The 57,671-nt window shown below is 71.1% G+C and carries 44 protein-coding genes, 1 other RNA gene and 3 pseudogenes (1 of these 48 running past the window's edge); 26 read left to right on the forward strand and 22 right to left on the reverse strand.

Features of this window, described 5'->3' with window-relative positions; genetic code table 11:
- Positions 1 to 121: 121 nt before the first annotated feature.
- The 5 genes from ACZ562_RS23245 to ACZ562_RS23265 are packed head-to-tail and all read right to left on the reverse strand — an operon-like array spanning position 122 to position 5,792.
- Entirely contained in the window at positions 122 to 1,432 is a 1,311-nt protein-coding gene (locus tag ACZ562_RS23245) for a DUF58 domain-containing protein (RefSeq protein ID WP_471182273.1), read from the reverse strand.
- The gene (locus tag ACZ562_RS23250; RefSeq protein WP_471182855.1) at positions 1,432 to 2,421 is read right to left on the reverse strand and encodes an AAA family ATPase; all 990 of its coding nucleotides are present in this window, start codon (positions 2,419 to 2,421) and stop codon (positions 1,432 to 1,434) included. The genes ACZ562_RS23245 and ACZ562_RS23250 overlap by 1 nt, the downstream gene beginning before the upstream one ends.
- Positions 2,421 to 3,617 (reverse strand): DUF4350 domain-containing protein, encoded by a 1,197-nt coding sequence (locus ACZ562_RS23255; RefSeq protein ID WP_471182275.1) that lies wholly within the window; start codon positions 3,615 to 3,617, stop codon positions 2,421 to 2,423. The genes ACZ562_RS23250 and ACZ562_RS23255 overlap by 1 nt, the downstream gene beginning before the upstream one ends.
- On the reverse strand, positions 3,614 to 4,408 hold the full coding sequence (locus ACZ562_RS23260) for a DUF4129 domain-containing protein (protein ID WP_471182277.1): 795 nt from the start codon (positions 4,406 to 4,408) through the stop codon (positions 3,614 to 3,616). The genes ACZ562_RS23255 and ACZ562_RS23260 overlap by 4 nt, the downstream gene beginning before the upstream one ends.
- A 4-nt stretch (positions 4,409 to 4,412) precedes the next feature.
- A complete protein-coding gene (locus ACZ562_RS23265) occupies positions 4,413 to 5,792 on the reverse strand; it encodes a DUF7847 domain-containing protein (RefSeq protein ID WP_471182279.1) in 1,380 nt (459 codons plus the stop codon).
- Positions 5,793 to 5,932: 140 nt separating this feature from the next.
- Between ACZ562_RS23265 and mtnA the strand changes: the two genes are divergently transcribed.
- From mtnA to ACZ562_RS23300, 7 genes are all read left to right on the forward strand, one after another.
- On the forward strand, positions 5,933 to 7,081 hold the full coding sequence (gene mtnA / locus ACZ562_RS23270; protein WP_471182282.1) for an S-methyl-5-thioribose-1-phosphate isomerase: 1,149 nt from the start codon (positions 5,933 to 5,935) through the stop codon (positions 7,079 to 7,081).
- Between the two features lie 4 nt (positions 7,082 to 7,085).
- A complete protein-coding gene (gene mtrA, locus ACZ562_RS23275) occupies positions 7,086 to 7,775 on the forward strand; it encodes a two-component system response regulator MtrA (protein ID WP_187283109.1) in 690 nt (229 codons plus the stop codon).
- A gap of 1 nt (position 7,776) precedes the next feature.
- Positions 7,777 to 9,855 (forward strand): MtrAB system histidine kinase MtrB, encoded by a 2,079-nt coding sequence (gene mtrB, locus ACZ562_RS23280; RefSeq protein WP_471182284.1) that lies wholly within the window; start codon positions 7,777 to 7,779, stop codon positions 9,853 to 9,855.
- Complete coding sequence (locus ACZ562_RS23285; RefSeq protein ID WP_471182287.1) at positions 9,845 to 11,677, forward strand: LpqB family beta-propeller domain-containing protein; 1,833 nt, start codon at positions 9,845 to 9,847, stop codon at positions 11,675 to 11,677. The genes mtrB and ACZ562_RS23285 overlap by 11 nt, the downstream gene beginning before the upstream one ends.
- Before the next feature lie 90 nt (positions 11,678 to 11,767).
- The gene (locus ACZ562_RS23290) at positions 11,768 to 12,754 is read left to right on the forward strand and encodes a ComF family protein (RefSeq protein ID WP_471182289.1); all 987 of its coding nucleotides are present in this window, start codon (positions 11,768 to 11,770) and stop codon (positions 12,752 to 12,754) included.
- A gap of 312 nt (positions 12,755 to 13,066) precedes the next feature.
- A complete protein-coding gene (hpf, locus tag ACZ562_RS23295) occupies positions 13,067 to 13,759 on the forward strand; it encodes a ribosome hibernation-promoting factor, HPF/YfiA family (RefSeq protein WP_471182292.1) in 693 nt (230 codons plus the stop codon).
- Between the two features lie 204 nt (positions 13,760 to 13,963).
- The gene (locus tag ACZ562_RS23300; RefSeq protein WP_471182294.1) at positions 13,964 to 14,707 is read left to right on the forward strand and encodes a response regulator; all 744 of its coding nucleotides are present in this window, start codon (positions 13,964 to 13,966) and stop codon (positions 14,705 to 14,707) included.
- A 3-nt stretch (positions 14,708 to 14,710) separates the two neighbouring features.
- Here the strand turns inward: ACZ562_RS23300 and ACZ562_RS23305 are convergent, their stop codons facing one another.
- Positions 14,711 to 15,910 (reverse strand): winged helix-turn-helix domain-containing protein, encoded by a 1,200-nt coding sequence (locus ACZ562_RS23305; RefSeq protein ID WP_471182296.1) that lies wholly within the window; start codon positions 15,908 to 15,910, stop codon positions 14,711 to 14,713.
- A gap of 46 nt (positions 15,911 to 15,956) precedes the next feature.
- Positions 15,957 to 16,550, reverse strand: a complete 594-nt coding sequence (locus tag ACZ562_RS23310; RefSeq protein ID WP_471182299.1) for a GNAT family N-acetyltransferase — start codon at positions 16,548 to 16,550, stop codon at positions 15,957 to 15,959.
- Between the two features lie 271 nt (positions 16,551 to 16,821).
- Here ACZ562_RS23310 and secA point away from each other — a divergent pair, with 271 nt between their 5' ends.
- Positions 16,822 to 19,632, forward strand: a complete 2,811-nt coding sequence (secA, locus tag ACZ562_RS23315; RefSeq protein WP_471182301.1) for a preprotein translocase subunit SecA — start codon at positions 16,822 to 16,824, stop codon at positions 19,630 to 19,632.
- Positions 19,633 to 19,756: 124 nt separating this feature from the next.
- Here the strand turns inward: secA and ACZ562_RS23320 are convergent, their stop codons facing one another.
- A complete protein-coding gene (locus tag ACZ562_RS23320) occupies positions 19,757 to 20,413 on the reverse strand; it encodes an Rv3235 family protein (RefSeq protein ID WP_471182304.1) in 657 nt (218 codons plus the stop codon).
- Positions 20,414 to 20,719: 306 nt separating this feature from the next.
- Here ACZ562_RS23320 and ACZ562_RS23325 point away from each other — a divergent pair, with 306 nt between their 5' ends.
- Entirely contained in the window at positions 20,720 to 21,235 is a 516-nt protein-coding gene (locus ACZ562_RS23325) for a DUF6912 family protein (RefSeq protein WP_471182307.1), read from the forward strand.
- A 76-nt stretch (positions 21,236 to 21,311) separates the two neighbouring features.
- The gene (locus tag ACZ562_RS23330; RefSeq protein WP_471182309.1) at positions 21,312 to 21,986 is read left to right on the forward strand and encodes an HAD family hydrolase; all 675 of its coding nucleotides are present in this window, start codon (positions 21,312 to 21,314) and stop codon (positions 21,984 to 21,986) included.
- 43 nt (positions 21,987 to 22,029) lie between these two features.
- On the opposite strand, the gene ACZ562_RS23335 is transcribed toward ACZ562_RS23330, so the two are convergent.
- On the reverse strand, positions 22,030 to 22,596 hold the full coding sequence (locus ACZ562_RS23335; protein ID WP_471182312.1) for a DJ-1/PfpI family protein: 567 nt from the start codon (positions 22,594 to 22,596) through the stop codon (positions 22,030 to 22,032).
- 557 nt (positions 22,597 to 23,153) lie between these two features.
- Between ACZ562_RS23335 and ACZ562_RS23340 the strand changes: the two genes are divergently transcribed.
- Positions 23,154 to 28,097: an NAD-glutamate dehydrogenase gene (locus ACZ562_RS23340; protein ID WP_471182315.1), complete on the forward strand. Its 4,944-nt coding sequence runs from the start codon at positions 23,154 to 23,156 to the stop codon at positions 28,095 to 28,097.
- Between the two features lie 73 nt (positions 28,098 to 28,170).
- Here ACZ562_RS23340 and ACZ562_RS23345 read toward each other — a convergent pair whose 3' ends face one another.
- Together ACZ562_RS23345 and ACZ562_RS23350 are read right to left on the reverse strand one after the other, a co-directional pair.
- Positions 28,171 to 29,016: an ABC transporter ATP-binding protein gene (locus tag ACZ562_RS23345; protein ID WP_471182318.1), complete on the reverse strand. Its 846-nt coding sequence runs from the start codon at positions 29,014 to 29,016 to the stop codon at positions 28,171 to 28,173.
- A complete protein-coding gene (locus ACZ562_RS23350; protein WP_471182321.1) occupies positions 29,009 to 29,923 on the reverse strand; it encodes an ABC transporter permease in 915 nt (304 codons plus the stop codon). The genes ACZ562_RS23345 and ACZ562_RS23350 overlap by 8 nt, the downstream gene beginning before the upstream one ends.
- A gap of 195 nt (positions 29,924 to 30,118) precedes the next feature.
- Between ACZ562_RS23350 and ACZ562_RS23355 the strand changes: the two genes are divergently transcribed.
- Positions 30,119 to 30,745 carry a TetR/AcrR family transcriptional regulator gene (locus tag ACZ562_RS23355; RefSeq protein WP_471182324.1) on the forward strand — a complete coding sequence of 209 codons (627 nt, stop codon included), beginning with the start codon at positions 30,119 to 30,121 and terminating at the stop codon, positions 30,743 to 30,745.
- A gap of 45 nt (positions 30,746 to 30,790) precedes the next feature.
- On the opposite strand, the pseudogene ACZ562_RS23360 reads toward ACZ562_RS23355, so the two are convergent.
- From ACZ562_RS23360 to ACZ562_RS23370, 3 genes and pseudogenes are all read right to left on the reverse strand, one after another.
- A pseudogene (locus ACZ562_RS23360) lies at positions 30,791 to 30,928 on the reverse strand (ADP-ribosylglycohydrolase family protein); the annotation flags it as partial.
- Positions 30,929 to 31,227: 299 nt separating this feature from the next.
- Positions 31,228 to 32,208: a UDP-glucose 4-epimerase GalE gene (gene galE / locus ACZ562_RS23365; RefSeq protein WP_471182327.1), complete on the reverse strand. Its 981-nt coding sequence runs from the start codon at positions 32,206 to 32,208 to the stop codon at positions 31,228 to 31,230.
- 140 nt (positions 32,209 to 32,348) lie between these two features.
- Positions 32,349 to 32,834: a MarR family winged helix-turn-helix transcriptional regulator gene (locus tag ACZ562_RS23370; RefSeq protein WP_471182330.1), complete on the reverse strand. Its 486-nt coding sequence runs from the start codon at positions 32,832 to 32,834 to the stop codon at positions 32,349 to 32,351.
- Positions 32,835 to 32,963: 129 nt separating this feature from the next.
- Here ACZ562_RS23370 and ACZ562_RS23375 point away from each other — a divergent pair, with 129 nt between their 5' ends.
- Positions 32,964 to 33,377: an organic hydroperoxide resistance protein gene (locus ACZ562_RS23375; protein WP_471182332.1), complete on the forward strand. Its 414-nt coding sequence runs from the start codon at positions 32,964 to 32,966 to the stop codon at positions 33,375 to 33,377.
- Between the two features lie 28 nt (positions 33,378 to 33,405).
- On the opposite strand, the gene ACZ562_RS23380 is transcribed toward ACZ562_RS23375, so the two are convergent.
- From ACZ562_RS23380 to ACZ562_RS23405, 6 genes are all read right to left on the reverse strand, one after another.
- The gene (locus ACZ562_RS23380; RefSeq protein WP_471182335.1) at positions 33,406 to 34,965 is read right to left on the reverse strand and encodes a hypothetical protein; all 1,560 of its coding nucleotides are present in this window, start codon (positions 34,963 to 34,965) and stop codon (positions 33,406 to 33,408) included.
- 293 nt (positions 34,966 to 35,258) lie between these two features.
- The gene (locus ACZ562_RS23385; RefSeq protein ID WP_471182338.1) at positions 35,259 to 35,804 is read right to left on the reverse strand and encodes a hypothetical protein; all 546 of its coding nucleotides are present in this window, start codon (positions 35,802 to 35,804) and stop codon (positions 35,259 to 35,261) included.
- 154 nt (positions 35,805 to 35,958) lie between these two features.
- Entirely contained in the window at positions 35,959 to 36,840 is an 882-nt protein-coding gene (locus ACZ562_RS23390; RefSeq protein ID WP_471182341.1) for a carbohydrate ABC transporter permease, read from the reverse strand.
- Positions 36,837 to 38,180 carry a carbohydrate ABC transporter permease gene (locus ACZ562_RS23395; RefSeq protein WP_471182344.1) on the reverse strand — a complete coding sequence of 448 codons (1,344 nt, stop codon included), beginning with the start codon at positions 38,178 to 38,180 and terminating at the stop codon, positions 36,837 to 36,839. Before ACZ562_RS23395 ends, ACZ562_RS23390 begins: the two co-directional genes overlap by 4 nt.
- Positions 38,181 to 38,198: 18 nt before the next feature.
- Positions 38,199 to 39,617, reverse strand: coding sequence for an ABC transporter substrate-binding protein (locus ACZ562_RS23400; RefSeq protein ID WP_471182347.1), 1,419 nt, complete (start codon positions 39,615 to 39,617; stop codon positions 38,199 to 38,201).
- A gap of 286 nt (positions 39,618 to 39,903) precedes the next feature.
- Positions 39,904 to 43,584 carry an FHA domain-containing protein gene (locus ACZ562_RS23405; protein ID WP_471182350.1) on the reverse strand — a complete coding sequence of 1,227 codons (3,681 nt, stop codon included), beginning with the start codon at positions 43,582 to 43,584 and terminating at the stop codon, positions 39,904 to 39,906.
- A 486-nt stretch (positions 43,585 to 44,070) separates the two neighbouring features.
- On the opposite strand from ACZ562_RS23405, the gene ACZ562_RS23410 reads away from it, so the two are divergent.
- From ACZ562_RS23410 to ACZ562_RS23425, 4 genes are all read left to right on the forward strand, one after another.
- Positions 44,071 to 45,774 (forward strand): serine/threonine-protein kinase, encoded by a 1,704-nt coding sequence (locus tag ACZ562_RS23410; RefSeq protein WP_471182353.1) that lies wholly within the window; start codon positions 44,071 to 44,073, stop codon positions 45,772 to 45,774.
- A 132-nt stretch (positions 45,775 to 45,906) separates the two neighbouring features.
- Complete coding sequence (locus ACZ562_RS23415) at positions 45,907 to 47,154, forward strand: serine/threonine-protein kinase (protein ID WP_471182356.1); 1,248 nt, start codon at positions 45,907 to 45,909, stop codon at positions 47,152 to 47,154.
- 56 nt (positions 47,155 to 47,210) lie between these two features.
- Positions 47,211 to 48,317, forward strand: a complete 1,107-nt coding sequence (gene prfB, locus ACZ562_RS23420; protein WP_471182358.1) for a peptide chain release factor 2 — start codon at positions 47,211 to 47,213, stop codon at positions 48,315 to 48,317.
- A gap of 302 nt (positions 48,318 to 48,619) precedes the next feature.
- Positions 48,620 to 49,270, forward strand: coding sequence for a hypothetical protein (locus ACZ562_RS23425; RefSeq protein ID WP_471182361.1), 651 nt, complete (start codon positions 48,620 to 48,622; stop codon positions 49,268 to 49,270).
- Positions 49,271 to 49,364: 94 nt separating this feature from the next.
- Here the strand turns inward: ACZ562_RS23425 and ACZ562_RS23430 are convergent, their stop codons facing one another.
- Positions 49,365 to 49,556 carry a hypothetical protein gene (locus ACZ562_RS23430; RefSeq protein WP_471182364.1) on the reverse strand — a complete coding sequence of 64 codons (192 nt, stop codon included), beginning with the start codon at positions 49,554 to 49,556 and terminating at the stop codon, positions 49,365 to 49,367.
- A 318-nt stretch (positions 49,557 to 49,874) separates the two neighbouring features.
- Between ACZ562_RS23430 and ftsE the strand changes: the two genes are divergently transcribed.
- The 6 genes from ftsE to ACZ562_RS23460 all read left to right on the forward strand — a co-directional run bounded on the left by ftsE (position 49,875) and on the right by ACZ562_RS23460 (position 55,167).
- Positions 49,875 to 50,564: a cell division ATP-binding protein FtsE gene (gene ftsE, locus ACZ562_RS23435; RefSeq protein ID WP_067235911.1), complete on the forward strand. Its 690-nt coding sequence runs from the start codon at positions 49,875 to 49,877 to the stop codon at positions 50,562 to 50,564.
- Between the two features lie 29 nt (positions 50,565 to 50,593).
- Entirely contained in the window at positions 50,594 to 51,514 is a 921-nt protein-coding gene (gene ftsX, locus ACZ562_RS23440; RefSeq protein WP_471182368.1) for a permease-like cell division protein FtsX, read from the forward strand.
- A 67-nt stretch (positions 51,515 to 51,581) separates the two neighbouring features.
- Positions 51,582 to 52,751, forward strand: a complete 1,170-nt coding sequence (locus ACZ562_RS23445) for a S41 family peptidase (protein ID WP_471182370.1) — start codon at positions 51,582 to 51,584, stop codon at positions 52,749 to 52,751.
- A gap of 80 nt (positions 52,752 to 52,831) precedes the next feature.
- The gene (gene smpB, locus ACZ562_RS23450) at positions 52,832 to 53,365 is read left to right on the forward strand and encodes an SsrA-binding protein SmpB (RefSeq protein WP_471182373.1); all 534 of its coding nucleotides are present in this window, start codon (positions 52,832 to 52,834) and stop codon (positions 53,363 to 53,365) included.
- Between the two features lie 154 nt (positions 53,366 to 53,519).
- Positions 53,520 to 53,914: a transfer-messenger RNA gene (gene ssrA, locus ACZ562_RS23455) on the forward strand.
- Positions 53,915 to 54,180: 266 nt separating this feature from the next.
- The gene (locus ACZ562_RS23460) at positions 54,181 to 55,167 is read left to right on the forward strand and encodes an extracellular catalytic domain type 1 short-chain-length polyhydroxyalkanoate depolymerase (protein ID WP_471182375.1); all 987 of its coding nucleotides are present in this window, start codon (positions 54,181 to 54,183) and stop codon (positions 55,165 to 55,167) included.
- A gap of 140 nt (positions 55,168 to 55,307) precedes the next feature.
- On the opposite strand, the pseudogene ACZ562_RS23465 reads toward ACZ562_RS23460, so the two are convergent.
- Positions 55,308 to 55,427, reverse strand: a pseudogene (locus ACZ562_RS23465) (MFS transporter); the annotation flags it as partial.
- Positions 55,428 to 55,503: 76 nt separating this feature from the next.
- Between ACZ562_RS23465 and ACZ562_RS23470 the strand changes: the two are divergent.
- The 3 genes and pseudogenes from ACZ562_RS23470 to ACZ562_RS23480 all read left to right on the forward strand — a co-directional run.
- Positions 55,504 to 55,878 (forward strand): annotated as a pseudogene (locus ACZ562_RS23470) (LysR family transcriptional regulator); the annotation flags it as partial.
- A gap of 432 nt (positions 55,879 to 56,310) precedes the next feature.
- Positions 56,311 to 56,940 carry a hypothetical protein gene (locus ACZ562_RS23475; protein ID WP_471182378.1) on the forward strand — a complete coding sequence of 210 codons (630 nt, stop codon included), beginning with the start codon at positions 56,311 to 56,313 and terminating at the stop codon, positions 56,938 to 56,940.
- Positions 56,940 to 57,671, forward strand: partial view of a glycosyltransferase gene (locus ACZ562_RS23480; RefSeq protein ID WP_471182380.1) — the 5' end (the start) only. Its footprint extends 1,461 nt past the window's final position; the window shows 732 of its 2,193 coding nt (coding positions 1–732); the start codon lies at positions 56,940 to 56,942; the stop codon falls past the right edge of the window. Before ACZ562_RS23475 ends, ACZ562_RS23480 begins: the two co-directional genes overlap by 1 nt.

Raw genomic sequence — 57,671 nt, forward strand, 5'->3', positions numbered from 1 at the left:
GTACTGCAGGGGGGACCCTGTGGGAGAGTAGGACACCGCCGAACAATTATTACGGGAAACCCCCGCACCGAAAAGGTGCGGGGGTTTTCTGCGTTTCGGGGTCCTCCGTGCCCCATTTCCATCACAAACGCCCAGCCGTCTTCAGTGCCAGATACGCGTCAGCCAGTGCGGGCGCCAGCTCATCCGGCGTTGCGTCGACGACTGTGACTCCGTGGCGGCGGAGTTGCTCCGCTGTGCGATGGCGTTCGCTCTGGGCCTGCGCGGCGGCAGCGGCTTCGTACACCGCCTCCGTGTTTCCGCGGGACGTCGCCATGCGGGAGATGTAGGGGTCTGCCACAGAGGCGAGCAGCAGCGTGTGCCGCTGGGTGAGCTGGGGGAGGACGGGCAGCAGGCCTTCCTCCACAGGAGCCGCGTCGAGGCTGGTGAGCAGGACGATCAGGGAGCGTCGGGGGGCCGTTCGTAGTGCCGTTGCCGTGAGGCCTCGAGCGTCGGTTTCGACGAGCTCGGGTTCGAGCGTGGCCATCGCGCTCACCAGGGACGGGAGGACATCGCGTGCTGTACGTCCCTGGACGAGCGCGCGGACTCGGCGGTCGTAGGCGAGCAGGTCCACGCGGTCGCCGGCGCGGGATGCCAGCGCGGCCAGGAGCAGCGCGGCGTCCAGGGAGGCGTCGAGGCGCGGGGCGTCGCCCACTCGGCCCGCAGAGGTGCGGCCGGTGTCGAGGACTACGAGGATGTGGCGGTCGCGTTCGGGACGCCAGGTGCGTACGGCAACCACCGACTGGCGGGCTGTGGCGCGCCAGTCGATGGAGCGGGTGTCGTCGCCGGGGACGTATTCGCGAAGGCTGTCGAATTCCGTGCCCTCGCCGCGGGTGAGGACGGTGGTGCGGCCGTCGAGTTCGCGCAGGCGGGCGAGTCTCGACGGGAGATGCTTGCGGCTGGTGAAAGGGGGCAGGACACGTACCGTCCAGGGGACCTGGTGGGCGCCCTGGCGGGTGAAGAGGCCGAGGGGGCCGTACGAGCGGATCGTCACACGGTCGGCCTGGCGGTCGCCGCGGCGGGTGGGGCGCAGGCGGGTCGTGACGCGTCGGCGTTCGCCGGCGGGAACCGTGAGGCGGTGGCGCGAGGCCGACACTTCGGCGCCCGGCTGCCAGCTGCTCGGCGGCCAGGCATCGCGCAACTGCGCCTTGAGCGGGCGGCGGGACGGATTGGTGACCGTCAGGGTGACGTCGGCGGTGTCGCCGAGGCGTACGGAGGTGTCGCCCGAGCGGCTCAGGCCCAGACGTCGTACGGGTGCTGCCAGGGCGAAGTCGCAGGCGCAGGCCACGGCGAGGGGTGCGTTGACGGCAAGGATGCCCGTCCAGCTCGGGTCCCAGATACCGACAGGGAGGGAGCCTAGGGCCGCGAGGAGCGCGGCGCGTCCGGTGAGTGCCATCAGCGGGGGACAGGGACGTGGGCGAGGATCGCGTTGATGACGGAGTCGGCCGTCACGCCTTCCATCTCAGCCTCCGGGCGGAGTTGTACGCGGTGGCGGAGGGTGGGGAGGGCCAGGGCCTTGACGTCGTCGGGGATGACGTAGTCGCGGCCCGTCAGCCAGGCCCAGGCACGGGATGTGGCGAGGAGGGCCGTGGCGCCTCGGGGTGACACGCCGAGGGTGAGGGACGGCGACTCGCGGGTGGCCCTGCAGATGTCGACGACGTACGCCGTGATCTCCGGGGAGACGGCTGTCTTTCCGACGGCGGCGCGCGCGGCTTCCAGGTCGGCCGGGCCCGCTACGGGGCGCACGCCGGCGGCGCGCAGATCGCGCGGGTTGAAGCCCTCGGCGTGGCGGGTGAGGACGTCGATCTCGTCCTGGCGGGAAGGCAGCGGGACGGTGAGCTTGAGCAGGAAACGGTCCAGTTGGGCTTCGGGGAGGGGGTACGTGCCCTCGTACTCGACCGGGTTCTGCGTCGCGGCCACCAGGAAGGGGTCCGGGAGCGGGCGCGGGGTGCCGTCGACCGTGACCTGGCGTTCCTCCATGGCTTCCAGGAGGGACGACTGCGTCTTCGGAGGCGTGCGATTGATTTCGTCGGCGAGGAGGAGGTTGGTGAAGACCGGGCCGGGCTGGAAGGAGAACTCGGCGGTGCGGGTGTCGTAGACGAGGGAGCCGGTCACGTCGCTGGGCATCAGGTCCGGGGTGAACTGGACGCGCTTGGTGTCGAGTTCGAGCGCCGAGGCGAGCGTGCGGACGAGCAACGTCTTGGCGACTCCAGGGACTCCTTCGAGGAGAACGTGTCCGCGGCAGAGGAGGGCGACGACGAGACCGGTGACGGCGGGGTCCTGGCCGACCACGGCTTTGGCGATCTCGGCGCGCAGGGCCTCCAGGGAGGCGCGGGCGGTGCCCGCGTCCCCGGTGTACCCGGCGTTGTCAGTGGTCGGGTCCATCATGGACGGCGTACCTCTCTTTCGAGGGCGTCGAGTTGGTCGGCGAGTGAGATGAGGGCCGCGTCGTCGCCGGGCGGCGGGCCGAAGAGGAGGGACTGCAGCCTCTGTCCGTCACCGTGGAGGTGTGCGGACAGCGCGGGGAGCAGGGCCTCGGGCGCATGGGCCTGGGGGACGGGGATGCCTACGAGGGGGGCGAGGCGGGTGCGGGTGGTGGAGCGAAGAGCGGCGGCAGCGCGCTCGCGGGCGTTGGCCTTGCGGTAGAGGCGGGCGCGGCCTTCGACGGCTTCGGAGGCTCGGATCGCCACGGGGAGTTTTTCGGGTACGAGGGGGCCGAGCCGGCGTGCCCGCCACAGGGCGGCCAGGCCTGCCGCGATGAAGAGCTGCAGTGTGCCCCACAGCCAGCCCGAGGGGAGCAGGTCGAAAAGGCCGCGCTCTTCGCCGGGGTCGGCGGCCGTGGCTTCGGACAGCGAGGGGAGGTACCAGACCAGATGGGGGCGGGAGCCGAGGAGTTGGAGGGCGAGCGAGGCGTTGCCCTGCTCGTCGAGGTGGTCGTTGTAGAGGATGTCGGGCGCGCCGAACACGACGGTGTCGCCGTCCCCGGACGCGTCCGGGACGCGCACCAGGGTGGCCAGGTGCTCGCTGGGGTAGCACTCGTCGGCGTCGGGGTGAGTCGTGTTGTAGCGGATGCCGCCCGTGTCTGCCGGGCCCGCGCGCTGCGCGGCGGGCAGGGCGCAGTCGGGGGAGAGCGTCGAGTCGACGCTGGTGGCGGGGTCCGCGGCGATGCCGGGGGCGAGCCGTTCGACGGACCAGCTGCCCGGGGCGACGAGGACGGTACGGCCTCCGGAGCCGGCGGTTGCCCCGCGCAGATGGTTCTGTTGACGGTGCGTCAACAGGTCGGGTACGGCGACGAGGAGAGTGGTGTCGGGGCCGGCCGCCGCTCGCGCCCCGTCCAGGGTGGTCACCACGCGTGTGGAAACGCCTCGGTCGGCGAGGAGTTCGGCGACGGCGCGGCTGCCGTAGGGGTCGGCGGAGCGCGGGTCGAGGCTGCCGTGTCGGGCGTCGGAGCGGATCGTGGCGATCGCGACCGCCCCCGCCAGGAGCAGGACGACGGCGAGCAGGACGCCTCGCGCGCGGGACCACACCTGGCGCGCGGTGGGCGAGGCCGAGGTGGACGGAAGCGTGGCCTCGGTGGTCATCCGGCGGCTCCATGGCGGGCGTTGGGGGCCGCGCTGTGGCTGCTGTCGCTGCTGCTCGCTAGTGCCGGCCTGGTGCGTTCCAGGTCGCGGTCGAGTTCGGCGATGCGGTGGTACGACTGCTCGGTCGCCGTCCGGCCGCCGTACGTCACGTCGTCGAACTCCCGGGCGGCGGTGCGCAGCCGGTCCGCTCGCGCGGGGAGGGCGCGGCCCGCTTCGGCGGCGGCCTCGTCGGCGGTGCGGCCTGGGCGGACGTCGAGGAGGGCGCGTTCCTCCAGGGAGCGGACGATGGCGCGCATGCGTTCCTGGAGGGCCTGGTTCCAGTGGCCCTGGGCGGCGTGCGCCTCGGCGGCCGCTCGGTGTTCGGCGGCGCTGCGGGGGCGGTCGTCGAACATGGGGGCCGCGGAGGCGGGTTGGCGGTGCGGGGTGCCGAGGCGCCACCAGAGGGCGCCCAGGACCGCCAGGACGGCCAGGATGACGACGACGAGGCCCACTGTGCCTCCGGGAGTCGCGGCCGAGGCGCTGTCGAACAGCTTGTCGACCCAGTCCCAGAAGGTGTCCAGGGCGCGCTGGAAGAGGCTGGGATCGTTCTCGTGGTACATGCGCTTGGACAGCTCACGCCGAGCCGCCTCCCGGGCGGGATCACGCGGGATGGTGACCGGCGGTTCGTCGCCCGAGCGCGCCAGCGACAGTACGGATGTGTCGCCGGCGCGCAGCAAGGCACGTACCGCTGTGTCGGCGGCGCGCGGCAGGGCCGCCGGTGTCGTTGTGAGAACTCCCCCCGAGAGACTCACGGCATCAGCTCCCCGGCGTGGCGGTGCCGTAGCCCTGGACGCCGGCCGCGCGGGCCAGGTCGAGGTCGAGGGCCTCGCGGCGGATGCGCTGGTCGATGTAGAGGAGCACAGTGACGCCTGCCGTGATCGGGAACGTGATCATGGAGCCGATCACCGATCCGATCCCGCTGACGATGAGGAACGACCACCCGAGGTCTCCGCCGCCGTTGAGGAAGACGGTGAAGCCGCCGTTCAGTGCGGCGGCGAGGAGGGAGAACGGGATGACGATGATCATCGCGACGATGTTCGCGATGATCACGGCGAGCAGCTGGATGCCGAAGATCCGCCACCAGGAGCCGCGAACCAGCTTCGCGGAGCGGCTCATCGACTTCACGATGCCCTGCTTCTCCAGCATCAGCGCCGGCGAGGCGAGGGAGAAGCGGACCATCAGCCACAGGGCGACGACACCGGCGCCGAGGCTGCCCAGGATGGCGAGCGCGGCGCCTGCCTCCGAGTCGCCCGCGACGGCCACGAGGATGCCGGGCAGAGCCCCCCCCAGGACCACGCCGGAGGTGATCAGCAGCAGGAGGAAGATCAGGCCGAACAGTTTCAGCATCTGAGGGCGGGCGTCGCGCCAGGCCTCGCCGATGGTCACGGACTTGCCGAGCACCGCACGGCTGGTGACGGTCGTGAGCAGGGCGGTCGCCGTGATCGTGCCGATCAGGGAGATCAGGAACACGACACCGGAGCCGAGCATGGCGTCGCCCATGGCGCGGGTCAGCTCGCTGAGGGTGGCACTCGGGTCGTCGAGGGCCTCGGCGCTGGTGGCGTCGTTCAGGACGAAGCCCTGGACGAGGATGACGACGATCTCCGTGAGGACCGCGACTGTCAGCGAGATGCCCAGCACCGTGCGCCAGTAGGTGCGCATCGTGGAGACGGCGCCGTCGAGGATCTCGCCGACGCCGAGGGGGCGCAGCGGGATGACGCCGGGCTTGGCGGCGGGCGGGGGCCCGCCCCAGCCTGCTCCCCAGGCGACGTACGGGCCGGGGGCTCCGTAGCCGCCGTACGGGCCGGGGCCGGCAGGCGGGCCGTAGCGCTCGTAGCCGCCGCCGGGGCCGGAAGGGGGCTGGGCGCCCCAGCCGGGGCCGGGCGGTGGGGGTGGCGGGGCCGGCCGGCCTGGGCCTGTGGGGCCGGCGGGGGCGGACCACTGGCCGGGGGGCGGCTGCTCCTTGGACCACTGCGAGCCGGGGCCCTGCGAGTGGGGGTCCTGCGGGTTCTGTCCGGGCTGGTCCGCGGGCTGCGCCGCGCCGGGCTGACCGGTGGGCTCGGCAGGGCGGGACGCGCCGCGTTCCTGCCCGTCGGACGGGGCGGATCCGGGCGAGGCCCAGCCCGGAGTGTCTTTCATCGTCGCTCCTTCACGGTGCCCGTCCGCGGTCGCGGCGGCAGGTTCGCAGCCATCGTGCCATGGGGTGGTCTCCGGGAGACCGGCCGCGGTATGGGCTGCACACCTTCAATTGTCCGCCGGATACGGGGCAGACTGACGGCATGGCTGATCAGTTTGCGCAAAGCGGCGAGAACAACCGGCCGACCGAGATCCCGGCGATCCGCTGGGACGAGCCACCCGAAGGCCCCGTACTGGTTCTTCTCGACCAGACGAGGCTGCCGGCCGAGGAGGTCGAGTTGGTCTGCACGGACGCACCCGCGCTGGTGGAGGCGATCCGTTCGCTCGCCGTGCGCGGCGCACCGCTGCTGGGCATCGCGGGGGCGTACGGTGTCGCGCTCGCCGCCGTTCGCGGCTTCGACGTGGACGATGCCGCGACCGCGCTGGCGGGGGCCCGGCCCACCGCGGTGAACCTCGCCGTCGGTGTGCGCAGGGCCCGGTCCGCGTACCTGGCCGAGCTCGCCAAGAGCGGTGACGCCGCTCGGGCCGCCGAGGCGGCGTTGCGTGCGGCGCGGGCGCTGCACCAGGAGGACGCCGAGGCCAGCGCCCGGATGGCAGAGCACGGACTGGCGCTGCTGGACGAGTTGCTGCCCGGCGGTGGGCACCGGATTCTCACGCACTGCAACACCGGGTCGCTGGTGTCGGGCGGCGAGGGCACGGCGTTCGCGGTGGCGCTCGCCGCGCACCGGGCCGGGCGGCTGCGGCGGCTGTGGGTGGACGAAACGCGTCCGTTGCTGCAAGGTGCTCGCCTGACGGCTTACGAGGCGGCGCGCAGCGGGATGGCTTACACCTTGCTCACCGACAGCGCGGCGGGCTCGCTGTTCGCCGCGGGGGAGGTGGATGCGGTATTGATCGGGGCGGACCGCATCGCGGCCGACGGTTCGGTGGCGAACAAGGTGGGGAGCTATCCGCTCGCGGTGCTCGCGCGGTATCACCATGTGCCGTTCATCGTGGTGGCGCCGGTGACGACGGTGGATTTGGAGACGCCGGACGGGGCGTCCGTCGAGGTCGAGCAGCGCCCCGGTCATGAGGTGACCGAGATCACAGCACCCCAGGTGCCGGTGGCGGGAGCGGAAGCGGGAGGCGGGATTCCGGTGGCACCCTTGGGGACCCAGGCGTACAACCCGGCGTTCGATGTGACGCCGCCCGAGCTGGTGACGGCGATCGTCACCGAGGAGGGCGCCGTTTCGCCCGTGACAGCTGAGGCTCTGGCCGAGCTGTGTGCCAGGTCACGCCAGGTAACGATTAGCTAATGGGATGATGTCGTTTATGAAGGGACGAGTCCTTGTCGTCGACGACGACACCGCACTGGCCGAGATGCTCGGCATTGTGCTGCGTGGTGAAGGTTTTGAGCCGTCTTTCGTAGCCGACGGCGACAAGGCGCTGGCAGCCTTCCGTGAGGCCAAGCCCGATCTCGTACTGCTCGACCTGATGCTGCCCGGCCGGGACGGCATCGAGGTGTGCCGCCTGATCAGGGCGGAGTCGGGTGTGCCGATCGTGATGCTCACGGCCAAGAGCGACACTGTCGATGTCGTCGTGGGCCTGGAGTCGGGCGCCGACGACTACATCGTGAAGCCGTTCAAGCCGAAGGAGCTCGTGGCCCGCATCCGGGCGCGGCTGCGGAGGTCGGAGGAGCCGGCGCCGGAGCAGCTTGCCATCGGTGATCTCGTGATCGACGTGGCCGGCCACTCCGTGAAGCGGGACGGGCAGTCCATCGCGCTGACGCCGCTGGAGTTCGACCTGCTGGTCGCGCTGGCACGCAAGCCGTGGCAGGTGTTCACGCGCGAGGTCCTGCTGGAGCAGGTGTGGGGCTACCGGCACGCTGCGGACACCCGTCTCGTCAACGTGCATGTGCAGCGGCTGCGCTCCAAGGTCGAGAAGGACCCGGAGCGGCCGGAGATCGTGGTGACCGTCCGTGGGGTGGGATACAAGGCAGGACCCAGCTGACATGTCCGGAGACAGTGCCTCTTCGTCGCCCGGGCGGACCGGGGGTCAAGCGGGGCGGCCTGTCGGCCGGAAGACGGCACGCTCCCGTTGGGGACGTTTCTTCGAGGGCGGGCTGCTGCAGGGCGGAGTCCAGGGCAGTCCGGTCCTCCGCCTGTTCATGCGCTGGGTGCGACGCCCGCTGCTGCCCGTCATGCGGTTGTGGCGGCGCAACATCCAGCTCAAGGTCGTCGTCACGACGCTGCTGATGTCGCTGGGCGTTGTTCTGCTGCTCGGTTTCGTCGTCATCGGGCAGGTGCGCAACGGGCTGCTGGACGCCAAGGTGAAGGCCTCGCAGAGCCAGGCGACCGGAGGGTTCGCGGTGGCCAAGCAGAAGGCCGACGAGGCGGCGAGCGGGACCGGTGACGACGGTTCCACGGTGGACGGCCGGCCCGCGCAGAACGTCATCGAGTGGATGAGCAGCCTCGTGGCGTCCCTCTCCAGCGGCGGTCAGGGCGCCTTTGACGTGGTGACCCTGCCCGTGGGCGACGACAGCGGCGGCGGGCGCGGACCACGCGCCTCAGGCCGCGTCAACCCCACCGCAAGCGTGCCCGAGGACCTGCGCGCGCGGGTCGACAGGAGCCCGGCGGCGGCTCAGAGCTACACGCGGATCATCTACAACGCCGACGCCCACGAGGAGTCCCAGCCGGCCCTGGTCGTAGGCAAGCAGGTCAACGACCCGAACGGCGACCCGTACCAGCTCTACTACCTCTTCCCGCTCACTCAGGAAGAGAAGTCGCTGAGCCTGGTCAAGGGGACGCTGGCGACGGCGGGCCTTTTCGTCGTCGTGCTTCTCGGGGCGATCGCCTGGCTCGTGGTGCGGCAGGTCGTCACCCCGGTGCGGATGGCGGCAGGGATCGCCGAGCGGTTGTCCGCGGGGCGTCTGCAGGAACGCATGAAGGTCACCGGTGAGGACGACATCGCGCGGCTCGGCGAGGCCTTCAACAAGATGGCGCAGAGCCTCCAGCTGAAGATCCAGCAGCTGGAGGACCTGTCAAGGATGCAGCGGCGGTTCGTGTCGGACGTGTCGCACGAGCTGCGGACCCCGCTGACCACCGTGCGGATGGCCGCGGACGTCATCCACGAGGCACGGGAGGACTTCGATCCGGTGACCGCGCGGTCGGCGGAGCTGCTCGCCGACCAGCTGGACCGGTTCGAGTCGCTGCTCGCGGATCTGCTGGAGATCAGCCGCTTCGACGCGGGTGCGGCGGCGCTGGAGGCCGAGCCGATCGACCTGAGGGAGGTCGTACGGCGGGTCGTGAGCGGCGCCGAGCCGCTCGCCGAGCGCAAGGGCACGCACATACGCGTGGTCGGCGACCAGCAGCCCGTGGTTGCCGAGGCCGACGCCCGGCGGGTCGAGCGGGTGCTGCGCAATCTCGTCGTCAACGCCGTGGAGCACGGCGAGGGCAAGGACGTCGTCGTCAAGCTCGCCGCGGCGGGCGGGGCGGTCGCGGTCGCGGTGCGCGACTACGGGGTCGGGCTCAAGCCCGGCGAGGCGACCCGCGTCTTCAGCCGCTTCTGGCGGGCCGACCCGGCACGCGCGCGTACCACCGGTGGTACGGGCCTTGGGCTGTCCATCGCCCTGGAGGACGCGCGGCTGCACGGCGGCTGGCTGCAGGCCTGGGGTGAGCCGGGCGGCGGTTCGCAGTTCCGGCTGACGCTGCCGCGGACCGCGGACGAGCCGCTGAGGGGCTCGCCGATACCGCTGGAGCCCAAGGACTCGCGGCGTAATCGTGGCCTCGACGACGCCGGTCTGCCCCGTGGGGGCGGGGAGAAGGCCGCAACCGTGCCGGTGCAGCCGACCGGCGGCCTGGTGCCGCCGCTGCCGCCGAGGGACCCGATCGCGCCGCGGTCGTCCGCAGTGGCGCCCACGGCCGACCCGACGGCCCTGCCCGGCAATGGCGCGCGGGTCGTGCCCCGGCCCACGTCGGGCACGCGACGCGAGGACGACAACCCGGACGCGCCGCAGGACGAGACCCCGGACCGTGCGGACGCAGGGCCGGTGGACATGAACAAGCAGGGGGAGGCATCTCGTGGGCGCTGACCGCGAGGGGGGCGCCCGGCGCAGACCGGTGCGCGCGGCAACGTACGCGGCCTGCGGAGCCGTACTGCTGGCGGGATGTGCCTCGATGCCCGACAGCGGCGATCTGCGCGGCGTCGAGTCCACACCGCGCCAGGACACGCGCGTGCGGGTCTTCGCGGTGCCGCCCGCGGACGACGCCCAGCCCCCGGAGATCGTGCAGGGCTTCCTGGAGGCACTGACCAGCGACGATCCGCACTATGAGACGGCACGCAAGTATCTGACCGCCGGTGCGGCCGAGAAGTGGCGCCCTGAGTGGTCCACCACGGTGCTCGAGGACGGGCCGGACACCGAGGCCACGCGGTCCGGCGGGCGGGAGGACGCCGACGACTTCGCGTACGCGCTGACCGGCACCAGGGTCGCCACGGTGGACGGGCAGCAGTCGTACTCGCCCGCCGACGGGCTCTACAGCCAGTCGTTGCACCTCACGCGGGACAAGAAGACCCAGCAGTGGCGCATCGACTCGCTGCCGCAGGGGGTCGTCATGGGCAAGTCGGACTTCCAGCGCAACTACACGTCCGTCGACAAGTACTACTTCGCCTCGAACACGGCTTCCGGGACCGACTCGGAACCGGTGGCGGTCGCAGATCCGGTGTACGTCCGCCGGATGGTGGACCCCATGACGCAGATGGTGCGCTCCACGCTCAACGGGCCCACGAGCTGGCTCGGGCAGGTGGCCAGGTCCAGCTTCCCCACCGGTACGGCGCTGCAGAAGGGTGTCAGCTCGCTGACGCCCGACGACCAGAACCGGCTCACCGTGCCGTTGAACGACAAGGCCGCCAGGGTCGGTTCGGTCCAGTGCAGTGAGATGGCGGCCCAGCTCCTGTTCACCCTGCGGAACGTCACTCCCGCAGTGGACGAGGTGGACCTGCGGGCGGGCGGGACACAGCTGTGCTCGCTCACCCAGGACCGGGCCGACGCCGTCGCCGCGCGCGGTTCGGCGAAGCGCCCCCAGTACCTGTACTTCCTCGACGGCGAGCATCGCCTCGTACGGATTGCTGCCGCGAGCAACGGCACGCGGCCCGACCCCGCCCCCGGGCCGCTGGGCGAGGGTGCCAAGGCGCTGCGCTCGGCGGCTGTGTCACGCAACGAGCAGACCGCTGCGGGTGTGGGCATCGACGGCAAGGCGCTGTACGTCGGGTCGATGGTGTCGGGCAGTTCGCTCGGCGAACCCGTGCTGGTCAGCCGGGGCAAGACGGAGAACGACCGGCTCACGGCGCCCAGCTGGGACACGGCGGGTGACCTGTGGGTGGCCGACCGGGACCCTCGCGACCCGCGGCTGCTCCTGCTGGAGCAGGGCAAGGGCGAGCCGCTGGAGGTGAGGACTCCCGGCCTCGACGGACGCATCAAGGCCGTCCGGGTGGCCGCCGACGGGGTGCGGATCGCGCTCGTCGTGGAGAAGGACGGCAAGGGGGCCCTGCTCGTCGGACGGATCGAACGGGAGCAGAAGGCCGGGGGGCGGCAGACCGTCTGGGTCCAGGAACTGCGTTCCGCGACGCCGGAGTTGGACGAGGTCACGGCCGTGTCGTGGGCCGGTGACAGCCGGCTCGTCGTGGTAGGGCGCGAGCCGGGTGGCGTGGAACAGCTGCGGTACGTCCAGGTCGACGGCTCCACGCCGGATTCGCCCGCGCCCGCGGCTTTGACCGGGGGGAACGAGATCGCCGCGTCCGAGGGCGACGAGGTGCCGCTGGTGGCGTACTCGGAGGACGGGATCGTCCGGCTGCCGTCCGGGGCGCAGTGGCAGCAGGTGGCCACGAAGGGGACGGCGCCGGTCTATCCGGGGTGAGCCGCCCGGCGGGCGACCGCGGGTGCGTTGTCCACAGGGAGTTGTCCACAGGGGTGGCCGGTCCCTGCGGGCCTTGGCACAGTGGTGGACATGCGGGGGTGGTGGCAGGACCTCACCGACCTGGTGCTGCCGGCCCAGTGCGGAGGCTGCGGGAGGCCTCGGACGGTGCTTTGCCCGGAATGCCGTGACGAACTGAGCGGGGCTGCACCGAGCCGGGTGCGACCGGTGCCGGAGCCGCCGGGACTGCCGGTCGTGCACGCGGCCGCCCGGTACACGGACGCGGTGCGGGCGGTGCTGCTCGCGCACAAGGAGCGGGGTGCGCTGGCGCTCGCGGCGCCCCTCGGGGCGGCTCTGGCGGGGGCCGTGCGGGTAGGGGTGCGGGACGCTGGGGCGAGCGCCTGCCGAGGCCTGCCGACGGGGCCGCCGGAGGCTTGCGTGGCGGCCGGTGGTGGAGCTCTGCTGCTCGTTCCTGTGCCGTCCTCGCGTGGGGTGGTCCGGGCGCGGGGGCATGATCCGGCGCGGCGGATCGCGCTTGCGGCGGCCGCGGAGTTGCGGCGGAACGGGACGCCGGCCCGGGTGGTCGCGGTGCTGCGGCACAGGCGGGCCGTGGCCGACCAGTCGGGACTCAACTCCCGGCAGCGGCTGGAGAATCTCGCGGGCGCGCTGGCGGTGGCCCCCGGCGGAGCCAGGCTGCTCTTCGGCGGTCCGGTGGTGCTCGTCGACGACCTGATGACGACCGGCGCGTCCCTGGCGGAGGCGGCTCGTGCCGTGCGGGCGGCGAGGGCGGAGCAGGCGGCACACGTCGGCTCGGAACCGCCCGTGTACGCGGCGGCAACTCGGGAAAGCAGAGAAGAATGGATGCAACCGACGCGACGGACGCGACGGACGCGACGCGTGCAACGGAGGGAACCGATCGGGGGATCGAGAGGATCGAGAGGATCGAGGGGATCGACTCAGGAGGATCCGGGCTGGGCGTCCGGCAGGCCTGGAATGGCGGGCGTCGGCCGTGCCCGCGACGCGATCTGCGCGGCCGTGGTCGCAGCTGCACCGGATTCCTTCGAAATGAATCGGAACTGACTGCGAACTTGCATCGTTGCAGGTAATGAGCGGGTCAATTCGCCTGAACGGAGGTACGCCGCAGTAGAGGGTGACGACATCCGTCCGGGCGAGATATGTTCGGTTGTGAGAGAAAGGCGCAGGCCACCCCTCTCGTACCTAATGCCGTGCCGCGGGTTTTTTCACAATCACCCGCATCGGTGGAGTGGAGATCTTGCCCGCGGGGGAGGAGGTGGGAGTCACCGAGTCCGAGGTTCCGGAGCTGACCGGAGCCTGGTGCAAAAGGGAGATGCTCCGCGACTCGAGCGGAGCGATCCGGGAACGGAGTTCTGCGTGGACATCGTCGTCAAGGGCCGCAAGACCGAGGTGCCCGAGCGGTTCCGCAAGCACGTGGCCGAGAAGCTGAAGCTGGAGAAGATCCAGAGGCTCGACGCCAAGGTGATCAGCCTCGACGTCGAGGTGTCCAAGGAGCCCAACCCCCGACAGGCCGACCGCTGTGACCGAGTGGAGATCACGCTCCGCTCCCGTGGTCCGGTGATCCGGGCGGAGGCAGCGGCCAGCGATCCGTACGCGGCACTCGATCTGGCGGCGGAAAAGCTGGATGCCCGGCTGCGCAAGCAGCACGACAAGCGTTTCTCACGCCGAGGCGCACGCAGGCTCACTGCGGCCGAGGTCCCCGACCACGTTCCGGGCGCGGCCACGCTCAACGGCAACGGGCCCACCGTCCACGACGAAGAGCCGGACGGCGTGCCCACCAGGAAGATCGGTTCGCTCGAGGTGAAGGGCGAAGGCCCCCTCGTCGTTCGCGAGAAGACCCATGTCGCCTCCCCGATGACTCTCGACCAGGCCCTCTACGAGATGGAGCTGGTCGGACACGACTTCTACCTGTTCGTCGACTCGGAGACGAAGGAACCGAGTGTCGTCTACCGGCGACACGCCTACGACTACGGCGTCATCCACCTCAGCACGGACCCGATGGTCGCCCAAGGCCAGGCTCCCGCGGCGGGGGGCACGCTGGGCGGCTGAGCCCCCCGGCTGACAGTTGAGAAGGTGCCCCTGGAGCGTGTGTGCGCCCCCAGGGGCACCGGTGTGCGACCACTTCGCGCCCTGTGCTGTCACCTCAGTGCCGTCCAGGCATGGAATCATGGCCGCACCGGCCCAACCGGTGGGCCGTTGCCTTGGGTTGGCGATGGCACAGGACCACAGGCCACAGCCTCAGGGGGAGGAACGATGGCGGACAGCTTCGGACCGATGCAGGACGGGGACGCCGACGGCGTCGACGGCCTGGGCCCGGACGAGGGCTCTTCACGCAAGGAGCCGATCCGTGTCCTTGTCGTGGACGACCACGCGCTCTTCCGCCGGGGCCTGGAGATCGTGCTCGCGGCCGAGGAGGACATCCAGGTGGTCGGGGAGGCGGGCGACGGCGCGGAGGCCGTCGACAAGGCCGCCGACCTGCTGCCGGACATCGTGCTGATGGACGTGCGGATGCCCAAGCGGGGCGGGATCGAGGCGTGCACCTCCATCAAGGAAGTCGCACCCAGCGCCAAGATCATCATGCTGACGATCAGCGACGAAGAGGCTGATCTCTACGACGCGATCAAGGCGGGCGCGACCGGATACCTCCTCAAGGAGATCTCGACGGACGAGGTCGCCACCGCCATTCGTGCGGTGGCGGACGGACAGTCGCAGATCAGTCCGTCCATGGCGTCGAAGCTGCTCACCGAGTTCAAGTCGATGATCCAGCGCACGGACGAGCGCCGTCTGGTGCCCGCGCCGCGGCTGACGGACCGTGAGCTGGAGGTTCTCAAGCTCGTGGCCACCGGGATGAACAACCGGGACATCGCCAAGGAGTTGTTCATCTCCGAGAACACGGTGAAGAACCACGTCCGCAACATCCTGGAGAAACTGCAGCTGCACTCCAGGATGGAAGCGGTTGTGTACGCGATGCGGGAGAAGATCCTCGAGATCCGGTGACGCTCAGCCGAGTATGCGGCTGAGCTCATGCGCCAGGGGCTCGCGCAGTTCGGGGGAGTCCACCCGTTCCACGCGTACGTTCGTGCAGTCCACCCAACTCGCCGCCTCCACCAGGGCCTGGGCCACCGCCTGGACCGCCTTCGGGCCGTCCAGGGTGACCTGCCTGCCCACCAGGGTGCGCCCCTCGCGGGCGGGGTCCACCCGGCCGACCAGGCGACCGCCGGCCAGCACCGGCATCGCGAAGTAGCCGTACACCCGCTTCGGTTTGGGGACGTAGGCCTCCAGGCGGTGCGTGAAGCCGAAGATTCGCTCCGTGCGGGCCCGCTCCCAGACCAGGGAGTCGAAGGGGGACAGGAGCGTGGTGCGGTGGCGGCCGCGCGGGGGCGCCTCCAGGGCCGCGGGGTCGGCCCAGGCGGGCTTGTCCCAGCCCTCGACCGTGACCGGGACCAGGCCCGAGTCGGCGATCACCGCGTCGAACTGTTCGCCCTTGAGGCGGTGGTAGTCGGCTATGTCCGCGCGCGTGCCGACGCCCAGGGACTGGCCCGCCAGGCGGACCAGGCGGCGCAGGCACTCGGTGTCGTCGAGATCGTCGTGCAGCAGGGACTGCGGGACGGCGCGCTCGGCGAGGTCGTACACGCGCTTCCAGCCGCGGCGCTCGACGCACACCACCTCGCCGTACATCAGGGCGCGCTCCACGGCGACCTTCGCACCGGACCAGTCCCACCACTCGCTGGTGCGCTTCGCGCCGCCCAACTCGGTTGCCGTGAGGGGCCCTTCGGCGCGGAGCTGCTTGATGACCTGGTCGTAGGCGCCGTCCGGCAGATCGTGGTGCCAGTGCGGGCGGCTGCGGTAGGCGCGGCGGCGGAAGGCGAAGTGGGGCCATTCCTCGATGGGGAGGATGCAGGCGGCGTGCGACCAGTACTCGAAGGCGTGCGGCTCTGCCGCGGGCGCACCGGTGGTTCCGTCGCTCCAATAGGCGGCCTCGACCGTCCTTCGGCCCACGGCGCCCAGGCGGGCGTACGGGATGAGTTCGTGGGAGCGGGCGAGGACCGAGATCGTGTCGAGCTGGACCGCGCCGAGGTGGCGGAGGACGCCACGGACGCCCGCACGGCGGTCGGGGGCGCCGAGGAAGCCTTGTGCCCGGAGGGCGATGCGGCGGGCTTCGGCTGCCGAGAGGGTGGTGGCGGGGCGCGGGGTCGTCATGGTCTGCACGATAGGCGGTGGCACTGACAGTGGGGGTGAGCTGCGCTCAGAGGCCGGAAGGGCCGGACGGTGCGGGGGCGGGCAAATAGGGTGCCGCCGAGGGCAGGGCCAGGTCCGACGGCAGCAGGGAACCCACCCAGCAGTCCCGTCGCACGCCCCTGTTGTTGACCCCGGAGCGCAGGGTGCCCTCGACGGTGAAGCCTGCGCGTTCCGCCACCGCGCGAGAGGCCTTGTTGCCCACCTCCGCGCGCCATTCGAGGCGGTCGACGCCGAGACGGGTGAAGGCCCACCGGGAGGCGGCGACCGCGGCCTCGGTGATGTAGCCGTTGCCGCGGTGTTCCTCAGTGGCCCAGTAGCCGATTTCGCCCGCGCCCAGGGAGCGCATCGTGATGCCGAGCATGCCGGCGAGGGCGCCCTCGGGCAGGAAGACGCCGAAGGTGAACATGGAGTCGTTCGCCCAGCCGTCGGGTGCCGTCTGCCCCGTGAAGGACTGGGCGTGCTCGTACAGATACGGCGACGGGAACTGGGCGATCCAGCGCTGGATGCCGGGGTCCTGGGCGGCGGCGTACACGGCGTCGGTGTCGTCGGGACCGACCGTGCGCAGGACCAGGCGGTCGGTCGTGAGCGTGACGGGTTCCATCGGCCGATTCTGCGCGGATGCCCGTCGGAAACGCCATCTCATTCACCGTGTGTGAGGGCGCGATCACATTTCGCGCGATTGGTCGGCGGAACGCGGCACCATCTTCGGGACCCGGCCGTTGTCCCCTTTGAAACAGATTTGAAGTGATGGGCGGGCGCCGTGCCCGGCAGGCCTCCCGGCGTGCCGGGGTCCTCGCATACGATGGCCGTTGCTCAGTAAGCCAAATGGAAACCGACCGTCCCAGGCCCGACCGGCAAGGAGACCAACCCCCGTGTCCGTCCTCTCGAAGATCATGCGTGCAGGCGAAGGCAAGATCCTGCGCAAGCTGCACCGCATCGCGGACCAGGTCAACTCCATCGAAGAGGACTTCCTCGACCTCTCCGACGCCGAGCTGCGGGCCCTCACCGATGAGTACAAGCAGCGGTACGCCGATGGTGAGAGCCTGGACGACCTGCTGCCCGAGGCGTTCGCCACCGTGCGCGAGGCCGCCAAGCGCGTCCTCGGCCAGCGCCACTACGACGTGCAGATGATGGGGGGCGCGGCCCTCCACCTCGGCTATGTCGCCGAGATGAAGACCGGTGAGGGCAAGACCCTGGTGGGCACCCTGCCCGCGTATCTGAACGCCCTCTCCGGAGACGGCGTTCACCTGATCACGGTCAACGACTACCTGGCCGAGCGCGACTCCGAGATGATGGGGCGCGTCCACAGGTTCCTGGGTCTGTCCGTCGGCTGCATCCTGGCCAACATGACGCCGGCCCAGCGCCGCGAGCAGTACCAGTGCGACATCACGTACGGCACGAACAACGAGTTCGGCTTCGACTACCTGCGCGACAACATGGCGTGGTCCAAGGACGAACTCGTCCAGCGCGGCCACAACTTCGCCATCGTCGACGAGGTCGACTCCATCCTCGTCGACGAGGCCCGTACGCCGCTGATCATCTCCGGTCCGGCCGACCAGGCCACCAAGTGGTACGGCGACTTCGCCAAGCTGGTCACGCGTCTGAAGAAGGGCGAGGCCGGCAACCCCCTCAAGGGCATCGAGGAGACCGGCGACTACGACGTCGACGAGAAGAAGCGCACGGTCGCCATCCACGAGTCCGGCGTCAGCAAGGTCGAGGACTGGCTGGGCATCGACAACCTCTACGAGTCGGTGAACACGCCTCTGGTGGGCTACCTGAACAACGCCATCAAGGCCAAGGAGCTCTTCAAGAACGACAAGGACTACGTCGTCATCGACGGCGAGGTCATGATCGTCGACGAGCACACCGGCCGTATCCTCGCCGGCCGCCGCTACAACGAGGGCATGCACCAGGCGATCGAGGCGAAGGAAGGGGTGGACATCAAGGACGAGAACCAGACGCTCGCCACGATCACCCTGCAGAACTTCTTCCGCCTCTACGGCAAGCTCTCCGGCATGACCGGTACGGCGATGACCGAGGCCGCCGAGTTCCACCAGATCTACAAGCTCGGCGTGGTCCCGATCCCGACCAACAAGCCGATGATCCGCAAGGACCAGTCGGACCTGATCTACCGCACCGAGGTGGCCAAGTTCGAGGCGGTCGTCGACGACATCGCCGAGAAGCACGAGAAGGGCCAGCCGATCCTCGTCGGTACGACCTCGGTCGAGAAGTCCGAGTACCTCTCGCAGCAGCTGAGCAAGCGCGGTATCCAGCACGAGGTGCTGAACGCCAAGCAGCACGACCGTGAGGCGACGATCGTCGCCCAGGCCGGCCGCAGGGGCGCCGTGACCGTGGCCACGAACATGGCCGGCCGTGGTACGGACATCAAGCTCGGCGGCAACCCCGACGACCTCGCCGAGGCGGAGCTGCGTCAGCGCGGCCTCGACCCCGAGGAGCACATCGAGGAGTGGGCGCACGCCCTGCCCGCCGCGCTGGAGAAGGCGGAGCGTGCGGTCAAGGCGGAGTTCGAGGAGGTCAAGGAGCTCGGCGGGCTGTACGTGCTGGGCACCGAGCGGCACGAGTCGCGCCGTATCGACAACCAGCTGCGCGGTCGTTCCGGTCGTCAGGGCGACCCGGGCGAGTCCCGGTTCTACCTCTCGCTGGGCGACGACCTCATGCGCCTGTTCAAAGCCCAGATGGTCGAGCGTGTGATGTCGATGGCGAACGTCCCGGACGACGTGCCGATCGAGAACAAGATGGTCACGCGCGCGATCGCGTCCGCGCAGTCGCAGGTCGAGCAGCAGAACTTCGAGACCCGCAAGAACGTCCTCAAGTACGACGAGGTCCTCAACCGTCAGCGTGAGGTCATCTACGGCGAGCGGCGCCGCGTTCTGGAAGGCGAGGACCTGCAGGAGCAGATCCAGCACTTCATGGACGACACGATCGACGCGTACGTCGGTGCCGAGACCGCCGAGGGCTTCCCCGAGGACTGGGACCTCGACCGGCTGTGGGGCGCCTTCAAGCAGCTCTACCCGGTGAAGGTCACGATCGAGGAGCTGGAGGAGGCGGCCGGCGACCGGGCCGGCCTGACCGCCGAGTACATCTCCGAGTCCATCAAGGACGACATCCACGAGCAGTACGAGCAGCGTGAGACGCAGCTCGGTTCCGAGATCATGCGTGAGCTGGAGCGCCGGGTCGTGCTGTCGGTCCTCGACCGCAAGTGGCGCGAGCACCTCTACGAGATGGACTACCTCCAGGAGGGCATCGGCCTGCGCGCGATGGCGCAGAAGGACCCGCTGGTCGAGTACCAGCGCGAGGGCTTCGACATGTTCACCGCGATGATGGAGGGCATCAAGGAGGAGTCCGTCGGCTATCTGTTCAACCTGGAGGTCCAGGTCGAGCAGCAGGTCGAGGAGGTCCCGGTCGAGGACACCGTGCCGTCGCTCGACAAGCAGGACACGGTGCCCGCGCAGGCCGGGGCGCGTCCCGAGATCCGCGCCAAGGGGCTCGACGCCCCGCAGCGGCGGGACCTGCACTTCTCCGCGCCGACCGTGGACGGCGAGGGCGGCATCGTCGAGGGCGACTTCGCCGACGACGAAGAGCCCGTGCGCTCGGAGGCGGACGGCCTCACGCGTGCGGAGCGGCGCAAGCAGTCCCGTGGCGGGCGGCGCCGCAAGAAGTGACGGTGCCTACCGCGCCGTAGCGTGACGGTGCCTCGCGCCGTAGCGGCTGCGGTGTCTGCGGCGCAACAGCGGCCTGAAGGGCCGGGTCACCCCAGGGTGACCCGGCCCTTCGGCGTCGGTGGAGTCAGTCGTCGTCCGTGCGCGGGGAGCGCGGGCCGCCCATCTCCACCGCCGTGCAGCGCCAGCGCAGGTCCCGGCCCTGTTCCAGGCGGAAGGCCAGGGCACGCAACTGGTCGCCGGCGCCGATGCGCGCGAAGGCCTCGATGGCGCCGCTGCGGGGGACGTAATAGCCGATGTCGCGGACGACGGGGCGGGTGCCGCGGGTGCGCAGGGGGCCGCGTTCGGCGAGGCGGGCCAGTTCGTCGTAGGCGCGGCCTGCCGTGTGCCGCAGCATCCAGTGGACGGGGCGCTGACCGCTCAGGACGGCGAGCAGGCGGTCCGCGAAGACATCGGTGGGGCGGGGCTGCGAGAACGGCCTGCGCGGGCTCTGAGCGGGCACTGTCAGGGCTTCCAGGGCTTCGCGAGCCCCTGCGGCGGCTTGGGGAGCGGGGGTGGCAGCGCCGATCCCCGTGGCCGTCTGCGGCCGGCTGTCGCCCGGCCTCCTGCGGGTGCGGGGTCCGCCGACGCCCGGTGAGCCCGGGGGCCGGCCGCCCGCGGCCGTCGTACGGGCCGTGCCGCCGCCGGGTGCGCGGGGTGGGGTGCCGCCCGGACGACGAGGGTCGCGGCGGCTCGGCGGGCGGGTGCCGGAGTGGTGCCTCGCCCTGGTCATGACCTTGTTCATGGATGTCCCCGCTCGCTGTGCCGCCCGGGATTTACCGGGCAGTAACTTCGTGGTCGGAGACCTTGTACGGGGCGTGTGACCTCCGGCGCAAGGCGGCGGGACCCGGATACGGGCCGCCGAAATGTTCACTTATCCGAGTGGTCGAGAGGGTGTCGAAGCCTGTGATCAAAGGGGTGCACCGGGTGAGTTCCCGGCTTGGGGTTGACGCTTCCAGGGACCTGGAGAGGGACTCGATGGGGGACTCCCGCACGTATCCTGAAGGCCCTCCGGAACCGACGACGACACCCACGACGAAAGCGGACAGCCATGCGCGTCTACGTCCCCCTGACCCTCCCCGGTCTCGCCGAGGCGTACAAGACGGGAGAGCTGGGGGCCGGGCCGCTCGTCGCCTACGCCGTCACGCCGGCGCTGCGGGAGTGGTACCTCTCCGACGACATCGAGGAACTGGAGTACGCGGCGCTGAGCCGGGCCGCCCTGGCCTCGCTGCGGCTCCTGGCGGCGGACCCCGGGGCGGGACGGCGGCGGGTCGTGGTCGCCGTCGACGTACCCGACCGTGCGGCGACCGCCGACCCCGACCGGGGGCTCGATCCCGCGGCGCTCGGCGAGGTACGGGTCGCCGTGGCCGTCGCGCTGGCCAAGGCCGCCTCGGTGCACGTCGACTCGGATGACGCGGAGGCGGATGTGACCGCCGCGGCCGAGGCCCTGGCGGCGGCGGACGCGGGCGACGACGACGCGCAGTCCGTGGTGGACGGGGCCGAGGACCACGAGTTGCTGTGGTTCGCGACGCAGGAGATCCCGAACCTGGTGGGGCGGGGGGAGTAGCAGGGCCAGGGCCCGCTCCACAGCCCTGTGACCTGCGAGTCTCTTGATTGTCAGTGGCGGCGGGTACGTTTTTGTCATGGGGAAGCAGACAGACGCGCACATCGTCTGGGACTGGAACGGGACGCTGTTCCACGACAATGACGCCATCATCGGGGCGACGAACGCGGCGTTCGCCGAGCTGGGACTCGAGCCGATCACTCTGGAGCGGTACCGGGCGCTGTACTGCGTGCCGGTGCCGAAGTTCTACGAGCGGCTGCTGGGGCGGCTGCCGACCGACGTCGAGTGGGAGGTCATGGACGAGACCTTCCACCGGTACTACGCCCAGCACCGGATCAGGTGCGGCCTCGCCGAGGGAGCCATGGAACTGCTCGCGGGGTGGCAGTCGGCCGGTCGCAGCCAGTCCCTGCTCAGCATGTACGTCCACGACGAACTCGTCCCGCTGGTGCGGGGGTTCGGGATCGAGGCGCACTTCATACGCGTCGACGGGCGGACCGGCCCCTCCGGCGGCAGCAAGGCCGAGCACATGGTGCGGCACCTCGCGGCGCTGGCCGACGGGGCCGGTGTGGACCCCGCTCGTACGGTGGTGATCGGGGACGCCGCCGACGACGCGCTGGCCGCGCGGCACGTCGGGGCCCGGGCCGTGCTGTACACCGGCGGTTCGCACGGCCGGGCCAGCCTGGAGGAAGCGGGGGTGCCGGTGGTGGACACGCTGGCGGAGGCGGTCGCGGAGGCGGAGCGGCTGGCAGCCTGACCCGTGCGGTGCCCCGAGGGGCGCCGCACGGTGGGGCGTGGGCTCAGGTCACCGGCGCCTTCGCGCGCAGCACCGTCAGGAACTCGCGCATCCAGCCGGAGTGGTCCGGCCAGGCGCGGGAGGAGACCAGGGTGCCGTCGACCACCGCCTCCGCGTCCTGGAAGGTGGCGCCCGCGGCCTGCATGTCCAGTTCAAGCGCGGGGTAGGCCGTGACGCGCCGGCCGCGCAGGCCGTCGATCGCGGCGGTGAGCAGCGGGCCGTGGCAGATCTGGGCGATGGGCTTGTCCGCGTCGAAGAAGGACTTGAGGATCTTGCGGAGTTCGGGGTCGTTGCGGAGGTACTCGGGGGCTCGGCCGCCGGGGATGACGACGGCGGCGTACTGGCCGGGCTCCACCTCGGAGAAGGCGAGGTCGGCCGGCCAGGTGTAGCCGGGTTTCTCGGTGTAGGTGTCGAACCCGGGCTCGAAGTCGTGGACGACGAACTGCAGCTTCTTGCGGGTGGGGGCCGCGATGTGGACCTCGTAGCCTTCCTCGCGAAGGCGCTGGTAGGGGTAGAGCACTTCCAGCGACTCTGCTGCGTCGCCGGTGACGATGAGGATTTTTGCTGTCATACCGGCAACGTGCCTCCGGCGGGCGGGCTTGCCAAGGGGGCGCGCGGTGTCGGAGGCAGCATTGGCCGGAGCGTGCGGGGTGGGCGCGGCCGTGCCTGAGGTGAATACGACACCTTGCCTCTCCCCGCCCCTGTGCAGAACGTCAAAGTTCTACCCCTTGTTTTGTACACATACGGCTCATGACGGGCCCCCTGTAAGGAGCGATAGCCTTGGTGGCGTGATCAGCGCGATAGCTCGCGGGGGCACCGTCGCCCCTGCCCTGCGCCCGGTGAGCACGGATCATCTCCGTGACCGGGCGGCGGTCGCTGGTCTTCGCGAGCGGGAAGGGGCCGCAAGGGCCCCCGGGACGCCGTACACACCCCGGAAGCAGGCGACGCAGAGAGCAGCGTCACACCCTCCGGACGTGTCGGGAACGGCTGACAGCCCTCCGCTCGTCTCACCCTGCGGCATAGCGTCGAAGCAGACCGGACACCCCGCGTCTCGGCGTCACGTCGGAAGGGAAGAGACAGTACTTCCATCTACGTCACGCAACGGCGCGCGACAGGAGCCAGAGGACAATGCAGACCAAGCTGGACGAAGCCAAGGCCGAGCTGTTCGAGAGGGCCGCCCGGGTAGCTGAGAACAGCCCGGTCGGGGGGCACCTACCGACCGGGACGACGGACGACGGCACTCCGGACCCGGACATCGTGCTCGCGTTCCTCCAGCGCTACTACCTGCACACCGCCCCGGAGGACCTCACCGGCCGCGACCCGGTCGACATCCTCGGAGCCGCTTTCTCGCACTACAGACTGGCCGAGAACCGCCCGCAGGGCACGGCCAACGTACGGGTCCACACCCCGACCGTCGAGGAGAACGGCTGGACCTGCAGCCACTCCGTCGTCGAGGTCGTCACCGACGACATGCCCTTCCTCGTGGACTCCGTGACGAACGAGCTGACCCGGCAGGGGCGCGGCATCCACGTCGTCATCCACCCGCAGATGGTGGTGCGCCGGGATGTCACCGGCCGGCTCATCGAGGTGCTCAGCGTGCCTCCCGCCGACGCCCTCCCGCACGACGCGCACACCGAGTCCTGGATCCACGTCGAGATCGACCGCGAGACCGACCGCGGCGACCTGAAGCAGATCACCTCCGACCTGCTGCGTGTCCTGTCCGACGTCCGTGAGGCCGTCGAGGACTGGGACAAGATGCGGGACGCGGCGCTGCGGATGGCCGACGAGCTGCCCAAGGAGCCCGTCGCCTCCGACCTGCGCGAGCAGGAGGTCGAGGAGGCCCGCGAGCTGCTGCGCTGGCTGTCCGCCGACCACTTCACCTTCCTCGGCTACCGCGAGTACCAGCTGCGGGACGACGACTCGCTCGCCGCCGTCCCCGGCACCGGCCTGGGCATCCTGCGCTCCGACCCGCACCACGCGGGCGGCGAGAGCCACCCCGTCAGCCCCTCCTTCGAGCGGCTGCCCGCCGACGCGCGCGCCAAGGCCCGCGAGCACAAGCTCCTTGTGCTGACCAAGGCCAACAGCCGGGCCACCGTGCACCGGCCGTCGTACCTCGACTACATCGGCGTCAAGAAGTTCGACGCCAAGGGCAACGTCGTCGGTGAGCGGCGCTACCTCGGCCTGTTCTCCTCCGCCGCCTACACCGAGTCCGTGCGCCGCGTCCCGGTCATCCGGCGCAAGGTCGCCGAGGTCCTGGAGCGCGCCGGGTTCTCGCCCGACAGCCACGACGGGCGCGACCTGCTGCAGATCCTGGAGACCTACCCGCGCGACGAGCTCTTCCAGACCCCGGTCGGCGAGCTGCAGTCCATCGTCACCTCCGTGCTCTACCTCCAGGAGCGCAGGCGGCTGCGCCTCTACCTCCGCCAGGACGAGTACGGGCGCTACTACTCCGCCCTCGTCTACCTCCCCCGCGACCGCTACACCACCGGTGTCCGGCTGCGGATCATCGACATCCTCAAGGAGGAACTCGGCGGTATCAGTGTCGACTTCACGGCCTGGAACACCGAGTCGATCCTGTCCCGGCTGCACTTCGTGGTCCGGGTCCCGCAGGGCACCGAGCTGCCGCAGCTGTCCGACACCGACAAGGAGCGCATCGAGGCCCGGCTGGTGGAGGCCGCCCGCTCCTGGGCCGACGGCTTCGCCGACGCGCTGAATGCCGAGTTGGGCGAGGAGCACGCGGCCGAGCTGCTGCGCCGCTACAGCAACGCCTTCCCGGAGGGCTACAAGGCCGACCACAACCCGCGCTCCGCGGTCGCCGACATCGTCAACCTGGAGCGGCTCAGTGAGGCCCAGGCGCAGGGCGGCAAGGACTTCGCGCTCAGCCTCTACGAGCCCGTGGGCGCCGCGCCCGAGGAGCGCCGGTTCAAGATCTACCGCAAGGGCGAGGCCGTTTCGCTGTCCGCGGTGCTGCCGGTGCTCAACCGGCTCGGCGTGGAGGTCATCGACGAGCGGCCGTACGAACTGCGCTGCTCGGACCGCAGCGTCGCCTGGATCTACGACTTCGGCCTGCGCATGCCCAGGTCGAAGGACGGCGGCGACTACCTCGGCGACGACGGCCGTGAGCGCTTCCAGGAGGCCTTCTCCGCCACCTGGACCGGCAAGGCCGAGAACGACGGCTTCAACGCCCTCGTGCTGAGCGCCGGCCTGGGCTGGCGGCAGGCGATGGTGCTCAGGGCGTACGCCAAGTACCTGCGCCAGGCGGGCTCCACCTTCAGCCAGGACTACATGGAGGACACCCTCCGCAACAACGTCCACACCACCCGGCTGCTCGTGTCGCTGTTCGAGGCGAGGATGTCGCCGGACCGGCAGCGTGCCGGGCACGAGATCGTCGACGCCCTGCTGGAGGAGCTCGACGCCGCCCTCGACCAGGTGGCGAGCCTAGACGAGGACCGGATCCTGCGGTCCTTCCTCACCCTGATCAAGGCGACTCTCCGTACGAACTTCTTCCAGGAGGCGCTGGGCGGCCGGCCGCACGACTACGTCTCCATGAAGTTCGACCCGCAGGCCATCCCCGATCTTCCGGCGCCCCGCCCGGCGTTCGAGATCTGGGTGTACTCGCCGCAGGTGGAGGGCGTGCACCTCAGGTTCGGCAAGGTCGCGCGAGGCGGGCTGCGCTGGTCCGACCGCAAGGAGGACTTCCGGACCGAGATCCTCGGCCTGGTCAAGGCGCAGATGGTGAAGAACACCGTCATCGTGCCGGTCGGCGCCAAGGGCGGCTTCGTCGCCAAGCAGCTGCCCGACCCGAGCGTGGACCGCGACGCGTGGCTGGCCGAGGGCGTCGCCAGCTACAAGACGTTCATCTCCGCGCTGCTCGACATCACCGACAACATGGTGGCCGGCGAGGTCGTGCCCCCGGCGGACGTCGTCCGGCACGACGAGGACGACACCTATCTCGTCGTCGCCGCCGACAAGGGCACCGCGACCTTCTCGGACATCGCCAACGGGGTCGCCGAGAAGTACAACTTCTGGCTCGGCGACGCCTTCGCCTCCGGCGGCAGCGCGGGCTACGACCACAAGAAGATGGGCATCACCGCCCGCGGCGCCTGGGAGTCCGTCAAGCGGCACTTCCGGGAGCTGGGCGTGAACACGCAGGCCGAGGACTTCACGGTCGTCGGCATCGGCGACATGTCCGGTGACGTGTTCGGCAACGGCATGCTGCTGAGCGAGCACATCCGCCTGGTGGCCGCCTTCGACCACCGGCACATCTTCATCGATCCGGACCCGGACGCGGCCACCTCCTACGCCGAGCGCCGCCGCGTCTTCGAGCTGCCTCGCTCCAGCTGGGCCGACTACAACACCGAGCTCATCTCGGCGGGCGGCGGCGTCTTCCCGCGTACCGCCAAGGCCGTCCCGGTCAACGCCCACATCCGGCAGGCCCTCGGGATCGAGGCCGGCGTCACCAAGATGACCCCGGCCGACCTGATGAAGGCGATCCTGCAGGCGCCGGTGGACCTGCTGTGGAACGGCGGCATCGGCACGTACGTCAAGGCGTCCACGGAGTCCCACGCCGACGTCGGCGACAAGGCCAACGACCCGATCCGCGTGGATGGCAAGGACCTCAGGGTCAAGGTCGTCGGCGAGGGCGGCAACCTCGGCCTGACCCAGCTCGGCCGGATCGAGTTCGCACTGCACCGCGGCAAGATCAACACGGATGCCATCGACAACAGCGCGGGCGTGGACACCTCCGACCACGAGGTGAACATCAAGATCCTGCTCAACGGCCTGGTCGCGGACGGCGACATGACGGTCAAGCAGCGCAACAAGCTGCTCGCCGAGATGACCGACGAGGTCGGCCGTCTGGTCCTGCGCAACAACTACGCGCAGAACGTGGCGATCGCCAACGCGCTCGCCCAGTCGAAGGACATGCTCCACGCCCAGCAGCGGTACATGCGCCACCTGGTCCGCGAGGGCCTGCTGGACCGGGCGCTGGAGTTTCTGCCCACCGACCGTCAGATCCGCGAGCGCCTCACCTCCGGGCAGGGCCTGACCGGTCCGGAGACGGCCGTCCTGCTGGCGTACACGAAGATCACGGTCGCCGAGGAGCTGCTGCACACCTCGCTGCCGGACGACGCGTACCTGCGCTCCCTGCTGCACGCGTACTTCCCGACCGCGCTGCGCGAGCAGTTCCCCGAGCACATCGACAGCCACCCGCTGCGCCGTGAGATCACCACGACCGTCCTGGTCAACGACACGGTCAACACGGGCGGCACGACCTATCTGCACCGGCTGCGCGAGGAGACCGGCGCCTCGCTGGAGGAGATCGTCCGCGCCCAGACCGCGGCCCGCGTGATCTTCCGCTCGGCCGCGGTGTGGGACGGGGTGGAGGCCCTCGACAACAAGGTCGAGGCCGCCGTCCAGACCCGAATCCGTCTGCACTCGCGCCGGCTGGTCGAGCGCGGCACGCGCTGGCTGCTCAACAACCGGCCGCAGCCGCTGCAGCTCGCCGAGACGGTCGACTTCTTCGCCGAGCGGGTCGAACAGGTCTGGTCGCAGCTGCCCAAGCTGCTCAAGGGCGCGGACCTGGAGTGGTACCAGCAGATCTACGACGAGCTGACGGGCGTGGGCGTCCCCGACGAGCTCGCCACCCGCGTGGCCGGGTTCTCCTCAGCCTTCCCGACGCTCGACATCGTCTCGGTGGCCGACCGCATGGCCAAGGAGCCGCTGGACGTCGCCGAGGTCTACTACGACCTCGCCGACCGCCTGCACATCACCCAGCTGATGGACCGTATCGTCGAACTGCCTCGCGCGGACCGCTGGCAGTCCATGGCCCGCGCCTCGATCCGCGAGGACCTGTACGCGGCACACGCGGCCCTGACGGCCGACGTTCTCGCGGTGGGCAACGGCACGTCGACTCCCGAGCAGCGCTTCAAGGCGTGGGAGGCGAAGAACGCGGCGATCCTGAGCCGGGCGCGCACGACGCTGGAGGAGATCCAGGGCTCGGACTCGTTCGACCTGGCGAACCTGTCGGTGGCGATGCGCACGATGCGGACGCTGCTGCGGACGCATTCGTAGTCCGTACGACGGTGAGGGCGCCCCGGGCCGGTTCGGCTCGGGGCGCCCTCGGTTTCGCTGCCGCGCGGTCGGTTCAGGCCGGGACCGTGTCCCGCTCGGGGCGGGGCTTGCGGGTGGGCCGGGGCCTGTCGTCGGTGAAGGCCTCGTACTCCTTCATGACCTCCTCGGTGGGGCCGTCCATGCGCAGCTCGCCGCGTTCCAGCCACAGCACGCGGCCGCAGGTGTCACGGATCGACTTGTTGCTGTGGCTGACCAGGAAGACGGTGCCCGCCTGTTCGCGCAGCTCGCGGATGCGGGCCTCGGACCGCTTGCGGAAGGAGCGGTCGCCGGTGGCCAGGGCCTCGTCGATGAGCAGGACGTCGTGGTCCTTGGCGGCGGCGATCGAGAAGCGCAGCCGGGCCTGCATGCCGGAGGAGTAGGTGCGCATCGGGAGGGTGATGAAGTCGCCCTTGTCGTTGATGCCGGAGAAGTCGACGGTCTCCTGGTAGCGCTCCCTGACCTGTTCGCGGGACATGCCCATGGCCAGGCCGCCGAGGTGGACGTTGCGCTCGCCGGTCAGGTCGTTCATCAGTGCCGCGTTGACGCCGAGGAGGGAGGGCTGGCCGTCGGTGTAGATGCGGCCGTTCTCCGCGGGCAGCAGGCCCGCGACCGCCTTGAGCAGGGTCGACTTGCCGGAACCGTTGGTGCCGATCAGGCCGATCGCCTCGCCGCGGTACGCGACGAAGGAGACGTTCTTGACCGCGTGCACCGTTCGCACGCCGGCGGCCTTCTCGGCATGCTTGCGGCGCAGCATGCGGTTGAGTGCGGCGGTGGCGGTGCCGCGGCCGGCGCCGGTGCCGTTGACGCGGTAGACGATGTCGACGCCGTCCGCGATGACGGTGGGGGTCCGCTCGTCTGCGAGCGTGGTGTTCTCAGCCACGGCCGTACGTCTCCTCAGCCTTCCAGAAGTAGATGAAGCCGCCGACCCCGGAGAGCAGTGCCCAGCCCGTCGCGATCAGCCACACATGGGACGGCAGCTGGCTCCCGTGGAAGCTGTCGATCAGGGAGAAGCGCATCAGGTCGATGTAGACGGCCGCCGGGTTGGCCTGCAGGACGGGGCCGACCCAGGACGGCAGGCTGCTGTGCCGGCTCAGCAGGTGGTCGATGCTCCACATCACGCCCGAGACGTACATCCACGTGCGCAGTACGAACGGCATCAGCTGGGCGATGTCCGGCGTCTTCGCCCCCAGCCGGGCCATGATCATCGAGATGCCCGCGTTGAAGGTGAACTGCAGCACCAGCGCGGGGATCGCCAGCACCCAGGAGGCGGCGACCGGCACGCCGAAGAAGAGCAGGATGACGACCAGGGCGGCCATCGAGAACAGCAGCTGCTGGAGCTGCTGCAGACAGAACGAGATCGGCAGCGCGGCCCGCGGGAAGTGCAGGGCCCGTACGAGGCCGAGGTTGCCGGAGATGGCCCGGGTGCCCGACAGGATCGAGCTCTGTGTGAACGTCCAGATGAACACGCCCGTGACCAGGAACGGGACGTAGTCCGGCACGCCCTTCTTGGTCTGCAGCAGCACACCGAAGATGAAGTAGTAGACCGCCGCGTTCAGCAGCGGGTTGGCCACCTGCCAGATCTGGCCCAGCTTCGCCTGGCTGTACTGGGCGGTGAGCTTGGCGGTCGCGAAGGCCGCGATGAAGTGGCGCCGGGCCCACAGCTGGCGGACGTACGCCGGCAGGGAGGGTCGGGCGCCGCTGACCGAGAGGCCGTGCCGGGCGGCGAGGGCCGCGAGATCGCCGGCCGGGGCCGACGTCGGGGGCGGTGTGTGGAGGACCTGGCTCACATCCGCTGCTTTCGCTCGGTGGGGGAGGGGGTGGTGCGGGCGCTCGGCTGTCGCCGGGCCTGTTGCCCGGCGTTTCCTTACGCTTCTCTTCACGTTTTCTTACGTCGGGACGGGACCGTATCGTCGCAACGTGAGCGTAGGCCGATTCGACGTCGGAACGCAACCGTTTCGTCGCAACGGCCTATGCTGGTCCGTATGACGACGAACGCCGAGGAGCCCCAGACGCCTGTGCGCCGCCGGACCCCCGCGGGAGCCGCCGTGCTCCGCGAGGACGTGACGGAGGCCATCCGGGCGGCGGTCTTCGAGGAGCTCGCGGCCGTCGGCTACGCGCGGATGTCCATAGAGGGGATCGCCCGCCGCGCGGGCGTCGGCAAGACCGCGGTGTACCGCCGCTGGCGCTCCAAGCTGCACCTGGTCCTCGACCTGGTCTCGGCGATCGCGGTACAGGGGCTGCCGGTGCCGGAAACGGGCTCCCTGGAGGGCGACCTGCGGCTGCTGTACGAGGTGACGTCCCGCGCCCTGCGCCACCCGGTGGCCTCGCAGATCATCCCGGACCTCCAGGCCGAGGCGGCCCGCAACCCCGACATCGCCGAGGCCATGCAGAAGGCGCTGCGGGAAGGGCAGGAGGGCGTCGCGAGCAAGATCGTGGCGGCGGCGGAGCAGCGCGGCGAGATCCGGGCGGGCATCGACGACGACCTGGCCCTCGACCTCATCTCGGGCCCCCTGTACTGGCGCTCCGTCGTGGTCCGCAAACCGAAGCTGCCGAAGGGCTACCTGGGATCACTGGCACGGGCTACGACGGCGGCGCTCAAGGCGCTGTGAAGCGGCCGCGGGCAGGCCGGTCGGAGCCTCGCCCGGCGGGGCGGCTCAAGTGCCGGGACCGCAGAGCCGCCGCGCGAGCCCAGCCGGCTCCGCAGAGCGCAGCACTCGTCCGCCGAACCCGGGCAGGGGTACATGCAGCGGCTCGGACCATCGTTCGGGCACGGCGGCGCTGCCGTACACGGCTCGGCGAGCCAACTCTCGCCGCACCGGGCCATAGCCCGCCTGCATCCGGTACGAGGGCCGGGGTCCGGCACGCCGGGAGCACGCACCTGACGGCGCCGGGCCCGCCCTCCGGGCGAACCCTGGCCGTCGCGGCACCAGTGCCGCGTCAGCCAAGGTTCGCCCCGTCGCGACGCCCGGCACGCCCTCTCGCCGCACCGGCCGAAAGCCCAAGTACGTCCAGTACGAGGACTTCCGGCCGGCACGCCGAGAGCACGCACCGGACGCCGCTCCTCGACGGGCAAACCTTGGCTGACGCGGCACTAGCCGTGGGCCGCCTGCGGGTAGCGGCGTACCCAGCCCGCCCAGGCCGAGGTGATCATGTCCTCGACGTCGTGCATGGCCTTCCAGTCCAGTTCGGTGGCGGCGCGCTCGGCCGAGGCGACGACGCGGGACGGGTCGCCGGGGCGGCGGGGGGTGACCGTCGGGGCGCGGTCGTACCCTGTGATGGCGTTGATGCGGTCGATCATCTCGCGGACGGAGACGCCCTCCCCGCGGCCGATGTTGAGGGTGAGGTCGCGGCCGGGGGAGGTCCGCAGGGCGCGGGCCGCCGCCACATGGGCCTCCGCCAGGTCCACCACGTGGATGTAGTCCCGGACGCAGGTGCCGTCCGGGGTCGCGTAGTCGTCGCCGAAGATGCGCGGGGGCGCGTTCTCGGTGAGCCTCTCGAAGACCATGGGGATCAGGTTGAAGACGCCGACGTCAGCGAGTTCCGGGCCGGCCGCGCCCGCCACGTTGAAGTAGCGCAGGGACGCCGTGGACAGGCCCGTCGCCCGGCCGGTGGCCCGCACCAGCCACTCGCCGGCGAGTTTCGTCTCGCCGTACGGGCTCATCGGCGCGCAGGGCGTCTCCTCCGTCACGAGGTCCACATCCGGCATGCCGTACACGGCCGCCGAGGACGAGAACACGAAGGAAGGCACGCGGGCCGCGGTCACGGCCTCCAGGAGGACGCGCAGGCCCTCGACGTTCTCCCGGTAGTAGTGCAGCGGCAGATCCAGGGACTCGCCGACCTGCTTCTTCGCGGCCAGGTGGACCACACCTGTGACCGCGTGCCCGGCGAGCGTGCGCGCCACGAGTTCGCCGTCCAGCGTCGAGCCCGTCACCAGGGGGACTCCGGGGGGCACGCGCTCGGCGATGCCGGTGGACAGGTCGTCGTACACGACCACCCCTTCGCCAGCCTCGGTCATCGCCCGTACGACGTGCGCCCCGATGTAGCCGGCGCCGCCGGTGATCAGCCAGGTCATTGTGCGGCTGTCCCCTCGTCAGTTGGCCCGTGGTGGTGCCCGGTGTCCCGTCGGCTGTCAGTGAAGCAGGCGGCGGCGCCCGAAGCGGGTGACTGGGACGACTCCATGCGCGAAGGCCGCCACGCGCGGTGCCCGGCGTGTCACGAGCAACCCGGCGTCTCCGAAAGCGCGGCCGCGTCCAGTGCGGTTGTGAGCTCGTCGAGGCGGGTGCGCAGCTCCCTGATCTCGTCGATGCCGAAACTCGTCGCGGCGGTGATCCGGCGCGGAACCCCGAGTGCCCGCTCGCGCAGCGCGACGCCCTCCTCGGTCAGTCGCACCTCCACCGAGCGCTCGTCGAGGGCGCTGCGTTCGCGCCGCACGAACCCGGCCGCCTCCAGCCGCTTGAGCAGGGGCGAGAGCGTGCCGGAGTCGAGGCGCAGGTGTTCGCCCAGCTTCTTCACCGGCAGGTCGCCGTGCTCCCACAGGACCAGCATCACGAGGTACTGGGGGTAGGTCAGCCCGAGGTCCTTGAGGATCACCCGGTAGACGCTGTTGAAGGCGCGCGAGGCGGCGTGCAGGGAGAAGCAGATCTGGTTGTCCAGGCGGAGCCAGTCCTCCTGGGCGGCGGGTGCCGGCGTCGGGGTCATGCCTCCAGGGTAGCTCGTGCCGATCATTTAGTTGTGTGCAATTAAATTGTGTGCTCTACTTACGCCGTGAGGCGGCCGCAAGCAGAGCCGCCGGAACACGACTCGTCACTCCGAAAGGGACGGTTTCCCATGGACGCGCTCTACACCGCTGTCGCCACCGCCACCCACGGCCGGGACGGACGCGCCGTCTCCTCCGACGGCAAGCTGGACCTCGCGCTGGGCCTGCCGACGGAGCTCGGCGGCAACGGGCAGGGCACCAACCCGGAGCAGCTGTTCGCCGCCGGTTACGCCGCCTGCTTCGGCAGCGCCCTGGCCCTCGTCGGCCGCGAGGCGAAGGTGGACGTCAGCGAGGCCGCGGTGACGGCCGAGGTCGGCATAGGCAAGCAGGGCGCGGGCTTCGCGCTGAAGGTGGCCCTGCGCGTCGAGCTGCCCGACAGCCTCGACGAGGCGACCGGCCGCAAGCTGGTCGAGCAGGCACACCAGGTCTGCCCCTACTCCAACGCCACCCGCGGAAACGTCCCCGTCGAGCTCGTCATCGAGTAGGTGGAGCACATCGGGTGAGCGGCGCCGGTCACCCTCCGACCCGCGCCAGCACCTCCCCCGTCCGCCGGCTCCACGCCACCACGACCGCCTCCTCGGGCACCGGCTGCCACCGCGTCAGCAGCAGCCAGCGCACGTGGTAGCGGTGGACGAGGGCGGTGCGCTCGGCGCGGGTCGACCTCGCGGACAGATAGGCGCGGACGTCGGCGAGCCGGCGCGCCCGCTCCCGCTCGTCCAGGGAGGGGTCGGGCCGGACGGGCGCCGCGAGGTTCGGTCCGTACCCGGCGACGGCGTGACCGGCGGTGTATCCGTCGGTGATGACGACCTCGCCGGGTCCGATGTGCCGCGCCGCCCACTCGTACGTCGGCCGGCGCGGCGGCTGCCCGAACCCCACCGGGTCCAGTGAGCGCGGCACGACCGCCCCGGCGTGCACGGTGCAGAACCCGACGCACACCGCCAGGGCAGCCGCCCCGCCCAGCGCTCTTCTCGCCCGCCCCCACGGCCGGGGCGCCGCCAGCTCCACCGCGAGCGCGGACTGCAGAGGCAGCAGCACGGCCCACAGGGCCCGTGCGCAGGTGAAGTGCCCGCTCACCCCGCCGGACGCCACCACCACGCACTCCACCACGAACATCAGCACCAGCGGGTCACGCGCCGAGCGCCGGGAGCGCACCCACAGCGCCGGCACGCCGGTGAGCGCCAGCCAGGAGTTGCCGGCCATCGAGTCGTACAGCGGCCGGTGCATCCCGTCCAGGCTGGTGTCGCCGGCCAGCGAGAGCACGTCGTAGTACGGCCAGGTGACGGCGACCGTCAGGGCGGCCGCGGTCGTGAGCGCCCACCGGCCCACGACCGGCCCCCGCCACGCGCGCTGCCGCGCCGCCACGATCGCCGCCGCCCCGGTCAGCGCGGGGAGGGCCGTGACCGGATGGATGAGCAGGATCAGTCCGTAGAGGACGCCGATCCCGGCGTACCCCCACCAGCCTCCGAGGCCGCTCGGACCGACGTACCGGACGGCCTGCGCGCCCTCACGCGCCCGTGTGTAGGTGAGCGCCCACGCCCAGAACGTCAGCCCGACGGCGAACGCGGACGGATAGCCGAGGGTCGTCGTCATCGACATCAGGCCGAGGTAGCCGCTCCACAGGATCGGCTCGGTGCCCCACAGCAGCGTCATGAACACCAGGGCGAGGACCGGTGCCCACGGGCGGGGCGTGAGGGCCCTGACGAATCGGCCGGTCCCCGTCAGCAGGACGAGCAGGTGCACCGGGCCGGCGAGCGTCACGACTCCCCAGCCCGACAGCCCCGTCAGCCGCGCGAGGACGGCCTGGGCGACGGCGTACGGCCCGTAGTACGGGCTGCCCGTGCCCGGCAGGTCCGCCGTCGTGTGGGCCGGGTGCAGCAGGTCGGCCTTGAGCCGCTCGACGACCGCCGCGTGCTGACCGGCGTCGCAGCACAACGGGATGCGCCAGTACGCCAGCGTCATCACCAGCCAGAACAGGGCACCGTAGAACTGATACGGGGTGAGGCGCCGGACCCGGCCGCCGCGCAGCGCCGTCGCGCCGCGCACGGCACGCCGGACGACGACTGAGGCGCTCACGGGACCGCCGGAAGGGGGAGCGTCTGGGGCATGGGCCGTATGTTCCCGCCCAGGTCACCGGCATGGCGGTGCGTCACCATATCGAGTGAGGCGGTCACGTCGGCGGGGATGCGGTGGCGAGTCCGGTGCGCGTAGGCGGGAATCAGCCCGGACCGGGACCCGGACGGGGCGGCGGCCGCCGGGTCGTCCGGCCGGGCGCCAGGTGGGCGGCCGGGTCGGGGTGGGCCGCGACGGGCTGGAGGGCATGGGAACTCCCAGGGCTGACAACGGCGTTCAGACGCCGTCGATGACGGTCAGGGGATCTGCGGACGGCGCCACGGGGTGGTGCTCGGTGAGGGTGCGGCCGGAGGAACACCGCGCACGACGCGCCGGGGCAGGCACAGCTGGACGCGGTAGTGGAGCCGGAGGGCCCCGGCACGGAGAGCCTTGAGGAGGCGTGAGCCGGCCTTCAGGGTCCGGTGGCGCAGGGCCGACGCCAGGTGCAGGGCGCGGACCGTGCGGTGCAGGCCCAGGCGCATCGGGGCGTGCCATGGCCGCAGGTTCAGGCGCATCGGGGCGTGCCATGGCCGCAGGTTCAGGCGCATCGGGGCGTGCCATGGCCGCATGCCCAGGCGCATCCGGGCGTGCCATGGCCCGGGGCGCAGTGCGACGCGGGCGATTCGGCGCAGTGGGACGCGGGCGCCGCGCAGGGCGAACGCCGCCTCCGCCAGGTGATGGGCCATACGGCGGAACACCGCGTCCTCGTGGACCAGGACGTCCGGCTCGGCTGTCACCGGCGGGCACTCGTACGGATGCGCCTGAACCTGGTACGCGCGGACGATGACACTGGACCTGGGCAAGGGGCATCCATGGGGCGGAGCGGGCGTTCTGCCCCGCAACGCCCGCCGACGCGAATGGGTCACGTTTCGTGCGGCATACGGGGGGGGGGATCGTGGGCGGCCGTGAAGAGGCGGGCCCGCGTCGGCCCGCCCGTTCACGGTGGTTCCCCTGCGGTTACTTGACCGCGCCCGCCATCACACCGGACACGAACTGCCGCTGGAACGCGAAGAACACGGCCAGCGGGATCACCATGGAGATGAACGCGCCCGGCGCCAGTACCTCGATGTTGCTGCCGAACTGCCGTACCTGCTGCTGCAGGGCGACGGTCAGCGGCTGCGACTCGGAGTTGGAGAACACCAGGGCGACCAGCATGTCGTTCCACACCCACAGGAACTGGAAGATCCCCAGGGACGCCAGCGCGGGTGCGGCGAGCGGCAGTACCACCGTCGCGAACAGCCGGACCTCGCCCGCGCCGTCCAGCCGCGCCGCTTCCAGGAGTTCACGCGGGATCTCCGCGAAGAAGTTGCGCAACAGGAAGATCGCGAACGGCAGTCCGAAGCCGACGTGGAAGAGCACCACACCGATGATGTCGCCGAAGATCCCGATCTTGCCGAAGAGATCGGAGAGCGGGATCAGCGCCACCTGCACCGGTACGACGAGCAGCGCCACCACGACCACGAACCACCAGTCGCGGCCCTTGAAGTCCATCCACGCGAAGGCGTATCCGGCCATCGCGCCGATGAGTACCACGAGCAGGGTCGCCGGGACCGTGATCCAGACCGTGTTGAGCAGTGACCGTGTGATCGCGTCGTTCTCCAGGAGCGTCTCGTAGCTCTTGGCGGTCAGCCGGCCCGGGGCCGTGAAGACCTTCCACCAGCCCGAGCCGGCGATGTCGGTCGGGTCGCGGAACGACGAGACCAGCAGGCCGAACGTGGGCACCATCCAGATCAGCGCGATCAGGATCAGAAAGACCCGCATCACCCCGCCCGCCGCGCCGCTCGCCACCCGGGCGGTGAAGGAGCGCTTGGCGCGCACGTTCGTGTCGAGTGCGGTCACCGTTGACGCTCCTTTCGCAGGCGGCGGATGTTCACGAACATCACCGGCAGGACGAGCAGCAGCAGGATGACGCCGATCGCGCTGCCGACGCCGTAGTTGCCGCCGCCGCCGAAGGACGACAGGAACAGTTGCAGCGCCAGGACGTTGGCGTCGTCCTGACTGGGCTGCGGGGCGATGATGTAGACCAGGTCGAAGACCTTCATCACGTTGATCATCAGTGTGACGAGGACGACTGCCAGGACCGGCGCGAGCAGGGGGACCGTGACCCTTCGGAACACCTGCCACTCGTTGGCGCCGTCGACCCGGGCCGCCTCGAGGAGGTTGCGGTCCACACCCGCCAGCCCGGCCGCGATCAGCACCATCGCGAAGCCCGCCCACATCCACACGTAACTGCCGATGATCGCCGGGGTGACGAGTGCCGGGCCGAGCCAGTCGATGCCGTTGTAAGGGGCCGCGAAGTTCGAGCCCGGCAGCCGGAGCCGGGCGCCGTCGGCCTCGGCCGGCAGGCTGAAGGTGCCGTCCGCTCCGCTCTCGGCGGAGGCGACCACCCTGCCGTCCTTCACCGCCTCGACCTTCACCCCCTTCAGTGCCTTCTCCCCCGGGTCCACCTGCCCCTTCGTACCGCCGCCGCCCAGCTTGAAGTCCAGCCAGACGGTGCCGGTGACACCGGAACCGGTCGCCGCCCTCGCGTCCTCGGGGGTGCCGGGGAGCTTGTCGGGGGCGATGCCCACGAGGGGCATCAGGGCGGGCGTGCCCGTCCGCACCGTTCCGGACGTGGTGAACGAACCGCCTCCCGACGGCTTCATGTCACTCACCGAGGCGTTCGGCCGTGCCTTCGGATAGACCGAGGACTCGGCGAACGCGTCGTGCACGGAGGTCACGACCGCGTTGGCGACGCCCTGGTCCGGGTCCTGCTCGTACACCAGGCGGAAGATGATGCCGGCGGCGAGCATGGAGATCGCCATCGGCATGAACACGATCAGCTTGAACGCCGTTCCCCAGCGCACCCGTTCGGTCAGCACCGCGAAGACCAGTCCCAGCACGGTGACGACGGCCGGGGCGACCGCGACCCAGATCGCCGTGTTGCGGACGGCGGTGAGCGTCGAGTCGTTGCTGAAGATGTCGCCGTAGTTCCCCAGGCCGACGAAGCCCGAGCCGTCGGCGTCGTAGAGGCTGCGCCAGACCGAGTACCCGATCGGGTAGACCACGAGCGCGCCGAGGAGCACCAGCGCGGGCAGCAGGAACAGCCCCGCCACCCACAGCCGGGTTCCCGTCACGCTCTTGCGCGGTGAGACGGAGGGCGTCGGCAGCGCGCCCGCGCCCTCCGTCGACTTCGCCATGGAGGCCATCGGCGGTGCTCAGCCGGACTGGTAGGCCTTGGCGGCGTCGCTCTCCAGCTTCCGCTGGGTACCGGCCACGTCGCTCGGGTTCTTCAGGAAGTCCTGCAGGTCCTTCCACTCGCCGACGCCCTGGGTGCCGCCGAAGGCCGCCGGGGCCTGGTCGGACATGTCGAAGCGGAAGTCGTCGCCCGCCGCGAGCAGCGCCTTGGCGATGTCCCGGGTGACCGCGTCCTTGTACGTGGACTGGTCCAGCTCCTTGTTCGGGGAGATGAAGCCGCCCTGCGCCGCCCAGATCTCCGCCGCGTCCGTCGAGGCCAGGAACGTCATCAGCGCCTGCGCGCCCTCGCCGCCCTTGAGCGCCACGGCCACGTCGCCGCCGCTGACCACGGGGGCCTGCTCGCCGACCGCCGGGAACGGGAAGACCTTGGCGTCCGTGCCGACCTTCGCGTCCGTGTCGGCGTTGATGTTCGCGGTGACGAAGTCGCCCTCGTAGACCATCGCCGCCGGGGTGTCACCGGAGAAGGTCTGGGTGACCGACTTCGGGAACTCCGTCTGCAGCGCGCCGGAGCGGCCGCCCGCGATCAGGTCGTCCTTGCCCCACAGCTGGGCCAGTGTGGTGAGGGCTTCCTTGACGGACGGGTCCGTCCACTTGATCTTGTGCTGGGCGAGCTGGTCGTACTTCTCCGGGCCCGCCTGCGAGAGATAGACGTTCTCGAACCAGTCGGTGAGCGTCCAGCCGTCGGCGCCGCCTATGGAGACGGCGGGGGAGCCGGCGTCGGACAGCGTCTGGGCGGTGCCGAGGAAGTCCTTCCAGGTCTTGGGTGTGCCGGTGATGCCCGCCGCCTCGAAGGCCTCGGTGTTGTACCAGACGAGCGACTTGTTGGCGGCCTTCACATACACGCCGTACTGCTTGCCCTCGTACGCCCCGAGCTCTGCCCAGCCTTTGGAGAAGTTCTTGTCCGACTGTGCCTGGGCGTCGCTGCCGAGGGGCTTGAGCCAGCCCTTCTCAGCGAACTGGTGGAGCACGCCGACCTGCGGCAGGAACGCCACGTCCGGCGGCTGTCCGCCCTGGATCCTGGTACCGAGGAAGGTGGAGGTGTTGTTGCCGGTCGGCACGAAGTCGACCTCGGCGCCGGTGCGTTTCTCGAACTCGTCCAGGACCTTGGTGAAGTTGGCCTGCTCCGGGCCGGTCCAGACGGCGGCGACCTCCAGGGTCTGGCCGTTGAGCTTGGGGAGTTGGAGAGAGCCGCCGTTCTCCGGGCCACCGCCTCCTCCGCCTTCGTTTCCTTTGCCGTCGTCACCGCCGCCGCACCCCGTGAGGGCCAGCGCCAGTGCGCCGGCCAGTACGGCTGCTGCGGTCCTCGCGGCTCTGCGTGTGGTGGGAGTGGGGTGACCGTGCGGCCTGCGTGTCCGGAATGTGCTGCTCGTGCTGCGCATCACTGCCCCGTTCTTCGTTCCTCGTCGAACGCTCGAACGCTGTCCCGTGTGATCTGGTCTACGCCTGAGGAATGGGGGCGGCAAGACCGCGTCTCGTGTCAAGTGGGAGATCGTGACCGCGTCGTGACGGTGTCTCCGGCAGTGGGGCCGGATCCGTGCGGGTGCGTGTGGGGCTCGCGTCACTGGGGGCTGTGCCTTTGGATCCCGTTCTGCCTTGGACGGCCTTGTCCTCAAACGCCGGACGGGCTGAGTGACGTCTGGCGCGGGCTGAAAAGGTTTCAGATCCTTACAGCAGCGAAGGCACCTGTGTCGCCGAAACCTCCCGTGCCGCCCGCTCCAACGCGCTGGCCAGCAACGCCAGGTCCGTCGGGCCGTTGCCCAGCTCGCGGACGGGGCGGCGGGCCGGCGGGTCGCCCATGCGGTGCCACTCCAGAGGGACGACCGTCGGCCGCTGGGTCGCCGTCCGCGGGATGCGGCCGGTGACCCGGCCGCCCTGGAAGGGAGTTGACCGCCCGTCGACCCAGGTCAGGCGGCCGCGGCCGGGGGCCGGCTCGTCCGGTCCCGGTGCCGGGGCGTCGAGCGTGATCCGCAGGGTGGCGCGGCGCGCCGGCTCCGTCTCCGCCGTACGGCCTCCGAGGCCGGCCGCGCCCACCAGGTGCACGCCGAGCCGCTCGCCCTCCCGGGCCACGGCCTCCAGCGCGCGTATGACCGATCCCGCCGCGGGCCTGCCGGGCGAGCCGAGAGCGGGGGAGACCAGGGCGTCCAGGTCGTCCACGACCACGACGAGGCGGGGCAACGGCGGTGGCGCTTCCGCCTGCCGGCGGGCCGCGGCCGGTCGCAGCCGCAGCGTCGAACTGGGCGGTGAGTCGAGGTCACCGGCGAGGTCGTCGGCGAGATCCCCTGCGGCGGACGTGCCGCGGGCCGCCGCCGTGCGCTGGGCGACCATACGGCCCGTCAGCTCGCGGCCGGTGTGCCACTCGGCGAACTCGGAGCGGCCGAGCAACTCGGCCCGCCGCTTCAGCTCTGCGCTCAGGGACTGGGCGAACTCCCTCATACGGACGGGGTCGTTGGCGGTGAGGTGGGTGGTCACGTGCGGGACGTCCGTACAGACGTGCAGGCCCTCGCCGTGTCCGCCGCCCGCGCCCACGCTGTCCCGGCCGTCCATGAGGACGATGCTCAGGCGGTCGGGGCGCTCGGCGGCGGCCAGGGAGGCGACGACGGCACGCAGCAGCTCCGTCCGGCCGCTGCCCGCCGGCCCCTCGATCAGCAGGTGCGGGCCCTCGGCGGCCAGGTCCGCGCAGACCGGGCCGCGCGGTCCGGCCCCGAGCACGGCCCAGGCCCGCCCGCCCAGCGCCTCCGTGTCGTCGGCCGCGTCCGCCCACCGCGCCATCAGCGACGCCGGCGTGGCCCGGGCCAGCCCCAGTTCGTCGAGGAGCCGGGCCGCCTGGGGCAGCGGCGCGGACACACGCGCGTGCCGCTCACCGGGGGCGCCCTCCGGACGGAGCGGAGCCAGCGCCCGGGCGAACCGCTCGGCCCACGCGGGCGAGACGGCGTCCACGGCGGCCACCGTGCCGTGTCCGACGGGGCCCGCCTCCCTAGCTCCCGTCCCGGCCCGCGCGACACGGAGCAGCCGCAGCGCCGTCGCCACGTCGCCGCTGAGCAGCGCCACGGCACCGCACTCGCGGAACGCGGGCGAGGCCGCACAGGCCGCCTCGTACGTCTCGGTCACCGGTGACGCGGGCGAGGCGGGTGCCGTCTCGGCGAGGCACACCATATGTATGCCGGCCTGCGGCCCCTCCAGCGCCAGCCGTGCCACCGCCTCGCGCACGGCGGCGCTCCCGGGGTCGCCGTCCACGACGACCACGGTGTACGGCCCGGCGAAGCCGCCTTCCGTGCCGTCGGACTCGTCAGCCCGGACCCAGGAGGGGCGTCGGACGGGGGTGCCGGCCGGTGACTGGGCCGGTGCCGGCCGGTCTCGGTCTTGCGCCGGGCTGGTGGCCGGGGCGGGTTCGACCCGGCCGTGGTGCGCCGTGGAGCCGCCGCCGCGGCCTCCCGCCGCCGTCGGCCTGGCATCGCTCCGCGTCTCCGACACGTGGTCCTCCAGGCGCCGCAGGAGTTCGTCGGTGCGGGCCGTGGCCTGTTCACGGTCGTAGGCGAGGAGGAGGCGGCAGTTCTGGCCGTGGTTCGGGCGGACATGGGGGAGCCAGCCCAGCCAGGACCACTCGGCGGTGCGCTCCTCAAGTGTGCGGGAGCGGTCCGCGCTGATCAGGACGACTTCCAGGGCGTCGGGCGAGTGCAGTGCGGCGAGCTGGGCGACCACCGAGCGGGCCAGCCCGGTCAGCCGCGCGCGCGGCCCGGCCAGCCCCAGCGTCCCGGCCTCGCGCAGATCGGCGGTCACCGGTACGGCGGGCAGCAGTCCCGAGCCGTCGGGGGCCGCCCGGTCGGCCGTGCCGAGCCGGACGGTGAGCGCCTCGGGGTGTCCCGGCCCGCGCTCCCACAGGCGGGGCCCGGGGCCCAGCGCCGTCAGCAGCAGCGTCGCCGGGTCCGGCCAGGTCTCAGGCAGCTGGGGTCCGGGGGCCGGCGGCTCGGTGACCGCGGCGGCCGGTTCCTCGTCGTATGCCCCGCTGTCGGCCGGCTCCGGCTCGGCGCGTGCGCCGGCCAGCCGCCGCGCCCATGCGCCGAGTCCGCCCCGTCGGCGCACGCCCTGCGGGACGTCCGTGCCCCGGAGCGGAGTTCCCTTGCGGCGGCCGCTCCCGGCCTCCCGGCCACCGTCCTCGCCGGTGCCTCGCGCGCGTGTGCCGGAGGGGCCGCCGTGAGGTGTCCAGCCGTCAGGCGTCGAAGGGTGGGCCGGTGAGCTGTGGGCCGGCGTGGGTGTGGCCGGGGCGTCGGCGCCCCCCGTCGCCGTACCGTCCCCGGACCCCCCGCCCGGTGCGCCGCGCCGCCCTCCGTGGGTCTGCCCGGTGTCTGCAGCGAACACGCCCGGGGCGCCGCCGTGGGTGTCCCCGCCGGAGGCCTGGCGGGGGAGGACGGCATTTCCGCCGTAGGGCTGGGCGCCCGTGCCGTCGATACGAGGCGCCCCGGCACTCTCTATGCGCGGCGCCCCGCCCTGCCCGGGCACGACGGGCGGTTCGACGGAGCCGTGCCCCTGTGCGCCCGGCGCTCCGTCCGAGGCACCCCAGCCTGCCGTGCCGTAGGCGTGGCGGGTCGGCCCTGTGACGCCCGGCGCGGAGCCTGGCTCTGCGCCGACGGCCTCACGCGCGTGTGCCGCCCCGTCCCCGGCGGGGACGCGCACCTGCCCCTCCCCGTCCGGAGCCGTGGGCAGCCGGGTCTCCGGACCTGTCGCCGGAGTCAGCCGCAGAGCCGACTCGCCGATGCGCAGCAGGGCGCCCGAAGCGAACCGCACCGGGCGGGTGCCCACGCGCGCGCCGTCCAGGGTGGTGCCGTTCGTGGAGCCGAGGTCGGCGACCGAGACGCGGCCGTCGGTGGCGACCGTGACCGCGCAGTGCAGGCGGGAGACGTCCGGGTCGTCGAGCGGGACGTCGGCGTCGGCGGAGCGGCCGAGGTGGATCTGGCCGCCGTGCAGCAGGTGGACCCCGCCCGCGTCGGGGCCCGCGACCACGTGCAGCCGGGCCGGGGCGTCGTCGACCTCGGGGTGCGGCTCGGGCTCGGCCGGGCCGCCCACGGACAGCACGGCACCGTCGATCAGTGGTGGCTCGCCGAGGGTGCAGCGTCCGCTGTCGAGGCGCTCCGCGCCCGCGTAGAGCACGACCTGGCCGCCGCCGGTGTCCCGACTCCGCTCGGGCTGGGAGATGCCTCCCTCTCCGGAGACCGCCGAGGCCAGCGCCGCCGCCACCGCGGCCAGGGCGGTGCCGGCGGGCGCCGTGACCAGCACGTCGCAGCTCGTGGCGCGGCCCCGCGCCACGGCGGGCGGGCTCTGCGGGTCTACGACGGTCAGCCGGATCTGCATCGCCGTCAGCGGTCCCTTCTGCGCGGGCGCCCGCGAAAGGGACGGAGCCGCTCCGCGATCCCCCACCGCGGACTTCCCCCACCGCCACACGAGCACGTCGGCCAGTTCTCAGGGCATCCTCGCACCTGCCACTGACAGCCCGCTCGCCGCCCAACATCAAATGATCTTGATTGGTCGGCTCTGCGCACAAAAGTGCCTGACCAGTGCCTCGTGGGTGATCGTTTGTGAGCGGTTTGAGATCGGTCACGTCCGGGCTGCGGCAACCAGGAGACCGAGTCGAGCGTCTTTCCTTCGAACATGTACCGGAAGCCGTGCGTAACCGGTACGTAAGACGCGGAGAAGACACGGAGAAGACGCAGGGAAGCAGACGGAAAGCCGACGGCCCGGTGCCCCGCAGTGCGGCACTACAGTGGGTCGGAACACAGGCAGACAGTGGGTCGGAACACAGGTGATCGGAACACTGGCAAGCAGCAGGGAGCGCATGACGTGCGGCCGGTAGGCAGCAAGTACCTGCTCGAGGAGCCGCTGGGGCGCGGCGCCACGGGCACCGTCTGGCGAGCCCGCCAGCGAGAGACCGCGGGCGCCGAGGCGGCCGTGCCGGGCCAGCCCGGCGAGACCGTCGCGATCAAGGTCCTGAAGGAAGAGCTCGCGAGCGACGCCGACATCGTGATGCGGTTCCTGCGGGAGCGCTCCGTCCTGCTCCGCCTGACCCACCCGAACATCGTCCGGGTCCGCGATCTGGTGGTCGAGGGCGATCTGCTGGCGCTGGTCATGGACCTCGTCGAGGGCCCCGACCTGCACCGCTACCTGCGTGAGAACGGCCCGTTCACCCCCGTCGGCGCCGCGCTGCTGACCGCGCAGATCGCCGACGCGCTCGCCGCCAGCCACGCCGACGGCGTCGTGCACCGCGACCTGAAGCCGGCGAACGTCCTGCTGCGGCAGAACGGTGGCGAGATGCACCCGATGCTGACCGACTTCGGCATCGCGCGCCTCGCCGACTCCCCGGGCCTGACCCGCACCCACGAGTTCGTGGGCACGCCCGCGTACGTCGCGCCCGAGTCCGCCGAGGGCCGCCCGCAGACCTCCGCCGTCGACATCTACGGCGCCGGCATCCTGCTGTACGAGCTGGTCACCGGCCGTCCGCCGTTCGGTGGCGGCTCGGCCCTCGAAGTCCTCCACCAGCACCTGAGCGCCGAGCCGCGCCGCCCGTCCACGGTCCCCGATCCGCTCTGGACGGTCATAGAGCGCTGCCTGCGCAAGAACCCCGACGAACGTCCCAGCGCCGAGAACCTCGCGCGCGGTCTCCGCGTCGTCGCCGAAGGCATCGGCGTGCACGCGAACTCCGCACAGATCGCCGCCGCCGAGAGCGTCGGCGCGCTGCTGGCGCCCGACCCGGCCCCGGCGGCCGTGCCCGGTGCCGCCGACCAGACCCAGGTGCTGCCGCACGGCGCGGGCACGTACGACCCCAACGCCGCCACCAGCTTCCTGCCGCACACCAGCGGCCCCGCGGGCGCGGCGGACCCCACCGCCGTACTGCCGAACAGGGGCGCAGCCGACCCGACCGCCGTCATGCAGCCCGTGCCGCCGGGGCAGCCCGGGAGTCCCGGCCAGTCCGGGCAGCCGGAGGAGCCGCACCCCTGGCAGAACCAGCTGCGCGCCGCCCGTGACCGCAACGAGCAGACGCAGATCCAGTACCTCGACCCCGACGAGGACCCGCTGCGCCGCCGCCCGCAGCGGCAGGTCGCCCGGCCGCAGCAGCAGCCGCAGCAGCCGCAGCGTCCCCAGCAACAGCGCCCGCAGCAGCGGCCCCCGCAGCGCCCGCAGCCCGGGTACGGCTATCAGCAGCAGCAGCAGCAGCAACAACAGCCGCAGCAGTACGCGCCGCCGCAGCACCAGCAGCCCCAGCGGTACGCGCCGCCGGCCCCGCAGCAGCCGCAGCGGCCCGCGCGCGAGCCCCGTGAGCCGCGGCGGCGCAGCGCCAACCCGATGAAGATCCCCGGACTCGGCTGTCTGAAGGGGTGCCTGTTCACCATCGTCATCCTGTTCGTCGCAGGGTGGCTGATCTGGGAGCTGAGCCCGCTGCAGGACTGGATCGGCACCGGCAAGAGCTACTGGCAGCAGCTCGGCGACATGTTCGACAAGGTCGGCGAGTGGATCGGGAAGCTGGACGAAGCCTCGGGCGGCAACTGACCGTCCTTGGCGCGCCGCCAGTGCTTGGGTTGGGGATTTGTCGACACCTGGCGGGTGATTTCTGTCTCTGCCGTGAAGGTTGGCTCGCCGGACGCGTAGCTTTAGCGACAACACGCGTCTGTAGGAGCAGTCTTGGCACGGAAGATCGGCAGCCGGTACACCGCCCACCAGATCCTGGGACGGGGCAGCGCCGGCACGGTGTGGCTGGGCGAGGGGCCCGAGGGGCCCGTCGCCATCAAGCTGCTGCGCGAGGACCTCGCGTCCGACCAGGAACTCGTCGGACGCTTCGTGCAGGAGCGGACGGCTCTGCTCGGTCTCGAGCATCCGAACGTCGTGTCCGTGCGCGACCTGGTGGTGGACGGCAACGACCTCGCACTGGTCATGGACCTGGTCCGGGGAACCGATCTGCGTACCCGGCTCGACCGGGAGCGGCGGCTCGCGCCCGAGGCGGCCGTGGCGATCGTGGCCGACGTGGCGGACGGGCTGGCGGCCGCCCACGCGACCGGGGTCGTGCACCGCGACGTGAAGCCGGAGAACGTGCTGCTGGACATGCAGGGGCCGCTCGGGCCGGGCGGATCGCACCCGGCGCTGCTGACGGACTTCGGGGTCGCCAAACTGATCGACTCCCCGCGGCGCACCCGCGCGACGAAGATCATCGGAACGCCGGACTATCTGGCGCCGGAGATAGTGGAGGGCCTGCCACCCCGTGCGGCCGTGGACATCTACGCCCTCGCGACCGTGCTCTACGAGCTGCTGGCGGGCTTCACGCCTTTCGGCGGCGGACACCCGGGAGCGGTGCTGCGCCGCCATGTCACGGAGACGGTGGTGCCGCTCCCCGGCATCCCGGACGAGCTGTGGCAGCTGATCGTGCAGTGCCTGGCCAAGGGTCCGGCCTCGCGGCTGAGGGCGTCGGAGCTGGGGGCGCGACTGCGGGAGGTGCTCCCGCTGCTGGCGGGGATGCCCCCCCTGGACGTGGACGAGCCGGACGCGGAGCCCGACGAGGAGACGCCTGAGGAGGCCTCCGCCGGGTCCGCCCCGCCCGCCGGGGAACAGATGCGACGGCGGGGCGCGGTGCCGCTGGTGCCGGGGGCCAGGCCGGCCGACTCCAACCGGGACACGCATACGTCGATGAGGGTGCCCGGGCCCGACGAGCTGGCCGGGGGTGCGCTCGGGACGGCCCGGGTGCCGCGGGCTGCGGGAGCGCCGCGGCCCGGTTCCGCCCGGCATCGGGCGGCCACCCGGCGCAGGCGCGTGGTGCTCGCCACGGCGGCGGCGGTGCTGGTCGCCGCCGTCGGGATCGGTACGTGGGCGGCCACGTCGGGGGACGACGCGGGGGCGACCCCACAGGACTCGAAGAACTCGGCGCCCGCGTCACCCTGAGACCTGCCCGCCTCCGCTCTGCGTTCCCCGCTTGGCGGAGCCGTTAGGCTGGAGGCGTGGCAGTCGTCGATGTATCCGAAGAGCTGAAGTCCCTCTCCTCGACCATGGAGTCGATCGAGGCCGTCCTGGACCTCGACAAGCTGAGGGCAGACATCGCCGTGCTCGAGGAGCAGGCGGCCGCGCCGTCCCTGTGGGACAACCCGGACGAGGCGCAGAAGATCACCAGCAAGCTTTCCCACCTCCAGGCCGAGGTCAGGAAGGCGGAGGCGCTGCGCGGGCGGATCGACGATCTCGCCGTGCTCTTCGAGATGGCCGAGGAGGAGGACGACCCGGACACCCGTGCCGAGGCCGAGTCCGAGCTCGCCGCCGTCCGGAAGGCGCTGGACGAGATGGAGGTCCGGACGCTGCTCAGCGGTGAGTACGACTCCCGTGAGGCGCTCGTCAACATCCGCGCCGAGGCCGGTGGCGTCGACGCCGCCGACTTCGCGGAGAAGCTCCAGCGCATGTACCTGCGCTGGGCCGAGCAGCGCGGCTACAAGACCGAGGTCTACGAGACGTCGTACGCCGAAGAGGCCGGCATCAAGTCGACCACCTTCGCCGTACAGGTGCCCTACGCCTACGGCACCCTCTCCGTCGAGCAGGGCACGCACCGGCTCGTGCGGATCTCGCCCTTCGACAACCAGGGCCGTCGGCAGACCTCCTTCGCGGGCGTCGAGGTGCTTCCCGTGGTCGAGCAGACCGACCACATCGAGATCGACGAGTCCGAGCTGCGGGTGGACGTGTACCGGTCGTCCGGGCCCGGCGGCCAGGGCGTGAACACCACCGACTCGGCGGTGCGCCTCACCCACCTCCCCACCGGCATCGTCGTCTCCTGCCAGAACGAGCGGTCGCAGATCCAGAACAAGGCCACCGCGATGAACGTGCTCCAGGCCAAGCTGCTCGAGCGGCGCCGCCAGGAGGAGCAGGCCAGGATGGACGCCCTCAAGGGCGACGGCGGCAACTCCTGGGGCAACCAGATGCGTTCGTATGTGCTGCACCCGTACCAGATGGTCAAGGACCTGCGCACCGAGTTCGAAGTCGGCAACCCCGAGGCCGTGTTCAACGGCGAGATCGACGGGTTCCTCGAGGCCGGGATTCGCTGGCGCAAGCAGCAAGAGAAGTAACTTTGTCGACATGGCAACTGCCGCCCGCCGGGCGGCAGTTGCCATTTTCGCGCCTGAATGCGGCCCGGATGTCTGGGTTTTACATCACACTCACAGACTCCAACGCCCGGCAAAGAGTGCGTACTTGGGCATCGCGTGCGCAACGGCCTTGACGTTGCTTTGAAAAATGGGGAGGGTAAAGCGTGGCATGCGTATCTCTGGGGCGCATGTGAACCGGGGGACTTGAACAGCACAGCTCCCTCCGTTGATCACTGCCCCGAGCGCCGCCTCACTGACGAGCAGCTACTGGGGGTAGCAACCACATGACCAACAAGACGCGGATCCGCGTCGCGCGGATCATCGCCGGTACGGTGATCGCCGCCGGTGCCTCGCTGACCGCCGCGGGAGCCGCATCCGCCGACGACTGCGGTTTCCTGGGCCTCGGGTGCACCACCCCGTCCCCGGACCCGGACCCGACGGCCGACCCGACGCCGACCGAGGACCCGACCGTCATCCCGACGGACGAGCCCACCGAGCCGACCGAGGAGCCCACGGAGCCCACGGAGGAGCCCACCGAGCCCACCGAGGAGCCGACCCAGCCGACCGCCGACCCGACCGACGACACGGGCAACGGGAACGGCAACGGGAACGGCAACGGGAACGGCAACGGGAACGGGAACGGGAACGGGAACTCCGACGGCGGCGGGAACGGCGACTCCGACGGCGGCGGCAACAGCAACACCGACCCCGACGGCGGCACCTCCGCCCAGGACGAGGGCACCTCGGCCCTCACCGACACCGGCACGGACACCACGTCCGACACGTCGGCCCAGGGCAGCGGCGAGGAGCTCGCCGAGACGGGTGCCGGGCAGACCGCGTTCCTGGTGATCGGTGCCGCCACGATGATCGCCGGCGGTGTGGGCTTCCGTGTCCTGCCGCGCCTCATGGGCGGCCGTGGCGGTGCTGCTGCCTGACGGTAGCCGCCCGCGTACGCATCGTAGGCGCGCTGTATGCCGAGGGGCCCGGAGCGATGGATGCTCCGGGCCCCTCGTATGTCTGTGGTCTGTCCTAGGCGGTCTGGTGGGCCAGCAGCGCCACGGCCGCGACGAGCACCGCCAGCAGCGCGATCAGCGCCATCGGGTTCAGGCCCGCGAAGGGATTCCCCTGCTGCAGCCGCTCGCGGTTGGCGCGGCACACCGGGCACCGGCCCTCGCTCACGGGCGCCGCGCAGTTCGCGCACACCAGCCGGTCGTACGTCATGCGCTCGCCCTCCTTGCACCGGTTCCACGTAGGTCAACGCCCTCGGGGGCGAGAACGTTCCCCCTCCACTGTGCCAGGTTCCTCCGGGGGCGGCGCGGGCGCTCGGGGAGGGGTGGTTGCCATTGTCTCGCGAGCGCGGGCCGAATGTGGCTTGTCGCGCTGTTCCCCGTGCCCCTGTGTATGCTGCCCGGCCGACCCTCGAGGACTCCCCGGTACAAAAACGCACAACCCTCGCGCAACCCCGACCGGTGCCTGCGCTTGTGCGTCCGGTTCGCGTATGGTCACGCTCATCTACCCCCGGCGACCCGTGGTGCATCCGTGATCCGATTCGACAACGTATCCAAGGTCTACCCCAAGCAGACCCGCCCCGCACTCAGGGATGTCTCCCTCGAGGTGGAGAAGGGCGAGTTCGTGTTCCTCGTGGGGTCCTCGGGCTCCGGAAAGTCCACCTTCCTGCGGCTGGTCCTCCGCGAGGAGCGGTGCAGCCACGGTCAGGTGCACGTCCTGGGCAAGGACCTCGCGCGTCTCTCCAACTGGAAGGTGCCGCAGATGCGCCGCCAGCTGGGGACGGTGTTCCAGGACTTCCGTCTCCTGCCGAACAAGACGGTCGCCGAGAACGTGGCCTTCGCGCAGGAGGTCATCGGCAAGTCGCGCGGCGAGATCCGCAAGTCCGTGCCGCAGGTTCTCGACCTAGTCGGGCTCGGTGGCAAGGAGGACCGGATGCCCGGCGAGCTGTCCGGTGGTGAGCAGCAGCGCGTGGCCATCGCGCGCGCCTTCGTCAACCGGCCCAAGCTGCTCATCGCCGACGAGCCCACCGGCAACCTCGACCCGCAGACCTCCGTCGGCATCATGAAGCTGCTCGACCGCATCAACCGGACGGGCACGACCGTGGTGATGGCGACGCACGACCAGAACATCGTGGACCAGATGCGCAAGCGCGTCATCGAGCTGGAGAAGGGCCGTCTCGTCCGCGACCAGGCGCGCGGCGTCTACGGCTACCAGCACTGACGATCCACGGAAAGGCTTAACCAGACGCCATGCGCGCCCAGTTCGTACTGTCCGAGATCGGTGTCGGTCTCCGCCGCAACCTGACCATGACCTTCGCGGTCGTCGTCTCCGTCGCCCTGTCCCTGGCCCTGTTCGGCGGGTCGCTGCTGATGAGCGACCAGGTGAGCACCATGAAGGGTTACTGGTACGACAAGGTCAACGTCTCGATCTTCCTCTGCAACAAGAGCGACGCCGAGTCCGACCCCAACTGTGCCAAGGGGGCGGTCACCGAGGACCAGAAGAAGGAGATCCTCGCCGACCTCAAGGAGATGGCGTCGGTCGTGCAGACCGTCACCTACGAGTCCCAGGACCAGGCGTACAAGCACTACAAGGAGCAGTTCGGCGACTCCCCGCTGGCCAGCTCCCTGACGCCGGACCAGATGCAGGAGTCGTACCGCATCAAGCTGAAGGACCCGGAGAAGTACCAGGTCATCGCGACCGCCTTCGACGGGCGGGACGGCGTGCAGTCCGTGCAGGACCAGAAGGGCATCCTGGACAACCTCTTCGGGCTGCTCAACGGCATGAACTGGGCCGCGCGCGCGGTGATGGCGCTGATGCTCGTCGTCGCGCTGATGCTGATCGTCAACACGGTGCGTGTCTCGGCGTTCAGCCGGCGGCGTGAGACCGGCATCATGCGCCTGGTGGGCGCCTCGGGCTTCTACATCCAGGCGCCGTTCATCATGGAGGCCGCCGTCGCCGGGCTCATCGGCGGTGGCGTCGCCTGTGCCTTCCTGGTGGTCGCCCGGTACTTCATCATCGACCACGGTCTGGCCCTGTCCGAGAAACTCAACCTGATCAACTTCATCGGCTGGGACGCGGTCCTGACGAAGCTGCCGCTCATCCTCGCGACGAGTCTGCTGATGCCGGCGCTGGCCGCGTTCTTCGCGCTGCGCAAGTACCTGAAGGTGTGACGCATGCCAAGAGGGCCGTACGGGCAACCGACCGTGCGGCCCTTCGCGTTGTCCTAGACTCACCGGCATGTCAGGCCGCGACCTGTTCTGCCAGCCCCGCCGCATCCGCCGCGGGGCCGCCCTGACATTGGTCTTCACGAGCGTGCTCGTGGCCGGTGCCGCGACCGGCTCGTTCCCCGACGCCGGCCGGAGGTCCGGGTCCGACGCCCCCCGTACGTCCGTGCCCGCGAGCCGGCAGGAGAACGTCGCCGAGGCGGCCGCCGATGCCATGGCCGACGGCACGTCCCCCATGGAGGCCGCCGAGCGCGCGGTCAGCCGCAGCGGTGACCGCTGGGGCGCCGTCTACTCCCAGGGCGAGTACAAGGAGTTCGAGGAGGCCCTCGACGGCGAGTACACGGGCGTCGGCCTGTGGGCGCGGCGTGAGCGCGACGGCCGTATCGAGGTGACCAAGGTGGCGGCCGGCTCGCCCGCGGCCGCCGCCGGGATCCGCAGGGGAGACCGGCTGCGCAGCGTCGACGGTGCGCAGGTCGACGGGCGGCCCGTCACCGAGGTGGTCGCCTTACTGCGCGGTGACGCCACGGACGCGCCGGCCGGTACGAGCGTCCGCCTCGGCCTGGAGCGCGGCACCCGCGCGTGGAGCCTCACCCTGCGCCGGGCCCGTCTGTCCACGGATTCGGTCACTGTCCGAAGGCTCGCCGGCGGAGTCACCGTCATCAAGATCGACTCGTTCACCAGGGGCTCCGGCGACGTCGTACGCGCCGCCGTACGGCAGGCCCCCGCCGCCCCCGGCATCATCCTCGACCTGCGCGGCAACTCCGGCGGCCTGGTCACCGAGGCCGTCACCACCGCCTCCGCCTTCCTCGACGGCGGCCTCGTCGCCACGTACGACGTCGACGGCGAACAGCGCGCCCTGCACGCCGAGCCGGGCGGTGACACCACCAGACCCCTGGTCGCGCTCGTCGACGGGGGCACGATGAGCGCGGCCGAGCTCCTCACCGGCGCCCTGCAGGACCGCGGCCGCGCGGTCGTCGTGGGCTCCCGCACCTTCGGCAAGGGCTCGGTCCAGATGCCGAGCCGGCTGCCCGGCGGCTCCGTCGCCGAGCTGACCGTCGGGCACTACCGCACCCCGTCGGGCCGTGGCGTCGACGGGACGGGGATCATGCCCGACCTCGATGCGGACCACGGGGCGCTGGACCGCGCGGAGACCGTCCTGGGCGGACTCGGGGACGCGTCGTGACCGACCGGGCGCCGGCCTCCTAATCGGCTTTCCCCCGGACCCCCTCCTGGTGCGAAAATGACCGCACTATGAGTAAGGGAATGTACGTACCGAAAGAGTCCCAGCCGAAGCAGGGTGCGGCGGCCACCGGCAAGGCCAAGGACGGCAAGCGCAAGATCGTCGCGCAGAACAAGAAGGCCCGGCACGACTACGCGATCATCGACACCTACGAGGCCGGTCTCGTGCTCACGGGTACCGAGGTGAAGTCGCTGCGCCAGGGACGCGCCTCGCTGGCCGACGGCTTCGTCCAGATCGACGGCAACGAGGCGTGGCTGCACAACGCCCACATCCCCGAGTACAGCCAGGGGAGCTGGACCAACCATGCCGCGCGCCGCAAGCGCAAGCTGCTCCTGCACCGCGAGGAGATCGACAAGCTGGCGGTGAAGTCCGAGGAGACGGGCCACACGATCGTGCCTCTCGCCCTGTACTTCAAGGACGGCCGAGCGAAGGCCGAGATCGCGCTGGCGCGAGGCAAGAAGGAGTACGACAAGCGGCAGACGCTGCGCGAGAAGCAGGACCGGCGGGAGACGGACCGCGCGATCGCGGCGGCGAAGCGGAAGCAGCGGGGTGCCTAGCCGCCGGTCGTTCGCCGCCGGTCGCTCGTCCTCGGTCGCCGGCCCGCCGGTCGCCGGGAAATGAGCTGGCACCGATCCGCGTCGGTCACGTACGATGGCACCTGCACTCCACAGCGGGTGCGAACCCTCTCCGGAGGGATTGAAAAATCAACATGGGGATGATCGGTTTCGACAGCGGCTGTCGAAGCAGGGGAAGCGTGTCGAGGAAGCGGCAATGATCTCGTAAACCATATGTCGCAAAAAATAATCGCCAATTCCAAGAGCGATTCTCCCGAGCTCTTCGCCCTCGCTGCCTGATCAGGTAGTGACGCGATAGCTCCTTAATGGGAGTGTCAGCCCGGGGCTGTTCCCGACCCGGATCCTGGCATCAGCTAGGGGACTAAACCTTGATCCCGGTCACGGGGTGAAGAGGGAAATCAAACAGTGACTGGGCCCGTCGGCGACTTGTTCGCGTGATCGCCGGGGCCGAGAAAATCACAGCGAACTGCACACGGAGAAGCCCTGATTCTGCACCGTTGGACGCGGGTTCGATTCCCGCCATCTCCACCGAAGGTTTCCGGGGGCATGACCCTCGGAGTCCCTCATCCCATGTGGACAAAGGCCTCGTCGCTTTCGAGCGGCGGGGCCTTTGTCATGCCCGGAGGCGCACCATCTGTGGGCACACGCCGGCCACCGGTCTGCTGCCGTGCAGGTCCGTCGGCCACCCCGCGAGGCCTGAGCTCCGGGCTTCGGGACCCGGCTCCCACAGCAACGGCCCTTGTTGTGGTGCGCCGCCCCATATCGGCGGGTCGTTCACGCTTCTACGGTCCCTCCCCATGACCCAGACCAGAGCCGCAAGCCGAAGCCGTTCCGCCGTTCTCGCGACCCTCCTGGTCGCCCTCCTCGCCGTCTTCCTCAGCCCGGGCCGAGCCGCCGCCGCCTCTCTCCAGGAGGTCACCGGGTTCGGGAGCAACCCCGGTGCCCTCCGCATGTTCCGGTACGTCCCCGACGGGCTGCCCGCCGGGCGCCCTGTCGTCGTCGCGCTGCACGGCTGCACCCAGAACGCCTCCGGATACGGCACCGGCAGCGGGTGGATCCAGCTCGCCGACCGCTGGGGCTTCTCCGTGGTGCTGCCGCAGCAGCCGGCCGCCAACAACGCGTCGAACTGCTTCAACTGGTTCGAGAACGGGGACATCGCGCGCGGTCAGGGTGAGGCCGCGTCCATCGCGCAGATGCTGGACCGCCAGCTCGCCGACGTGTCGGGCGACCCGGCACGCGTCTACGTCACGGGGCTTTCCGCCGGTGGAGGCATGTCCGCCGCGATGATGGCAACGTATCCGGAGAAGTTCGCCGCCGGCGGCGTCGTCGCCGGGCTGCCGTACGGCTGCGCGCAGGCCGCCGGGTCGCCGTGGGGCTGCATGTACGTCGGTGCCACCCAGACCCCGCAGCAGTGGGGCGACCGGGTGCGGGCGGCCCGCACCGGCTACGGCGGGCCCTGGCCGGCACTCACCGTCCTCCAGGGCAGCGCCGACTACACCGTGAAGCCCGTCAACATGACCGACCTGATGAAGCAGTGGACCGACGTCCACGGCGCCGACCAGACCGCCGACGTCAGCGACACCGTGGCCGGGTATCCCCACCAGGTCTTCAAGGACGCGGGCGGGAACGCCGTCGTCGAGACGTACAGCATCACCGGCATGGGGCACGGGCAACCCGTCGACCCGGGGAGCGGGAGCGAGCAGTGCGGGACGGCCGGGGCCTACGTCCTCGACGTGAACCTCTGCGCCGCGTACCGGCTCGGGCGGGCCTGGGGGCTCGGGTGAGCCGGTACGCGGTGGGTACGCGGCCGGTGCCTGGCAGAGGGTGAACGTCGACAGCCGGACGTCCACGGTCAGCGTCGTGCGCTCGTACGCCGACGAGGTGCCCAAGAAGCGCGCCGTCCCGGCGACGCCTGCGCCGAACCCAGCGCGGTCACCGCGAGACCGGTGGCCGTGACGGCGCCGGCCAGGGCGTACGAGCCCCGCGAACCGGCGATCATCAGCACCCCGCTCACGCTGAACATGCCCATCGGCAGGCGGGCCATCAGGTTCCCGGCGGTGAAGGCACGGGTGCCTTCCTCGTCGTCGCCGAGGAACTGCACTTCACGCGTGCCGCGGCCCGCCTCTACGTCGCGGACGCCGGAGTGGACCGACCTCGCCCGCCAGTTGTTCTGCGGACGTGCGATCGAGATCGCGCCACCTGCTCCCCTGGCCGTCGGGGACGAGGAGTTCCGGCGCCTCATGGCCAAGACCCGGCACCCGATCCTTGCCGTGGTGGACTTTCCGGCCATGCCTGAGACGGTGCTGCGCCCCTTGATCGATCCCGTCCCGCTGTCGCCCGTCTCGCTGGTGTGGCGCAAGGGGCTGGTGCATCCGGCATTCGATGCCCTTCGGCGCGCCGCGGCCCAACTCTCCACGGAGGAAGGCTGGTTGCACAGGTCCGCCGAGGGATGGGTTCCGGACATCGACGCTTCCCTCGTACGGGCGCACAATTGACACTTGGCAAACACGCAACGTTTCTCTGCGCTACATTCGGGGACCTGAGCACACTTGCGACAAAGGGGGCGCTCGGGTCGGGTGGGGGCCTGGTTCGGCGACTGGTGCTCGGTGTCGTGCGCGCACCCATGAACGTTCCGTGGGGGGATGTGCGTGTATGTGAAGAATGCGAGCGATGGGCGGGAAGACGCCCAACCGGAATGGCCGGAAGTCGCATCCGCGATCAGTGAACTCGTTACAAATGGCAGCGAGACCCAGTCATTTCCGGACACGAGAGGAACCGGAATTGTCTCCGGCCCGTGGGAGGCCGGCCAATCGTGTAACGACCACGACCCCGACGAGGTCACCGTCCAACTCGACGACGTCGGCTCACAGTTGGGGGACCGACTCGCAGGGCGGACCAAAGGTGGGACGGACGGCTCCGACGGACCGGTGTTCGTCGACGAGTCGGGCCGCCGCAGCCGCCGATTCCGCCGGATCGGTATGGCGGTCTCACTCGCCTGCGCCGTCTACGCCGTCGTCATCGTCGCCACCATGCTGTCCGGCAACTCCAACGCGCCCTGGCTGCCCGTACCGGGACAGCAGGCCGACCGGCCGGCCGGCAGCGTGGACACCTCCCCGCAGCCCGCCGAGACGCAGCAGCCTTCCGCCGCCGGCGCCGCCCCCGCCCCCGGTACCGCTCCGACGGCCGCCGCCGGTACGACACCGAGGCCGGGCACCGGCAGTCCCGCGACCGGCGCCTCAGCCGGTACCGACCGGCCGGGCACGTCCGCCGACCCCTCGCCGACCGCCACCAGGACCACGGCAGGCCCGGGAACCGACACGGTCGACCCGAGCCCGGACCCCACCGAGACGCACGGCGCCCCGTCGGCCGACCCCAGCACCCCGACGGGCGACGGCAGCGCCTCGCCCGCTCCCTCGCCGTCAGGCGGCAGCGTCGACCCCGGCCCCGGCCCGGTGGCCAACGGCGGGAGCGATCCCACACCCATCGCCGAGAGCCCCGCCGGGAAGCCGGGCACGTCCGCACCGCCGTCCTCCCCGTCCCCGGAGCCCGTTCTCTGATGGCACCCCGCACCCGCCGCGGCGGGCGCGCGACCGGAACCGACGGCGGTTCCCGGCGTCGCCGCCTGCCCATGCGCCTGCTGCTGCCCGCACTCGTCCTCGCCGCGCTCATGGCGATGCTGATGCTGCGCGGCTACGTACACAGCGAGATCCTCGCCGACCACCGCGTCCGGACCGAGGCGGCCGCCGACCAGGTGCCCCGGAAGATCCTGGACGGCGGCCCGGTCATCGACACCCGCGGCAGCCGCGCCACCAGCCTGAAGGTGCGTGATCACCGCCTCGTCCTCACCTTCGACGACGGCCCGGACCCGGCCTGGACCCCCGAGGTCCTTGACGTGCTCAGGAAGCACCACGCACACGCGGTCTTCTTCGTCACCGGCACCATGGCCTCGCGCCACCCGGACCTGGTCCGGCGCATCGTCGCCGAGGGCCACGAGGTCGGCCTGCACACCTTCAACCACCCCGACCTCACCTACCAGTCGAAGAAGCGCATCGACTGGGAGCTGTCCCAGAACCAGCTCGCGATCACCGGCGCCGCCGGCATCCGCACCTCGCTCTTCCGCCCGCCGTACTCCTCCGACGCCGCCGCCACGGACAACCGGTCCTGGGCGGTGACCCGGTACATCGGCAGCCGCGGCTACATCACCGTCGTCACCGACACCGACAGCGAGGACTGGCGCAAGCCCGGCGTGGAGCGGATCATCCGCAACGCCACCCCGAAGGGCGGCAGA

The sequence above is a fragment of the Streptomyces sp. NPDC040410 genome, from assembly GCF_055595715.1.

Coding starts and splice junctions, on each gene's coding strand:
- mtrA (WP_187283109.1), top strand. CDS start 7,086: ATGATGTCGTTTATGAAGGGACGAGTCCTTGTCGTCGACGACGACACC.
- ACZ562_RS23305 (WP_471182296.1), bottom strand. CDS start 15,910: ATGACGACCCCGCGCCCCGCCACCACCCTCTCGGCAGCCGAAGCCCGC.
- galE (WP_471182327.1), bottom strand. CDS start 32,208: ATGACCTGGCTGATCACCGGCGGCGCCGGCTACATCGGGGCGCACGTC.
- ACZ562_RS23425 (WP_471182361.1), top strand. CDS start 48,620: ATGACCAACAAGACGCGGATCCGCGTCGCGCGGATCATCGCCGGTACG.
- ACZ562_RS23395 (WP_471182344.1), bottom strand. CDS start 38,180: ATGGCGAAGTCGACGGAGGGCGCGGGCGCGCTGCCGACGCCCTCCGTC.
- ACZ562_RS23290 (WP_471182289.1), top strand. CDS start 11,768: ATGCGGGGGTGGTGGCAGGACCTCACCGACCTGGTGCTGCCGGCCCAG.
- smpB (WP_471182373.1), top strand. CDS start 52,832: ATGTACGTACCGAAAGAGTCCCAGCCGAAGCAGGGTGCGGCGGCCACC.
- mtnA (WP_471182282.1), top strand. CDS start 5,933: ATGGCTGATCAGTTTGCGCAAAGCGGCGAGAACAACCGGCCGACCGAG.
- ACZ562_RS23320 (WP_471182304.1), bottom strand. CDS start 20,413: ATGAACAAGGTCATGACCAGGGCGAGGCACCACTCCGGCACCCGCCCG.
- ACZ562_RS23325 (WP_471182307.1), top strand. CDS start 20,720: ATGCGCGTCTACGTCCCCCTGACCCTCCCCGGTCTCGCCGAGGCGTAC.
- ACZ562_RS23310 (WP_471182299.1), bottom strand. CDS start 16,550: ATGGAACCCGTCACGCTCACGACCGACCGCCTGGTCCTGCGCACGGTC.
- ftsX (WP_471182368.1), top strand. CDS start 50,594: ATGCGCGCCCAGTTCGTACTGTCCGAGATCGGTGTCGGTCTCCGCCGC.
- ACZ562_RS23445 (WP_471182370.1), top strand. CDS start 51,582: ATGTCAGGCCGCGACCTGTTCTGCCAGCCCCGCCGCATCCGCCGCGGG.
- ACZ562_RS23340 (WP_471182315.1), top strand. CDS start 23,154: ATGCAGACCAAGCTGGACGAAGCCAAGGCCGAGCTGTTCGAGAGGGCC.
- ACZ562_RS23355 (WP_471182324.1), top strand. CDS start 30,119: ATGACGACGAACGCCGAGGAGCCCCAGACGCCTGTGCGCCGCCGGACC.
- ACZ562_RS23335 (WP_471182312.1), bottom strand. CDS start 22,596: ATGACAGCAAAAATCCTCATCGTCACCGGCGACGCAGCAGAGTCGCTG.
- ACZ562_RS23405 (WP_471182350.1), bottom strand. CDS start 43,584: ATGCAGATCCGGCTGACCGTCGTAGACCCGCAGAGCCCGCCCGCCGTG.
- ACZ562_RS23430 (WP_471182364.1), bottom strand. CDS start 49,556: ATGACGTACGACCGGCTGGTGTGCGCGAACTGCGCGGCGCCCGTGAGC.
- ACZ562_RS23370 (WP_471182330.1), bottom strand. CDS start 32,834: ATGACCCCGACGCCGGCACCCGCCGCCCAGGAGGACTGGCTCCGCCTG.
- ACZ562_RS23375 (WP_471182332.1), top strand. CDS start 32,964: ATGGACGCGCTCTACACCGCTGTCGCCACCGCCACCCACGGCCGGGAC.
- ACZ562_RS23330 (WP_471182309.1), top strand. CDS start 21,312: ATGGGGAAGCAGACAGACGCGCACATCGTCTGGGACTGGAACGGGACG.
- ACZ562_RS23250 (WP_471182855.1), bottom strand. CDS start 2,421: ATGGACCCGACCACTGACAACGCCGGGTACACCGGGGACGCGGGCACC.
- mtrB (WP_471182284.1), top strand. CDS start 7,777: ATGTCCGGAGACAGTGCCTCTTCGTCGCCCGGGCGGACCGGGGGTCAA.
- ACZ562_RS23460 (WP_471182375.1), top strand. CDS start 54,181: ATGACCCAGACCAGAGCCGCAAGCCGAAGCCGTTCCGCCGTTCTCGCG.
- ACZ562_RS23255 (WP_471182275.1), bottom strand. CDS start 3,617: ATGACCACCGAGGCCACGCTTCCGTCCACCTCGGCCTCGCCCACCGCG.
- ACZ562_RS23300 (WP_471182294.1), top strand. CDS start 13,964: ATGGCGGACAGCTTCGGACCGATGCAGGACGGGGACGCCGACGGCGTC.
- ACZ562_RS23245 (WP_471182273.1), bottom strand. CDS start 1,432: ATGGCACTCACCGGACGCGCCGCGCTCCTCGCGGCCCTAGGCTCCCTC.
- ACZ562_RS23400 (WP_471182347.1), bottom strand. CDS start 39,617: ATGCGCAGCACGAGCAGCACATTCCGGACACGCAGGCCGCACGGTCAC.
- ACZ562_RS23265 (WP_471182279.1), bottom strand. CDS start 5,792: ATGAAAGACACTCCGGGCTGGGCCTCGCCCGGATCCGCCCCGTCCGAC.